The organism is Dawidia soli (assembly GCF_018598185.1).
In the GTDB taxonomy this organism is placed as follows: Bacteria; Bacteroidota; Bacteroidia; order Cytophagales; family Cyclobacteriaceae; genus Ohtaekwangia; species Ohtaekwangia soli.
On record NZ_JAHESC010000044.1, the window covers coordinates 1 to 57671 of the forward strand.

Here is a 57671-nt window from a genome sequence, read left to right on the forward strand (position 1 = left end):
TTACGAGAATAATCAGTTGGACTTATTTAACGGCGGGTATTAAAATGCCCCGCGGCTTGCCGCGGGGATTTTTTACTCATTCGGGCGCGACACCGGCTTTCGCGCATAAACATGCGCAAACTGAACCAACAGCACATACCCCAGCACCAGGAATGCAGCAAAGATGATCGTAACCCCGTAAGTATGCGGGTGCTCAAAGGGATGGAGTATTCGTTGTGCAATATCATGCAGCAGCGATTTAGGGGAAGATATGATGTCCCAGCTGTTCCAACGCAGGTACCGCCCCAAATAGATACCAAAGCCCGATAACAATAGCGTACCCACCGCCACACACCAACCCACCCAGGGACGAAAGCGTGTTGAGAAAACAGACTGTATGTCCATAATAGAGGCGTACCCCAGCATTAGCCCGTTCCAGGCAAAGAACAGGATTAGCGCCAGGTCATACCAATATGGCACACCGGGGCGGGGTTTAAGGTGAAATAGATCCGTTAAGATATAAGGGGCGTTGGGCAAAAAGGCCAGCCAGGCCGCGAATAACACGAGCAGGCTGAACGTACGTAAACGTTGATGGTATAATACCAGCAAAGTGCTGATGATATACGGTATAAGCGCCAGGAAAATATTCCAGACCAGGAACACGAACGTAATGCGCGTCGTGTATTGCACACGAAGAGCCACCAATGTTACGCACAAAATGGTGGTAAGCGAAAAGATAAAGAGAATGGAAAGCCGGTTATGTTCTCTCAGGCGATGAAACAGCGTCATGGTGTAGTGATTTAACACCTTTCACGGGCCAGCCGGAAGAAAGTTATTCCGGCTGGCGATAATTTTCCCTGTTTCATCCCCAGGCCCGTGTAATGGAAGGGGAAGCGTTAATCTTGAATTTCGCCGCGGGAGGCGATATACAGCTCGTACCAATCCTGGTGATCGAGACTGATGTTGAACGCATCGGCTATATTGCGGATACGCTGCTCCTCTTTTGTGCCGATCAGCGGCAACGCGCCTAACTTGATCAGCCAGGCAGCCGCAATAGACTCGATATCGACATTGTACTTCTGGGCGTACTCTTGCAGTTTCTTCCGCACCCGCACCGCGCGCGCGTCCGTACCACTGGCGATCTGTCCGCTGGCCACCGGCGCGGATGCCAGTGGACGCATATACCGTTGCTTGATATAATCGATCTGGCCATTGTCCAGGGCAGAGGTGTTTAACAGATTTAGCTCCAGGTGATGGGTTACGATCGGTGTATGCATATACGACGCCAGCAATTGATGTTGGAACACCGAGAAATTTGCCACCCCGATGCTACGCGCTTTTCCCGACTTTAGCAGGTGTTCCAGCGCGATAGCGGTTTCCTCCAGGTTGGAGATGGGGTCTAAGTGGTCGAGCAGGAAAATATCGATGTAGTCGGTGTTGAGCTTGCGCAATGAGTTCTCGACGCTTCGCTGGATATGCTGAGCCGATGTGTTATAATGCTTAACCCGCACCTCCGGCTGGTCCGGTCCCGGCACGCGCAGGCCGCATTTGGTGAACAGCACCAGATCTTCGCGCTTGAAAGACTTCTTGCGGATCAGCTGGCCAAACATCTCTTCGCATCGCGAAGAAGCATATGTATCGGCATGGTCGAATGTATTGATACCTAGTTCCAGACAAAGGCTGACAATCTTTTCCATCGACACCGATTCGGTAGCAGCATCGTCATGCCATCGGTAAAAGCCATAGACAGCAGGAGAAACTTTGGGACCGGCATCACCGAGATAGATTTTTTCCATAGGGATTATGATTACTTCAGTAGTACTAAAAGTATCGGATTTAATACGAAACAAAAAAATGGATTGGGGTTTTCTGCCCGCAATTTGGCTCCTTCAGCAGGCTGCTGAACGTTAGGGAGCGCTGGAGCAGGTACGCCGGTGGTGGATGGCTGACAGGTAACAGGGCAGTTGAAAAGAAACCTGAAGTCTAAGGCTTCATACCTTAAACTTCAGGTTCTCGGGCCTTAGACCTTTACGTGACCCCAGTTTTCTCCGATTTTGATACGGTGGATCTGCATGTCAGAAACGCGGAACTTCTTGGCCAGTGCTTTCAGGGTGGGTTGTTTTTTCGACTTGAACAACGCAACCTTGATCTGCTTCACCTTGTCGGCGGTAAGCTTCGGACCTTCCTCGGGATTCATACGTAGCAATACGTTGGGATCCTTCTTGGCATGTTCGATCTGGTCTTCATGCTTCACCCATTTGAGGTTAGAAGCCTTGTTGTTTTCCTTGCGGTGATCGACGTGGATGACAAATGTCTGCTTCGGACCGCCTTGCTTGCAGAAGTATTCCGCTACAAGCCGGTGGATGTAATAATTCTGGCGAGTATCCTCCCGGCCTATGGTAATGCTCGGGTAGCCTTGCGTCAAACGCGGCTTCAGGATATAGCCGTCTTCCAGCTCGCTCTTAAAACTCACAATCCGTCCTTTGTCCGATACGGCGTATCGCTTGGTGGTTGTGCCTTTCTTCAGTTTCAATTCCTTCCAGCTCTCGCCGGCGAGGAATTTTAGTTTAGATTGTTTAGTTGTTGCCATATGTAGATATTAATAGGGTAAGGGTTCAGGAAAAGGTTGCGTCGGCCGCTGCAATAAGTGTACCGACCCCAGGGCTATCGTAAGCATATAGAATTGCCACGGTGGGCTTGCCCGACAAGGGAAAACAAGGAAGTAAAGTAAGTTTCGTAGACGGATACCATGGAGCCAGCCGCCTCCTTTCATGAACGAAAGGAAGTACATACAACTGGTAAGGGTAGGCCTTCGAACCATGTTTATGCCTAAGTCTAAATGCTTTTTACCATCCGACAACCTGCGGGACAGAGGACATCAGGAAATCAGACTGGGTAGACTTTGAGCCTTATTAAAGTAAAGACTATTTTTGGTAAGGGACAAGCGTTTAGCGAAAAAGGTAACAGTTTTTCGTAGAATAGACTGATTCAGCATATGGGTTGATGACTAGACTGACCAGTTGCGGTTCAGTTGTATACTATACTTGCGCTGGGCATAGGCAGACCGATAGCTGGCGCTTGCTGCAGAATAACCAGCCACTCCGGTATTACCCCAAAAATTCCTTCTTTACCACCAGTAAATAATAACCGTTTTCAATCGACAGGTAGCCCTGCTCGTAACAATACATGTACTGCGATCCATCTTTTGTAGTATACAAGCTGGTAAAATGCTTGAAGTCAAATCCCCGACTGAGCAGTTTCTCCCGCCCAACCTTATTCATACCTTCAGGATTCAGGTCCAACAGGATACGCCGGTTCTTTCGCAGAATATTGTTCACGTTGCGCATATAGTTTGTATCGTCACTATTCAACCGGTTATTGTGCGCACTGCGGCAATGATCAGAGCAAAACTTCTTATCAACGCGGCCCTTTATGGCCGTCCCACACTCTATGCAGGACTTAGTTAAACTTTCAGACATCATATAAGATCACAAACAATCCGTCTACAAACGGCTACAAACGAATATAAACGAATATAAGCGTTTATCATACGATTATGCCCCTTTTCTTCCACCAATTTTGACCCATCGCTTCATCAACCAGTAATCAATACAATAAATACATATAGCCATGAGAAACTTAAGAAACAGCGTACAACTAATCGGAAATGTAGGATCAGCCCCCGAAGTAAAAGCCTTCGATAGCGGAAGGGTTAAGGCAACTTGCTCCATCGCTACCAATAGCTCCTATAAAAATCAAAAAGGGGAAAAGATTGAAGAGACCCAGTGGCACAACCTTGTGTTTTGGGGAAAGTTGGCAGAAGTGGTCAGTGAGTATGTGAAAAAAGGAAATGAGATCGCCATCGAAGGCAAGCTCATCCATAGAGCTTACGACGGGCCCAAAGGCGAAAAACGCTACATCACCGAGATTACCGTTAACGACATGATGATGCTGGGCGGCAAGAAGAGGTGAGAAAAGAGAGGGAAGCAAGCAAGATGTTACTTCGTTAGCCGTTAACCCGAAGCCTGGCTCCAAACGCCAGGCTTTTTTATGCCCAACCGCCTAAACCTCGATTTACTCTTTGAGACCAATCGTCCTACAACGGGTCCATCGAAAATTGTACATTGCGGGGATGAATCTGCTGTATCCTTCGTTTTTGTGGGCATTGGGCGTACTGGTTGTACCCATCATCATCCATCTCTTTAACTTCCGCAGGGCTACCCGAATATATTTTTCCAATACACGGTTCCTGCGGCAAGTAAAGGAAGCCTCCACCGCGCGCCGTCGCTTGAAGCACTACCTCATCCTGGCAGCACGGCTGCTATTCCTGTTTTTCCTGGTCATCACCTTCTGCCAGCCCATCATCCCGGCCAAAGACCAGCTGGCCAATAGCCGGGCCATTGCACTCTACCTGGATAACTCACAAAGCATGTCCGCACGCCTGGAGGACAAAACCCGGGGCCTGGACGCCGCCGCGCAAATGGCCCGGAGCATCGTCTCCACATTTCCGCCAGAAACCCGCTACAAGCTCATAACCAACGATTTTGCTCCATTTTCGAACACCTTTAAGACCGGAGCCGAGATACAAGATCTGCTCACACAGCTCCGGCTGTCGCCCGTAACGCGCTCCATGCAGGAGGTATCAGACAGGATCACGCAAGACATCGTATCCGGGCAACGCCAGGAAGTATTCTGGATCGCCGACTTCCAGAGATCCACAACGGGCAAGCTCGACCATACCCTCGACACAACCGCACGCTGGCACCTGGTGCCCATTCGCTTTCAGCCCATGTCGAACATCTTCGTCGACTCTGCATACCTCGAGAATCCCTTTGCTGTCAGCGGCGAGAAAAATGTGCTCAGGGTAAACATGCGCAACGACGGCGTCCGGGAAGCGGATCAGGTAAATGTCAAGCTCCTGGTGAACAATGTGCAAACCGGCGCCGCAACGGTAAGCATCCCCGCGGGCGGCATGACGGAGATCAATTTCGACTTGGCAACAGGACTCACAGGGCTTCATAAGGCCACCATTAGCTTCAACGACTTCCCCGTAACCTTTGACAACACCTTTAACCTTGCCCTGAACTTCGCCGACAAGATCCGGGTGGTAGAGGTCAAAAGTATGACCGCCACCGAGGCAGTTCAGAAAGTATACGGCAACCAGCAAGTATTCGCATACAAAGGATTTGCCGTGGGCAACTTCAACTACAACGAGCTGGAACAGGCAGACCTTGTGGTAATGAACGGCCTCAACAACATCGAGCCTTCGCTGGCCGGGGCCGTGCGCAATTACCTCCTTAACGGTGGGACAGTGCTGATCGCCCCGGGAGCACAGCCCCAGGCAGACGGATGGAAAAACGCGCTGACATTACCCGCGTTGAAAACCATTCCGCAAGAGGCTATGGTCGAGCTGGATCGCCCCGACTTTTCGAATCCCTTTTTCGAAAACGTGTTTGAAGAAAAGTCCGTGTCGCTGGCCATGCCGAAAGCCACCCGGGTTTGGGACTGGGGGAGCGATCGGTCTGCCATCCTCCGGTTCAAAAACGACCAGCCCTTCTTATCCGTGTTTGATCAGGGCGGCAAACTGTACATCCTGGCAAGCACCCTCGACACGGATCATACCGACTTTCACCAACATGCGCTGTTTGTCCCCGTCATGTATCGTCTGGCCGCCAGTAGCAAAAAACAGGAGGGCAAGCTGTACTATTCGCTCAACGAGACCTTTGTTCCCCTGAGGCTTGATAGCCTCCCCCGCGACGTGCCCGTGCGTCTGGTGGGAAAAGAAGAGGTGATCCCCGGGCAGCGGGTCGTCGGCGACAACGTCTTTCTTGACATTCCCGGCTTTTCCGTCGAGCAGGGGTTTTATAAGATTGTGGCACAGGGCGATACCGTGGGCCTGATAGCGTTCAATGTCAACAAGGCAGAATCCCTGATGGAACAGTATACGGGCGAAGAGGTCAAAGCCCAGGCCGGAGGTGGTGAAAACGTCAGTATTTTTGAGGCTTCCACCATCGACGCTTTTAGCAACGAAATAAAGGAACGATATTTGGGCACGCCTTTATGGAAGTACGCGTTGATGGCAGCGCTGCTCTTTCTGCTGGCGGAGATCCTCTTGATTCGCTTTCTAAAATAGAGATTAATGAAAATCTTAATCCAGTCTCCTGAAATTATAGATCCTCAGTCATCCTTCCATAAAAAAGAAAAAAACGTACTGTTAAACAATGGCCGGATCGTTGAAATAGGCGACAAGAATTACTCGGCCGACCGCGTTATCAAGGCCGAAGGAATGAAACTCTCCATCGGATGGTTTGATCTCGGCACCTACGTGGGAGATCCCGGACTGGAACACAAAGAAGACCTCGATTCGGTTTCAAAGGCCGCCGCCGCCGGAGGCTTTACCGAAATAGCCGTGCTGCCCAACACCGTGCCGTCCGTGCAATCGAAGAACGAGATCGGGTACATCACCCGCGGCAACGACAATCGACTTGTACAGATCCACGCCCTGGCGTCTGTGACCCGCAATAACAAAGGCGAAGAGTTGACAGAAATGATCGATCTCCACGAGGCCGGAGCAGTAGCCTTCACGGACGGTCTCAAGCCGATCTGGCATACCGACATCCTGTTGAAATCACTGCAATACCTGCAAAAGTTTGATGGCCTCCTCATCGACCACCCGGAAGATATTTGGTTGAACATGTTCGGCCAGATGCACGAAGGGCTTCAAAGCACCATGCTCGGGTTAAAAGGTATGCCGCGCATTGCCGAAGACATCATGGTCGGCAAAAGCCTCGAACTGTTGGGCTATGCGGGCGGCCGCCTGCACCTGGCGCGCCTGTCGACCGGAAAAGCGGTAGATCTCGTCCGAAATGCCAAAAAGAAACTGCAGGTAAGCTGCGACATTGCAGCCTATCAGCCACTGTTCGACGACACAGCCCTGGTAGACTTTGATACCAACTACAAAGTCAACCCACCGCTGCGCGAGAAAGCAGACAACGATGCCCTCATCAAAGGCCTGCGCGATGGCACCATCGACGTGCTCTGCTCGGGCCATACACCCCACGAAGAAGAAAGCAAAAGCCTGGAATTTGACATGGCCGACTTTGGCTTGATCAACCTCCAGACCTTTGGTGCCAACCTCGTGGCCCTCTCCAAAACGATCGACTGGGACGTGTTACTCGAGAAAGTGACTGTTAACCCCCGGCGGCTGCTCAACCTGGAGATACCTCGCATCGAGGTAGACGAGAAAGCCAACCTCACGCTGTTTGACCCGGAAAGAACCTGGACACTCGACGACCGCACCAACCTGTCCAAGTCGAAGAACTCGCCGTGGTTTGGAAAAGAGATCACTGGCAAAGTGGTCGCGGTTTTTAACAATAACCGCCAACGCGCGGAGGACTGAGTGGCAAAACCTATGAAACAGCCTCTGGTAAAGCTATCGATCCGGTATGGCCTTGTCGCGGGTGTGCTGGCCACCGCGGTGTTAATAGCCATGTTTTACATGGGACGGCACCCTGCCATGGTATCACCCTTTCTGGATTTCCGGATCATGGTGTTTGGTATCTTTATTTTCTTTAGCTTGAAAGAGCTGCGCGATTATTACCAGGGCGGAATATTATATTTCTGGCAGGGTATGATCGGCGGAGGATTGATAGTGCTCATCGCCACCGTGATATCATCCGTGGGATTGCAAATATTCGGTAGCTGGGAAGAGCGATTTGTCAGCCAGTACATCAAACAGATGACCGACTACTTGAAAACCTTCCCCAAAGAAGATATCGAGCGGATCGGAAAAGATGTCTACGATCGTAATTTGCATGCCCTCCCCGAGACTAATATCCGGAAGCTGGTGGAAACGTATTTTGCACAGGGTATCGCCATTGGCTTTTTTGTAAACATTATCCTTTCGGTAATTCTGAGACGGCAACCCAAAACCTAAAAATCGATATGGAAAACACAGTAGCCAGGCCCACCACGATCTCCATCGGAATAAAATGGGGTCTTATCTCGACATTGATCCATGTTATTATTTTTCTAATCACTTCGGTGATAGGAACCGATCCGTTTGACCAAAAAATGGCGTTCGTAAACGTCCCGGTCAGTATAGCAGTCCTGGTGCTGGCGCACAAAGCATTTAAAGACGGCGGAGACGGATTTATGAGCTATGGCCAGGGAGTGGCAATCGCTTTTTGGATTTCCCTGTTTGGCGTGATCTTAGGAGGCTTGTTCACCTTCGTGTATATAAATTTTGTGGATACCGCGCTGATGGACGCGTACTATCAGAAACAGATGGACGCGATGAGCGAAAAGAAAATGTCCGACCAGCAGATCGAAATGGCGATTACCTGGACAAAGAAGCTATTTTGGCCTATTTATGTGTTTTTTGGAATTTTCTTTGGCGTATTAATCGGCCTAATTGTTACTATCTTTACGCATAAAAAGAACCCAGAACCGACATTTTAGTTCATGAACCAACCGGATATTTCGGTCATTGTGCCCGCCAAAGACGAAGAGGAATCAATTCCAGAACTTAGCCAGTGGATAAGCCGTGTCATGCAGGCGCACGGATTTCGGTACGAGGTCTTTTTTATTGACGACGGCAGTTCCGACGGAACCTGGCAACAGATCCTGAAAGTGAACGCCGCTGACGAGTGTTTTAAGGGAATTCGTTTTAATCGCAACTTCGGCAAATCGGCAGCCCTGCAAACCGGCTTCCGCGTGGCACGCGGCAAGGTGGTCATCACCATGGATGCCGACCTCCAGGATAGCCCCGACGAAATACCCGAGCTATACCGCATGGTCACAGAGGGTGGGTACCACCTCGTTTCCGGCTGGAAAAAGAAGCGGCATGACCCCATCTCCAAGACAGTGCCCTCAAAATTCTTCAACTACGTGACCGGACTGCTCTCGGGCATCCGCCTGCACGACTTCAACTGCGGCCTGAAAGCGTACCAATCGACTGTTGTGAAGAACATCAACGTCTATGGAGAAATGCACCGCTACATACCGGTCATTGCCAAATGGGCCGGGTTCACGAAGATCACCGAGAAAGTAGTAGAGCACCGCGAACGTAAATTCGGCTATACCAAATTCGGACTGGAGCGTTTCATCAACGGCTTCCTCGACCTGTTGTCCATCACGTTCGTAAGCCGGTTCAGACAGAAACCCATGCACTTTTTTGGTACCTGGGGAACCGTGTCATTCCTGATCGGATTTGTATTTACCGCCAAACTCTTCTGGGATAAAATGAACTCGCTCTTTTTCTCGCGCGTCCCCATGAAGCGTGAGATCACCGAGCAACCGCTGTTTTACCTGGCGCTCGTAGCCGTCGTCATCGGCGTACAGCTTTTCGTGACAGGATTTTTGGCGGAAATGTTCGCCATGCAATCCCTCTCCAAACGCGATTACCTGGTGATCGAAAAAGTAGGCCTGGAAGAAGACACAGCACGCAAGCTTCAGGGAGTCAACTAAGCCGTGAAATATTCCATCATCGTTCCCGTCTATAACCGCCCCGACGAGGTGCGCGAGCTATTAGACAGCTTGACGCGTCAAACTGTAAAGGACTTTGAGGTGTTGATCATAGAAGACGGATCAACCGAGCGATGCGACAACATAGTCGATCTATACCGCTCCCAGCTATCGCTTCAATATTTTTTTAAACCCAATGCAGGGCCCGGCCCCGCCCGGAACTTTGGTTACTCCCAGGCAGCCGGCGAATACCTGATCGTGTTCGATTCAGACTGTATCATCCCCCCCGGATACCTGGAAGCTGTCGACAAAGCACTGGCAACCTACGGATGGGACGCCTGGGGTGGCCCCGACCAGGCCCATGCCACCTTCACCCCAGTACAACGGGCCATGGGATATACCATGGCATCCGTATGGACAACGGGCGGTATCCGTGGCGGGAAAAAACGCGTCGGATGGTTCCAACCACGCAGTTTCAACATGGGCATCTCCCGAAAGGTATATGCGCAAACACAAGGGTTCCATTTTGATCGGTATGCGGAGGATATAGAATTTAGTATCCGGATGAAAAATGCCGGCTATAAGGTAGGACTGATACCGGAAGCCTACGTCTACCACAAACGCCGTACATCCTTCTCTCAATTTTATAATCAGGTTTCCAACTTCGGTAAAGGCCGCGCACTGGTAGGACGGGCACATCCGGGCGAAGTAAAGATCACGCACTGGCTGCCAACAATATTTGTCCTGGGTACACTCAGCATTCCCCTATGGGCGTTGATCAGTTCTGTGCTTTTTTACGGCGCACTGGGCGGCTGGCTGCTCTACCTGTCGGTGATCTTCCTGCACGCACTATGGCAGAATAAGGATCTCAAAGTGGCCTTCCTGGCGGTTCCCGCCGCATTGATCCAGCTCAGTGGCTATGGGCTTGGATTTTTGCGCGAATGGATGAAACCATACATTCGCAAGTGACCGATTTGGTGACATTTAATCGCGCCAGGCACAGTTTTATTCATTAATTTTAGATAATATTGTTAAGAAACTGCATTGATTCTTACATGAGAAAATTATTCGTGCTTGCGCTCATAGTTGGCTCCGCAAGCATCTCTTCCCCCGTCTTTTCCCAGGCATCCGAACTCGCTCCCGGTTATTACCTGGTGGTAGGAGCGTACGCGAAAACGCGCGAAAGCACAGCACAGGCATACACACAACGATTGAAACAGCAGGGAAGAGAAGCCTCTTATGGGTACAATACAGGCCGGGGACTATACTTTGTATACCTCCAGTACTTTTCAACCCTGCGTGCGTCCCTGCTTGAAATGGCGGAGGTACGCAAGCAGGAAACATTAAAAGACGCCTGGATCCGCGTAGTGCCCGGAGACATCGCCGCACTGCAACCGCCCGGCAAAAAGATAGAAAAAAGCCCGGAGGCAACGGCCCCCGTAACGCCGCCAGCGCCCACGGAAGAAAAACAGGAACCGACAACGACCCCGGACGACGGTATTGTGGTAACAGACAACCCCGAGATCGTGCAATACAAAGTCATGACCCTCGAAAATACCGAAGTATTTTTGAGCCTCTATGACGCCCGCAACAACCGCATCGTAGATGGCACAGTACAGGTGATCGACACCGATCGCGCGCACCCCATCAGCCGTGTAAAAGGAAATGAATACCTGAATCTCCCGAACCCGAAAAGCAAATCCGGCCAGCTCACACTTGTCTGCGATGTATTTGGATACCGCAAACTGCAGCAGGAAATAAACTATCCATTGCCGCTGGCCGATACGGTTAAACCATACGTAGACCTGATGGGAACCACGATCGTAGTGAGCTTCGACATGATCCGCTACCACCGCGGAGATATAGCAACACTGTACAACGTATACTTCTACAACGACGCGGCCATCATGCAGCCAGATTCGAAATACGAAGTAAACAGCCTGCTGCAGCTTATGCAGGAAAACCCGCGTTACCGGATTCGCCTGCATGGCCACACCAATGGGAACTACCATGGCAAGCTCCTTACGCTGGGCCCTGATAAAAATTTCTTCTCCCTCGACGGAGCCAGCCAAAACAAAGGATCGTCCAAAGACCTTTCGCAACACCGCGCCGAAGTGATCAAAGAATACCTGGTAGCCAATGGCATCGATGCGAGCCGCATGGAGACCAAAGCCTGGGGTGGAAAACGCCCGCTATACGACAAACGCAGCGCAAACGCCAAAAAGAACGTGCGCGTGGAGGTAGAGATATTGGAAGAATAAATACGTTGATTCGATTGGAGCCCCGCTAAAAGCCCCGCCTGGGGCTTTTAGCTTTTTATCCAGGATGTTACCTTCGCGTGTTTTCATAAAAACAGACTTACGTGAAAAAGGTACTGAAAAGCTTCTTCCTCATCATCAACTATAAGACCCTCATCATCACGGCGCTGTCGGTCATATCAACCTATGTGTGTTACCACTTCGGCCTGACGGCCAAATTCCCCGACATGCTCGTCGGCGTGGCAATCGTATTTCCGGTGGTGTTTTCCATTGGCTCTGCCTACAACCGACGGGAGACGGCCCTGCAACGATTTTCAGACTTCAAAGGACATGCACTGGCGGTCTATTTCGCTACGCGCGATTGGACAACAGACAAGCAGAACGACATCCCCCAGCGTACACGCGCCATCGTGGAATACATGATCGTACTGATGCGTTCGATGTTCACATCGCAACACGAGAAAGATATAATTGAAAACGAGAAAAAGATCTTCCGACATTTCTCAGACCTGTCGTTATTGATGATGGAACTGAAAAATCACGGCGTACAAGCCGGGGAGCTCTCTCGCGTGAACCAGTATGTCAGCAAAATGGTCATAGCCTTTGACAACCTGCGGATCATTCATGCCTACCGAACACCCATTACACTGCGAGCTTATAGCAAAGTGTTTATCTATATCTTTCCCATTGTATATGGCCCTTATTTCGCCAGTACATTTAACGACTTTTCCGCGCACCTCGAATACGTCATGCCCGTACTCTATAGCTTTATACTGGTGAGCCTTGATAATATTCAGGATCACCTGGAACACCCGTTCGACGAAGTGGGGGAGGACGACGTCCGGTTTGACGAGAAGGAAGTGATCATGCATATGGAGTAAGCCTATCGATCCAGCACGTCACCGTATTCCGGCACCTTGTCAAAAACACTTTTGGCAAAAGGGCAGAGGGGAAGGATTTTTAAGCCATGATCCCGAGCATGTTGGACTGCGGCAGCGACAAGCTGCTTGCCGGCACTCTTGCCGCGCAAGGCGTCCGACACTTCAGTATGATCGATAATGATGAGGCTCTGCCCAGCCTTGCTAAAGGTCATTTCCGCCGCCCGGATACCGTCTTGCAGAATGAAGAATGCGCCCTTGTTTGTTGTTTCTTCTAGTTTAATTTCCATAGTCACGAGAATTGTTTGTCAGGCAATAAAAGAAATAAAAAAAGCCCTGCGCACAGCGGGGCTTTTTCTTTATAAACGTGTAATCGTCTGTCTATTTCGCGTAAGAAACGCTGCGCATCTCGCGGATCACGGTCACCTTTACCTGACCCGGATACTGCATGTCCCGCTCGATCTTCTGCGAGATGTCAAAGCTGAGCTGGCTGGCGCGTTCATCGCTCGCCTTCTCGGCATCGACGATCACACGCAGCTCGCGGCCTGCCTGGATCGCATAACACTTCTCGACACCGTCGAAGCTCAGACCCAACTCCTCCAGCTCCTTGAGGCGTTTGATATACTGCTCCATCACCTCGCGGCGTGCACCCGGACGTGCGCCACTGATGGCATCACAAGCCTGCACGATCGGCGACAGGATATTGGTCATTTCAATTTCGTCGTGGTGAGCACCGATCGCGTTGCAAACCACAGGATGTTCCTTGTATTTCTGCGCCAGCTCCATGCCGACGATAGCGTGCGGCTTTTCAAGCTCTTCCGGCCATACCTTGCCAATGTCGTGCAGCAGACCGGCGCGTTTGGCTTGTTTAACGTTCAGGCCAAGCTCGCTCGCCATGATGGCGCACAGGTTGGCCACTTCGCGTGAGTGCTGCAGCAGGTTTTGCCCATACGAAGAACGGAAACGCATCCGGCCCACCATCTTCACCAACTCGGGGTGAAGCCCGTGGATTCCCAGGTCGATGACCGTACGCTCGCCGATCTCAACGATCTCGTCTTCAATATTCTTAGTCGTCTTGGCAACGATCTCCTCGATACGAGCCGGGTGGATACGGCCATCTTGCACCAGGCGGTGCAACGACAACCGGGCGATCTCTCTTCGCACCGGATCAAAGCCCGAAATGATAATGGCTTCCGGTGTATCGTCAACGATGATCTCGACCCCCGTAGCCGCTTCCAGCGCACGGATATTTCGGCCCTCACGACCGATGACCTTACCTTTGATGTCGTCGCTCTCGATGTTGAAGATCGAAACGCAATTCTCGATGGCGTGCTCGGTAGCAGTACGTTGGATCGTCTCAACAACGATCTTCCGCGCCTCTTTCGTAGCCGAAAGCTTCGCCTGTTCCATGATGTCCTTGATGAAGCTGGACGCACGCGTCTGAGCCTCGTCTTTCAGGGCAGCGACAAGCTGCTCGCGCGCTTCTTCAGCGGTAAGCTTCGAAATGTTCTCCAGCACCTGGATCTTCTGCTGGTTGAATTTATCCAGCTCTTCCTTGCGCTTCTTTACGTGGTCGAGCTGAGCCGCCAGGTCCGTCCGGATATCGTCAAGCTCGCCTTCCTTGCGCTTCAGGTTCTCCATCTCCTTGCTCAAGGTCTGCTCACGCTGTTTGATCTTTTGCTCATTGCTGATGATGAGGTTCTTCTTTTTGGTGGCCTCCTCTTCAAACTCCGAGCGCATTTTGAGGATTTTCTCCTTGGCTTCCAGGATACGGTCCTTCTTCAGATTTTCAGCGGCAATTTCGGCCTCCTTCAGGATCAGATTGGACTTGTCCGTGGCTTCCTCCTGCTTTTTCTTCATTTTCCGGTTGTACAACGCGGAACTGATAAGCAGGCTCAGCACAATCGAAGCGACTATGCTGACAATAATAGCTATAGCAATGGATGACATAAAAAATAGGGTTTATACTGCCCGGAGTGCCGCCTTGGCTCAGAAAGTGGTCATCAGGAGTGAAGGATTACAGAATGGATTGGGAAACCAGATGGTTGAGATGACTAACTTTCTCAAACACGGTTTTATCGATGACATGATGCGTCTCTTCGGCTGCCATTTTATCGACAAGACAGTCAAATGCTGCCATAGCCAACAGATCCTGCTTGTCGTCGATCCCAAATTGTTCCCGGTAAGATTTTAGCTTTTCATTGATGAGTTTGCCGGCCAGTCGTACCCGCTCTTCATCAGATCGCTTCACCTTCATGGGATATTCGCGGTCGGCTATTTTGATTTTTATAGAAAGTTCCTCCATCAAGAAATCTTACAGGTTTTTACCTTATCTGCTTAAGTGGGCGATGCACTTGTCGATCTCGCGAATGTATTCGTCCACTTTTTTCTTCAACTCCAGAACACTTCCGTCTTCCGGGTTCAAATTATCCACAATTTTAGTGATTTTCAGTTGATTATGAAAGCTGCTGATCTGCTCGTCACGAGCTTTAAGAGCCGACTTTAGTCCCTGGTTTTCGATTTTCAGGTTTTTAAGTTCCTCCTTCAGGTTCTTATGCTCGTTCAGGAGCACTACAAGTTTACGTTCCAGCCCCGAAAGGTTAGACTTTAAGAGTTCTTGATCCATGCGAATATCTTTTGCCCCTGGCAGCGCCATTGGCTCTTGTAACTGTTCGTTCTGGTAGCGCCCGGCTCCTTTCCGGATATATACCTTTTTCTACTTCCTGATAACCGCCCCAAGCTTCGTTTCAAAAGCCTCCATCAGGCGAGTCATGGTCTTTTCAATCTCATCATCCGTCAGCGTCTTCGTCTCATCCAAAAGAGTAAAACCTAAGGCATACGCCTTCTTCCCCGACGGGATATTCTCACCCTCATAAACATCGAACGCTATTATGTCCTTGATCAACCGCTTCTCGGTAGCCATCACAAGACTGCTGATCTCGCCAAAGTGTACTTGCCTGTCTAACACAAGCGAAAGATCACGTCGCACTTCAGGGAATTTAGCAACTTCTTGAATTACTAACTTAGGGGTTGCCGATTGGAAAAGCAAGGATGTGTTTAGGTCAGCAAAAAATATTTCCTGTTTGATGCCGAAATCCTTCAGCAAGGCCGTTTTTACTTTTCCAAGCGTCCCGATTTCGGTGTTCCCACGGAGAAGTTTCGAGCCATATTCCAGCAGTTGATGTTCTATAGTCTCCTGCTTCACCGACGAAATACCACTTTTCAAAAGTATATGCTGCACATGCTGACCTAAGTCATAGTATGTTACCGGCTGAGTCTTATGCCGCCAGTTCTCGGTCTCCACGTTGCCCGTCATGAACAGCGACAAACGATCCTCCTCGTGGTACTTGCTCCCATCCTTATAGTAGATCTTGCCAAACTCATAAAGCTTCAGATCACGCTGACGACGATTGATGTTATAAGCGCACACTTCCAGGCCGGAGAATAACAACGACTGTCGCAAAACACCTTGCTCTTCGCTCAGCTTGTTTAAGATTTCCACCGGTGAGCCTGTGAAAGTAAGCTGGTGCTTCTCCTGGTAAGCCTTGTTCGTAAGCGAGTTGGTCCAGATTTCGTAAAACCCGTTACCAACCAGCAACTCGCCGATACTCCGTTTATACTTATCTATACTCTTGACGGGAAACTCCGCCAGGAAGTCCGTACGGGCCGTATCCGAAAGCGGTATATTGTTGAAACCATAGATCCGCAGGATCTCCTCCACAACGTCGGCCTCCTGCGCAACATCAACGCGATACGGAGGTACAGACACGGTATACTGATCTGTTTGCTTGTCGATGATTTGTATATCCAGTGCCTCGAGAATGGCAAAAACCTCTTCCCGCGGAATATTCTTACCGATCAGCCGGTCGACATGCTTGTCCTTTACCACGATTGTGCGACGCCCGATCGCAGCAGGGTAAACATCGGTAATGTCAGACGAGATCTTACCACCGGCGATCTCCTGGATCAATAAGGCCGCCCGCTTGAGCGCATAAACCGTGATCTCCGGATCGGTGCCACGCTCAAAACGGAACGAAGCATCCGTCTTCAACTGGTGGTGCTGTGAAGACTTGCGGACAGAATCCGGAGAGAAATAAGCGCTCTCCAGGAAAATGTTTTTAGTGAGTTCGGTAATGCCCGATGTAGCACCGCCAAAGATTCCCGCAATACACATACCTTCCTCCGCGTTGCAGATCATCAGGTCGGTAGCCAGCAACGTACGCTCCTTGTTGTCGAGCGTGGTAAACTTGGTGCCAGCCGGCAGAGTCTTTACAAGGACCTTTTTGCCGGTGATCTTGTCGGCATCGAAAGCGTGCATCGGCTGCCCCAGCTCGTGGCAGATGAAGTTGGTGATGTCGACAATGTTATTGATCGGCGAAATACCGATAGCCAGCAGGCGGTTCTTTAACCAGGTAGGTGACTCAGACACCGTCACGCCGGTAAGCGTAACCCCCGAGTAGCGAGGGCAGGCTTGCGCTGCCTCCACCGACACCGTGATCGTAAGATCCCGGTTATCGACCTGAAAGCGATCCACCGAAGGCCACCGGATGGCACGTTTGCGCGAAGCACGGATGTCCCGCGCCACACCGATATGAGAGGCCGCATCCGCCCGGTTAGGCGTTAGCCCGATCTCAAAAATATAGTCCGATTCGATGTTATAGAATTGCGCTGCGGGCGTGCCGTTGGGTAGCGCCAACGCCTCCGGACTCGTCAGTACGATGATCCCCGCATGGCTTTCTCCCAGACCGATTTCGTCCTCGGCGCAGATCATACCCTCCGATTGCTCACCCCTGATTTTTGCCAGCTTAATGGTAAAAGGTTCGCCGTGAGTAGGATGGATCGTAGCGCCCGGAACGGCCACAACAACCTTCTGGCCAGCCGCCACGTTCGGCGCCCCACAAACGATCGACAACGGTCGCTCGCCACCTACGTCCACTGTGGTCAACGAAAGCTTGTCCGCGTTCGGATGCCGGGAACAGGTAAGGACAGTACCCAGCACAAGCCCCTTCAGCCCGCCCTTAACCGTCTCATGCTCCTCCACCTTTTCGACCTCCAGACCGGTAGAAGTCAAAACCTTGCCGATGTCCTCCGCATTCTCTGGGATATCGATATATTCTTTTAGCCAATTATAAGAAATGGTCATAGTTCCAGCGTAAAAAAGCCCTGAACACCGCTCAGAGGTGTGTAAACCTCAAAAATAAGGGTTTGGTGTTAATTTTTATGCTAACGTAATACTTTAAGATAACGCGCTTAATGATATTGTCGCTCACCTGCCCGGATGGCGACTTTCAGTAGGTTTTCCGTCGGCGGAAGCGGGCACGAGAATTTGTCAGAATAGGCACAATACGGGTTGTACGCCAGGTTAAAATCCAATGTGATCGTATTGGCACCCTGCACTTTGTTCAGGTCCAGGTACCGCCCGGCACCATAGGTCTCCACCGCACTGGTTTCGTCGCCAAATGCCAGGAACAACTTTCCCCGGAACGGCCCCATGTCGATCATTTCCAGGATCAACAACCGGTTATGATAACCACCCAGGTCAAAATCGGCATAAGCGTATTGAACGTAACGTTGCTCCTTCTCGTCATTTGTAGCCAGCAGCACCACCTGCTTGTTCGTAATAGGGGTAAGCGAAGCCGTAACCTTATAACGTGCGTCCACGGGGTAATACTGCAGCCCCTTAAACGTCGCCGTCGAATCACCCGCGAAAGGAGACTCCTTCGACGTACGCATAAACACATCCTTGGAATCTCGCTCCTGTTGGATTTTGTCTGTATACGCACCCTGATCCTGACTACCAGTAAAAGAATACAGCAACGCGATGACCGCGGCAACAACAATGACCAGGATAATAATGCTTTGCTTCTTCACGGAACTTGAGAGTTGGAGGATAATGCCCGCCGTCGCCGATCATCATATACCAGGATAGAATCCCGGTGCGCGCGGAATAAAGTAAAGAAAGTAGGAATGCCCTTGTCGGCCACAGCGCCCGGCGCATTGGCCAGGATACAGATAGCAATATGATCTTTCGTATTAACCGCTACTTCGCTGCGATAACCGTTCACAAAGCCGCCGTGATAGATTACAGTATCATTAGGATAGTACAATACACGCCAGCCAAGACCGTAATAAGAGCTGCTAAGCCGTTGAGTACGGCCGTAGTTCCGGTTCTTGGAAGGAGCTTGTATCTGCGGGGAGAATAACTGGTGGAGCGTCGACCGATCGATCACGTCTTCCCGGTAGCCCAGCAAGGCGATCATCCAGTTAGCCATGTCCGATATACTGGCATTTACGCCACCAGCAGGCGCTACGTTGTAATACGTATTGGTGATCGAAGCAGGTACCCACCGCCCACCCCGCAACTTGTGCGGACGGGCGATATTGGGATTGGTCATCAGGGTAGTATAGTCCATCGACGCCTGCTCCATATGCAACGGTTTGAACACCCGCTCGGACATATTTATCTCGTATGGTTTGCCCGTAGCCTTTCGAATAACCTCCCCGATTAAACTGTAGGCTACATTTTGATAACTGTACTCCTTACCAACTTCGCGAAACAGATCGACATCCTTCAATTTTCCAAGCAACACCGGAAGCTCCATCCCCGCCTCTACCAGGTTGGTATACGTATGATAAGGAAGCCCCGTCGTATGCGACAAAACATGACGGAGCCGCAGCGCACGGGTTTGCTCAGGTGACTTTAACTGGAAGTCCGGCAAATATTGAACAACTGGATCGTTCCACCCCAGAAGACTATCCGAAACGAGAATACCCGTCAGGAAAGAAGCAAAGCATTTTGAAACAGAGGCGATCCGGAATACGGTATGAGGATCCACGAGGGTACTACTGCCTGCCGCCCGCACACCAAACCCTTTCAGGTAAACAATGGATGAATCTTTTACAACCGCGATAGCAAAGCCAGGAGTTTGAGAAGCTTGCATCAAGAGATCGACCTCGTGCTCATACGCGTGCATGAGTAGATCAAACGCGGGGTTTACATACGGAGGAGAAGGTTCCTTGGGAGCCGGCGGTACGACAGCAACAGGCGTCGTGCTACTTTTCCAAACCTGCGCCAGGAGGATGGGTAAAAGGATGATAAGCGTTCCGACAAGTAAGAGTTTCTGCTTCTTTTTCATTCACCACACAGATATCTCCAGGCACCGGCTCCGGGGATGTTCCCCACCGTTCTACAAAATGCCCTCGTCTGCAAAACTAAAATATTTCTGGCCCGCGATGATAAGATGATCCAGAACTTGTATTTCGAGTAACTTGCCGGCCTCTTTTATTTTCTGCGTCAGGTGGATGTCTTTCTGGCTGGCAGTAGCCTCCCCCGAAGGATGATTGTGCGCCAGGATAACGCTCGAGGCTAGCTCATCAACACCCAGTTTGAAAATGATCTTAGGATCAGCTACCGTGCTGGAAGTACCACCTTGGCTGACTTGACGGGTTCGGATCACCCGGTTAGCCCGGTTTAACAAAATGACCCAAAACTCCTCATGTTTAATATCCTGTAAATAAGGCGCTATCACCTCAAAAGCATCTCGTGAGCTGGAAATCCTCGGTTTTTCCTCGGCGTCTGTAGTTTTACGCCGCCGCCCCAGCTCAAGCGCCGAAACAATGGCCAGCGCTTTCGCCTCGCCAATCCCTTTGATCTTCACAAGATCTTTCACGGTAAACAGCGCCAGATCGTGCAGGTTATTACCCGCCACCTGCAAAATTTTTTGGGCTAGCTCCACGGCATTCAAAGTGGCAGTTCCCGATCCCAATAGAATAGCAAGCAGCTCAGCATTAGAAAGCGAAGATTTTCCGTGAAGGATTAACTTTTCGCGAGGTTGGTCTTCCGGCAGCCAGTCTTTGATGGCGGGTCTTTTCTCTACTATCTCCATATCTCACAACTTAAAAAACAAAGAAAAGAACCCCTCACCGGAAAGGCAAGGGGTTCCCTAAATTATTCCTCTGATCCTAAAAAGGATTCTTAATTAAGCAAGTTTATTCACCAGGCGGCTCAGTCTGGACTTTTGATTGGCAGCTTTCTTCCAATGAATGACATTCTTCTTGGCCAACTTGTCGATCATAGAAGAAACTTCCTTCAAAAGAGTCTGAGCTTCTGACTTCACCGTAGCGCTCTGCAATCTCTTGATAAACGTACGGGTAGTCTTGTGCTGGTAGCGGTTTCTTACACGCTTAGCCTCATTAGCACGGATTCTCTTTTCTGCTGATTTATGGTTTGCCATAGCTCGGTTTCAAATAAGGACTGCAAAGGTAAAGGGATTCTCCGAATTTCCAACGTCTCTCTAAAATCTATTTTTCAAAAGCCTGAAAATGAATATTTTGAAAGCCGACAGAAACAAAAACGCACCCCCACACGTGGCAGCCGCGAAAATCCAGCCCCACTCGGATGCGGAGGTCTAGGCCCGGGTTCTGGCGGCCTCCAATCGGGGTTTACCCGTATCAAAAGCATACCAAAGCTATACATTACCCGTATCATACCCATACCAAAGCTATCCTTGACATATCCCTGTCATATCACATCCCTTGCCCCAACCCGGCAAAATTCCATATCTTCCTCCAAAAAACGTTGTGAAGCTTATACGCCATTGTTTTCCGGCCCTCATCCTTCTAACCCTCACCAGTCTAACCATTCCCAACACCACCTGGGGTTTTTTCGCTCACCGCCGCATCAACCGGCTGGCTGTATTCATCCTCCCCCCTGAAATGATCGGCTTCTATAAAAAGAACATCGCCTACCTCACCGAAGCCGCCGTAAATCCTGACCGCCGCAGATTCATCCTGCCAGACGAAGCCCCGCGCCACTACATCGACCTCGACCACTTCGGCGACAGCGCGCGACACAAGGTCCCCCAATATTGGGACAGCGCGGTTTCCAAATACTCGGAAGACACCCTCAAAGCGCACGGCATTCTCCCATGGCATATTGTCAAGACCTACTACCGACTGAAAGACGCCATGATGATTCGCGACGCTGCGGCCATCTTGCGCCTGTCGGCGGACCTTGGTCATTATATCGGCGACGCCCACGTGCCCCTGCACACCACCGTAAATTATAATGGCCAACGCACCGGCCAGGAAGGCATTCACGCCTTCTGGGAATCCAGGCTGCCGGAATTGTTCTCGGACAACTACGACTTTTTTGTAGGAAAGGCGAAGTACATCGAGCATCCACAAACGGCCGCTTGGAATGCCGTCCTCGGTGCACACAGCGTGGTGGATTCCGTGCTGCAGGAAGAAAAGAAACTGGCTCTGCGACGTGGGAATAAAAAATACTCGTTTGAAACACGCGGGACACAAACCCAGAAAGTATACGCCCGGGAGTACGCAGCCGCTTACCATCAAATAGTGGGAGTCATGGTAGAACGGCAAATGCGCGCGGCAATACACCTCACGGGTAGTATCTGGTACACCGCGTGGGTAAATGCCGGCCAGCCAGACCTGCAGGCATTGACAATAGAAATAGCCTCGGAAGAGGAGTTGGAAGAAAGACGATCAGCGTTGCGTGACTGGAAAGAACAACAAAGGAAGATTCGCGACCACGAATGATTCGCCGGGAGCGAAACATCAGGCCAACAAGGCCTGCACAATATTTCCCCACTCTTCCTGCAAGCTCACCTTGGGCACCGGCTTGCCCGCATGATGATACCAGTAAGAGGCATTTCCAAGATCACCTTCTACACGGTGCAGATAAGCGTGTACCCACGAGCCTTCTGCCGTGGCCACATCTTGCGCTAGCGTATGGGCAGCATCCCAATCGTCGTTCCCCGCAAACCACAGGGCTTGTAACAAGGGCGAAAGGGTAGACGATGGCGCCGAGTCTTCCAGGGAGGCCGTAAATTCTTCGTAAGTCATGCCGCCAAAGTATTAAAGCTCGCCCGAAAACCAAAGCGCCGTCAGTCAATAGTTATTGAACAGGGTAATATACTTCTGTGATCCACTGCGCCGTATCCCGAACGACCATCGGATCGGTAACGTAAATTTCCCACGGACTGCCGCTGATCGTCAGGTGTTTGTTGGAAATATAACGATTGACCTGCTGATGAGTATCCGTCAGTTTGTCATACGCACCGGCGTGCACCGCCTTAACAGCTTTCCCCGCCGGGACCTGTTCTACCATATAGGGCTTGGGAAGTTTTGCGTCCGAAGCGATCGGCAGCGCCGCGATGATATCGATCTGACCGTCGGCTTCCCCCGGGTAAATACCCATAGCAGGACCCGTAACCTTTACCTTCGCCTTCTTTAACATAGAAAGAAGTGTGCCGTACATTGTTTCTAATTGTTTGCCGATGGCATCACTGTCGTCCGAAGATGCCTTCCCCGCCATACCGACATAATGCAACGGAGCAGTATTCTCTTCGGTAATTTTAACGGTGAACACAGGCTTTGCTTCGGCCAGCGCTTTCAGGTGCGTGAGATTGTAATCAAAAGCCTTGTTCATTTCCGGTTTCATGATAATGCCGAACCACCGCGAAATGGGGTTAGCGCCCAGATCGCTCGAAAAGCCGATCGTTAGCTGCGTGCTGTCATCCTTGGGTATAAAAGTATACCATCCCTTGGCAACGCCATGCTCCATAAAGTCAAGATCTGTTTTGATAGAAGAGCCAGGAATACTTTCCGTGATCGTGACTTTACCATCACCCGACTTCTCGCCCGTCCAGGAATACCACGCGCCCAGGCCCGCGCGTTTGTCACCATAGGTCAGTTGCATGTCGTCTTTGTACAGGTCGTTCCAGTAAGACCACTTACCCCAACGCTCAAGGTCGTTGATATCCTCAAAGATGTTTTCAGCAGGTGCCCCGACTGTAATATGGCGCGCGATCTCAAGCTTTCCGGGTAACATAAGGCCGACAATGGCCAATAGAACAAGAAGGGCTAAAAGCCCTAAAAAAAACTTTTTCATAGTGATGGAGGGTTTAAGTGACTGGAAGATAAGCAATAATCTTTTACGAAAACGTTTGCATTTATACACGAATGTCTGGATATTCAACTGAATATACGTTGGTAGGTAACAGATTGGCAGGAGTATAAACAGGACCTAAACCGGTTCGCAAAAACGTAGAGGGTACTGGCCCTGTGGCACAGTATTTTAAGTTTTCTAAACAGAAGAACACGAAACCTTAAGAATATGAATATCTGGAACAGAAGCACCCGCATCCCCGAGATCTACGGTACAGCGATCGCCCTGGGATTGATCGTCTACTTCTTTTTAATGTACGCCCTGGGGTTGATCCACGTTGTCGAACTTCGACTGCTGAACTTGGTCATTATGCTGGCCGGAGTTTATTACGCGCTGAAACAATTCACCCGAACCCACCATGGACAGCTGAATTACTTCCGCGCCATGGCCGTCGGTGTAGGCGCTGCCGCGATCGGCTCCGCTACCTTCGCGGCGTTTTTATTCTTCTACCTGAAGATCGATACAAACCTGATGCAATCCCTCATTGACAATGAACCCATGGGGCCTTACCTCAATGCCTATATAGCCGCATTTATGGTCATGCTGGAAGGCCTTTTCTCTGGCTTGTTTGTGACGTTCGTACTATTGAACTGGATACGCACCGATCAGGTAAACCAGCCCATAGGCTGATAAACAAAGAAGCCCACGTTTAGTGGGCTTCTTTGTTTACTAACTACTTCAACTGGAGCTCGACGATCGTATCGAACTCCTGCCGACCCCCAGGGGGGATCTGTAATGTGATCCCATATTCGTTCTCCGCAAACTTGACCGGCGTCGATGTTCCATAAACCTTGGCCGTCTTGATCTTTTTGCCCCACGAAGGGATCGTCAAAACGTTATCCGACCAGCGAAGAATATGAACAAAAACTGTATTCCCTTTTTGCGTGGTCACACCCCAGTCCCGTGCTGTCAAGGGGCCGCCATGCGTGCCGTAAATAGTCTCTCCATTTTTAGCAAGCCAGTCGCCCACCTGTTGTAAGCGCTCAACATGCTCGGGTTGTATTTGCCCATTCGGCATCGGTCCGATGTTCAATAAGAAGTTGGCGTCGTAGCCGGCCGCCTTCACCAGGTACTGAACGAGCTCCTGCGTACTCTTATGGTGGTTGTCCTTCAGATTAAAACCCCATGAATGATTGATGGTCTCGCAAGTCTCCTTCGGCAGATCGCCGATCTTTTGCTCAGGCGCAAACCCAGTAGTGTTGTGGCCCGGCAGGTCCTTCTCGAACATCTGGAAATCCTCACCTGCAAAAGGCGTCACGTGGTGGTTACTGCCCACAAGAGCACCGGGCTGAAGTTTGTGGATCAAAGAGTACGTGCGCGCTAGGCGCCAGTCGGCATCCTTTTTATCCCACATGCCGTCAAACCAGATGCCACCGATCTCGCCATAGCCTGTCAGGAGCTCCGTAAGCTGGGCATCCATATAGTCGAGGTAAGCATTCCAGTTGCCGTGTTCCGGCCGACCCGTCCAGCTGCCACCCGTACCCCCTCGGGGGAAATAATCGGGGTGATGCCAATCTAACTGTGAATGGTAAAAGAAAAGCTTGACACCCTCACGACGGCATTCGTCGGCCAGCATCTTCAACACGTCTTTGCCATAAGGCGACCGTTTTACGATAGTATAATCCGACACGCGGCTGTCCCACATGGCAAACCCGTCGTGATGTTTGCTGGTAATGACGATATATTTCATGCCCGCGCGCTTCGCCAGCTGCACCCAGCTCTTGGCATCGAACGCGGTAGGATTGAAGAACGCAGGCAGCTTCTCATAGTCCCGTATCGGAATCTGTTGCTGATTCATAACCCATTCGCCGTCGCCCAGCACACTATACACACCCCAGTGAATGAACAAACCGAACCTCGCCGACTGAAACCATTCCCGGTTTTGTTTGTTGACATCGGAAGGAATATAGGTTGATTGTGCCACCGCGTTTCCCGAAATCCATAACAGGACCAGGAACGACTTTAAAAGAATAGAAATTGGCTTCATAGAGTTTTGGTTTAAATTGCAGCCTGACAACCGTTCAGAACGGTGTTTTGAAAATTAACCATTGAAAATGAGATACAAAAACATACCGAAGGAACTCTTCGAATCAAACCGGGAAAAGCTTCGCAAGGAACTAAAGCCTCACGCCCTGCTCGTCGTCAATGCCAACGACGTTATGCCGACAAACTCCGACGGCAGCATGCGCTTCCGGCAGAACAGTGACCTCTTCTATCTCACAGGCGTAGACCAGGAAGAAACCATCTTAGTCATGTGCCCCGACTTTCCAGACGAACGCTATAGAGAAGTCCTCTTTGTGCGCGAGACCAGCGAAATGATCGCGATCTGGGAAGGACACAAACTGACCAAACAGGAAGCCCGCGAAAAAACCGGCATCCAAACCGTGTTGTGGGTATCCGAATTTCAAAAAGTCTTTAACCTCATGATGCTCATGGGGGACACAGAATATGTATACCTCAACACCAACGACCATTACCGTGCCGACAACCCCGTGGAGACACGCGAGGGGCGTTTTGTAAAATGGTGCCTGGAGAAATTTCCGCTGCACAAGTATGAGCGCCTGGCACCCATCATGCACCGTCTGCGGTCGGTAAAATCGCAACACGAGCTCGACCTGATGCAACGCGCGTGCGACATTACCGATGCCGGCTTCCGGCGTGTATTGAAGTTCGTGAAGCCCGGTGTGAAGGAGTACGAAATTGAAGCCGAATATGTACACGAATTTCTGCGCCGCGGCTCCCGCGGTTTTGCCTACGAACCCATTATTGCCTCCGGCACAAACTCGTGCGTGCTGCACTACCTCGAGAACAACCAGGTCTGCCAGGATGGCGACCTCCTGTTGCTGGATGTAGGCGCGGAGTATGCCAACTACAATGCCGACCTGACACGTACAATACCCGTCAACGGTCGCTTCTCCAAACGCCAGAAGGAAGTCTACAATGCCGTGTTGCGCGTAAAACGCCACGCCTATTCGCTGCTGCGTCCCGGGGTGAAATACTACGAATACCACAAACAGATCCAACAGTTTACCGAACAGGAGCTTATCGGGTTAAAGCTCATAGACAAGACCGACATCAAAAATCAGGATAGGGACAAACCCCTCTTCATGAAATACTTCATGCACGGCACCAGCCACCAGCTCGGTCTCGATGTGCACGATGTCGGCAGCATGTATCATGAAATGCGCGAAGGTCAGGTTTGGACAGTAGAACCGGGCATATACATCCGGGAAGAAGGCCTCGGCGTTCGCATTGAAAATAACGTAGTCATTGGCAAGGAGGGAGTACACGACCTGATGAAGAACATACCCGAAGAAGTAGAGGAGATAGAACATATCATGAATAGCTAAACAAACGACGATGCGAAAGCGGTTTCTCATGCTGACGGTATTACTCGCAGCCACATGCGCCGTGGAGGCAGCCACCTGGTGGATATTGCCCAGCAACTATTTCTTCGAAGTAGGAGAGACCGCAAAGATCGGGTTTGTACAGGGAGAAGAGTTTAAAGCCGAGCCCTGGCCGTTGACGCAAAGCCAGGTAGTACGCCTCGAACATTACCGTGCCGGCCTTGGCGTTAAAGATCTCCGGGCTTCGATACAAAATGACGATCGCGAAAGACTTGCCATAAAATTCGACAGGGCGGGAACACAGTTGCTCGCCCTGCAAAGCGCACCACAGTTTAAAGCGTGGGACGCTGCGGAATTCAACGCATTCCTCGAGGAAAATGGACTGGAAACCATCCTGGCGAAACGCAAAGAGAGCCGCACCAGTGATAAGCCCGCAGGCGAGCGGCAGGTCGTGTATACCAAATTGTTGATACAGGTAGGAGATACGCCAGACGATGTATATAAAAAAGCAGTGGGCTTCCCATTGGAAATAATACCCGAACGAAACCCCTACAGCCTCCGGACAGGAGATGTCATGCGTTTTAAGATTCTGAAGGATGGCAAGCCATTGTTCGGCGCACGGGTAAAAGTGTGGAACCGGAAAGATAATCGTACCACCTTGCAGAACATCTATACCGAGAAAGACGGAACCATGGAGACCCGCCTGAGCAGCGCCGGGCCGTGGATGGTCAGTGTCGTACAGACAGAACCGTCAAAGATCGCCGGAACAGAATGGAACACAGCTTCGGCCAGCCTCGTCTTTGGCATCCGATAATGCAAAAACCAACAAGAACTATGCTTTTTTCAGATAAGGCACCCAAACCAGTCGGCGCATACCCGCACGCAAGACAAGTAGGCAACCTGCTTTTTTTATCCGGCGTGGGACCAAGGAAACGCGATGCAAAAGACATCCCCGGCGTCACACTGGATGAAGACGGAAAAATTCTTCAGTATGACATAGAAACACAGTGCCACGCCGTCTTTGAGAATGTACGCCTCATCCTGGAGGCATCCGGCGCGCGTTGGGATAACCTGGTTGATGTGACCGTCTTTCTCACGAACATGAAAGACGACTTCCTAACCTTTAACCGGATCTACGCGGAATACTTCAAAGAAAATCAACCGTGCCGTACCACGGTAGAGGTAAATGCATTGCCGACACCGATCGCGATCGAGCTTAAATGTATTGCCGTGATAGGATCAGGACACTAAATATTTTTTCGTGAGCTCTTTCAGGGAAGCAGTCTCCTCGGCCGACATAGGTGTAGCCCTGACATGCAGCAGCAAATCGAACATAACCTGTTGATCGTATCCTAACGAAGCTGCGATCTTGGAGCAGAACATCATCTCCTCCTTATACATACGTTCGTCAATTTTCATGAGCTGCACCAGGCTGAAGATGTAATTGAACTTCTCGTCGGCCGTCAGGTCTTGCGGAACGATCAACTCATGGTAGGCATCAAAAAGAGGTTCGATCTCATCGGGATAAAAACCGTTGGCCCGGCCGATGTTGAGGATGTAAAACTGTTCGCGTTCCGCCACGCGGCCATCGATCTGAGCAAGGCTGATCAACAACTTCATTTGTGCAAGTGGTGCCATAGAGAGAAATCCGGATTGTTGAGGCAAAGGCAAAATTAACCACAATTAAGCAATTATGTCCAAAAGTCATCGTTGGGAAAGCCGGGGAGCATAAAAACGTCGTATTTAAGCGGGGAATCGTAATTTAAGGACATGAATTTTTTGGCCCACCTCTACTTGTCAGGCAACGATCCGAAGATCATGGCAGGCAACTTTATGGGAGACTTTGTCAAAGGCCGCGCCTCGCTCGAAAAGCTCGACCCGGAAATCGCACGAGGCGTAGAGCTGCACCGCGCCATAGACCATTTTACAGATCACCACCCGGTCGTCTCACAAAGCAAAGACCGCTTGCGGCCGGTGTACCGGCACTACGCCGGGGTGATCGTAGACGTGTTCTATGATCATTACCTGGCAAAACGGTGGTCCGGGTATCACACCGCGCCGCTGGAAGATTTTGCAGTACACGTCTATGCTACCATGCAAGAGCTCCAGTACCTGCTGCCCGCCAGCCTGCAGCAAATGCTGCCCTATATGATCCGAGGCAATTGGCTGGTGGGGTATTCTCACATCGAAGGCATACAACGTACCCTCACCGGCATGTCCCGGCGAACGACGCACGTCTCTCGTATGGACGAAGCGGTTAACGAACTGCGTAGGTACTATAAGGAATTTGGAGAGGAGTTCGAGGTATTTTTCCCCGAACTGCGGAAACACGCTCAGTCATTTTTAACACGTTAGACCGGGCGTCATTGTTTTTCAACGAACGAAGTGGTTTTTTTACCGAGACTTTCACTATAACTATGCAGAACGATCCCGAATTGAATGGAAAGTACCTGGGCACCATCTCACAGGATTTTGTCAAAGTGGCCGATGCCCTGAAAGAAGCATCCTACCAGATCCGCAAGGCGGGCTTTGATTATCCTGTTTTTGTGCTCTGCAAAGACGTGCAGCCCATCGGACAGCTGCTTTTCGACCAACGCCAGCAGGGCACAGCTTGGAATTACTTCGCATCCTTTCTGGACGAATTTTTGCAACGCGGGCTGGTGACAGGTCGCGAAGACTTTGAGAAGGCCTACAAAGACCCCGATGAATTTTGCTGCCTGTTTGTAGTAGACGAACAGTTTACAAATTTTTTATTTATTCCCTATCCTGAAGACTGATACATGCAGTATACCGGAAACGTAGTTAAACGCAAAACGCTCCACAGTCTTCCGGTATGGCTGTTGTTTCTGCTTCCCCTCGTAGGCGTGGCTCAGGTCATGCCCGACGACGTTCCCTTCGAGCACGTATCCGTCCCCGGGAGTATCCGCTCCTCGTATGCAGTGGACATATTGCAAGACCCCGGCGGATTGTTGTGGTTCGGAACCGCCAGCGGCTTGTTCCGGTTTGATGGTTACAACTTCACCGCATTTGATTACGTAGAGCCCGACTCCGTACACATGGCAAGTCGGCAGATAACGTCCCTCCTGTGGGACGAGCAGGGCAGGCGCCTGCTGGTCGGAACCCGTCAACACGGCCTGTTGATGTATTCAAACGTGCGCGACAGACTGGTGACGCTGGTCCGTTCAAAGAAAACCGAGATAAACGATCTGGCACAGACACGCGACGGCAGGATTTGGGCCGCCGCCGCCACTGGCCTCTACAACGTAGCAAAAGACACCCTGATATACTGTGATACCCATGATCCCGATCCCGGAGTATCGGCCTTGCTAACGCATGAGAACAAAGTTTTCGCAGGAGGTGTGCGGCGCATCAACGTCATGGAAAACGGAGTGTTCCAATATGCCATTCCGTTGCAGGCAGAAGGGTACACATTTGCCCCCAAGACACGGGTCACAGCCCTCATGATCGACCACCGCAACCGGCTGTGGGCCGGTACAGACCTCGAAGGAGTCCTGGTGATCGACTTGGCAACACATAAAATTGTAGAGCATTTGTCCGGCAACCAGGAACCCTTTGCCGGTCGCATCAATGGGTTCATGCAGGATGATCAAAAGTTTATCTGGATCTTGACCAAAACATCCGGTACCGTACTATATGACCCCGACACTCAAAAGATGTTGCAATTGATGCGGGACCCCACCAACGAGTACTCTATCAGTGGGAACAACTGTGCATCTGTTTTTCAAGACCGGTCCGGTATCATCTGGATCGGCACGAATGGAGACCTGAATAAATACGATCGCGACAAACGTAAATTCATGCACTATGAGTTTAATCCGCATAACCCCAATTCGCTTAGCGACAACGTTATTCGCGGGCTGCACGTGGATCCCGCCGATCGTATCTGGGCGGCGACGGAAGGCGGCTACATAAATATTATCGACCAGGCAACGCACAAAGCCCAACGCATAAAGATTGCAATACCCGGGGTTGATGATATTGTGGTGCCCTACGCGTTTGCTCCTAAAAGCAAAACCGAAATGTTTGTGGGGTCGTCCGAGGGAATGCTCCTGCTGAACACACAAACACAGCAAATAACATCGTACAAACCCCTGGCACAATACACCGGCGGGAAACGCGTGCGACAACTGCTGCGCAGCGGGCAAAAGTTATACGCGCTCGTGGCGGGCAACGTGTTGGTATACGATCTGCAGCGCGGCGACGTAGAAGAATGGAACGACTTCAGCCACCGCGCAACATTTCTGTATGAAGACAACGAAGGGCGCATCTGGATCAGCACACCGGACTATCTGTGGCACCGCGATAAGGAAACCGGCCCGCTGATACGGCAACAGTTCTCCGCCGACACGACAAAGCAAATGCCTCTGCTAATCCAGCAAGCGGGACATGCGTTGATCGTAACAGTATACGAAGAGGGCATGTATATACTGGATGTAGGAGCGGATGCCCGTTTTACCGTCAGGAAACATTTCACTACCAGAAATGGACTGCCAGACAATACCATATATGCCGCCCTGGAAGATAAAAGCGGTAACATCTGGCTCAGCTCCAACCAGGGCATCATTCGGTTTGCGCACAGCGACAGCACCTTCACGAGTTTCGATACGTCCGAAGGAGTACAGGATGAGGAGTTTAATCGCCTGGCATTTGCCCGGACCAATAAAGGAAAACTTGCCTTTGGAGGAATAAACGGCCTGAACATATTCGACCCCGAACGGTTTTCGATCAAAAGACATACTGTCACACCGGTTCTTTTTGGCCTGACGACCTATACGGCCGAATCAGCATCGAACACCCGTGATTACTACACGCTCTTCGACCGGAAAGAGCTGAAATTAAAGCACACTCAAAACTTTTTCTCCATCACCTTTGGCACAGCCGATTTTCATACCCCCGTTCGGCACACGTATCAGTATAAACTGGAACACATAGACAAGAACTGGATAGATGCCGGGCAACACAATTTTGCCAACTACACGGAGTTGGAACCGGGCGAATATACATTCCGCGTCAAGGTTACCGGCACCGGAGGCACCGACACCGAAGCATCGGTTAAGATCTATATCATACCGCCTTTCTATAAAACATGGTGGTTTAACGTACTCGCCTTCGTGGCCGCCGGCGTGATCGTGCTGGGCGTGATCCAGGGCCGCGTACAGCAAGACAAATTGGACAGACACCGCCTCGAAAGCCTGTTGACCATGCGCACAGCCGAGATCGAGCGCTCGCGCGAAGAACTGAAAGCCCTCAATCAGAAGAAGGACCTCATCTTCTCCATCCTCTCACACGACCTCCGCTCCCCCCTGACGACCTTAAAAGGATTCTTGGGAATTCTCATCGAAGACGCCGGCGTGTTGTCACGGGACGATGTGAAGAAGTATGCATTGACCATACGCAACTCCGTCACCAACTCACTTGATCTCATTGATAATACGCTCTTCTGGTCGTTATCCCAGATGGGCAACATCACCCACAACCCCACGCGTGTGTCGGTGAATGCAATCATAGAAAAGGTCATGGGCCTGTATCAGCTGACAGTTCAAAAGAAGAAGATCGAGCTTACGTATAAAGCCGACGAAGCCCTGGCCGTATATGCTGACGAAAATATGTTTTATGTAACCCTGCGAAACCTGGTCTCGAATGCCATCAAATATACACCCGAGGGCAAAGTCGTTCGTGTAACGTGCGTGCGCAAAGGAAAAATGGCCGAGATCGTGGTCCACGACGAAGGCGTTGGCATGAGTGCCGAATACCTCAGCAAGGTACTGTCGATGAAACAACCGATCCTGAAAAAAGGAACACTCAACGAAAAGGGTACCGGCCTCGGGCTGTTGTTATGCAAGGAGTTCATCGCTGTAAACAACGGCACGTTCGATGTCTTCAGCGAAGAAGGCGCAGGCACCACCATCCGGGTAGCATTTCCCCTTGCAGAAGAAAACCCAGCGAATAATACTTAAGACGCGAAGTGATTCCAGCCCTGCGCTTGCAGCGGCACAATGCTACCTTGCTTGCTGATCATCAAATGCTGGTTGGCTTTGTCGTGTACATAACCGATCATGTGAATATCGGGATGGTTTTTGATCTTCTCCAGATCCGCTTGAGAGATTGTAAACAGCAGTTCGTAATCTTCGCCGCCATTCAACGCGCATGTAATAGGATCGAGGTTGAACTCCACCGCCGTATTAAACGTGATCTGGTCAATGGGGATTTTATCCTCAAAGATTCGAACACCAACGTTCGAGTTTTTGCCGATATGGAAAAGCTCAGAGGCCAGTCCATCGGAAATGTCGATCATCGACGTCGGCTGCACGCCCGCCTCTGCCAGATCGGAAACAACGTCGGTGCGCGCTTCCGGTTTAAGCTGACGGCCAACGATATATTCAAACGAATCCAATGCCGGCTGCATATTGGGGTCCGCTAAGTAGACTTGCTTCTCGCGTTCGAGGATTTGAAGCCCCATAAAAGCGCCTCCCAGGTCCCCCGTTACACAAATGATGTCGTTGGGTTTTGCCCCGCTGCGGTATACAACCTTGTCTTTCTGCACACGCCCCGTCACCGAAATGGAAATGACCAACCCCGACGGAGAAGCAGTCGTATCGCCGCCGATCAGATCGACACCATAGCTTTCACAAGCCGCATGGATACCTTTATACAAAGCGTCGACAGCCTCGACAGAAAAACGATTGGTCAGGGCAAGACTTACCGTGATCTGCTCGGCCTTGCCATTCATCGCCGCGATGTCTGACACATTCACCGCTACAGCCTTGTATCCCAGGTGGTGCAGCGGCATGTACGCAAGGTCAAAGTGAATGCCTTCCACCAACATATCGGTCGAGAGCAACAGGAAATCATCCTGTCCTGCTGACAGCACCGCGGCATCGTCGCCAATGCCCTTGATGGAAGAAGTGTTTTTCAGGGAAAAATCCCGACTGATGTGGTCGATCAGCCCGAACTCTCCAAGCTGGCTGATTTCTGATCTGGTCTCGCTCATAAATGAAATGGGCAGGCGCTGCTTCACCGGGAGAACAGCCCTTTCGTCCTGCAAAAGTAAGATTATGCGCGAATATGAGCGATTTACTTCCTAATATCGTAGTAACTATGCCCCTGAAAAGGAGACCATGATGAAGAAGATGATTGCGATGCTGGTGATAATAGCAATGGTGATCGGCGCCTGCGCCTCATCCAAGCCCTATTACAAAACAAAAAAAGGGAAGAAGAAGCAGAAGTATTATAACGACATCCAGTTTGGCGGAAAGAGCGCTAGCGAGATGAAGCGTCCTTAATTTCCTGGCAAAGCTCTACCAACACGCCTTGCGTCGTTTTGGGGTGCAGGAAACAAATACGCTTGTTGTCGGCGCCATTTTTGGGTTGCGGGTTGATCGGCTCAAATCCCTTGGCCTGATAATCCTCTATGCTTTTTTCCAGGTCCGCAACCTCGAATGCCAGGTGGTGAATGCCCTCCCCGCGCTTTTCAATAAATTTGGCGATCGGCGAATCGGGCCGTGTGGCCTCCAGGAGCTCGATTTTTACCCCGCTCACGTCAAAAAAAGCCGTGCGGACGCCCTCAGAAGCCACTTCTTCCATCTTGTATTGCGCTTTTCCCAAAAGAGCAGCAAAAAGTGCATTGGCCTGCTGCATGTCCTTTACCGCAATACCGATGTGCTCAAGTTTTTCCATATTGTGTTAACTTTGTATTCAAAGATGAATCTTTTGCCAGAATTAACAGAGCGAAGCTTGAAATTGGGGCAATAATGGGAACATTGACGGCCCGTGGGCGGTTATAATACAACGAAAGACAAAGTTCATTTCCTATCAATGATACAGGTAACGGATAAAGCAAAAGAAAGAATCGCCGCCTTGCGCGTGGAAGAAGGTCGAACAGATGAGCACAACATCCGTGTTTCGGTAAAAGGTGGAGGATGCTCCGGACTGATGTACGACCTCGGATTTGACGACCAGATCAATCCAGCCGATCAGGTTTTCGAAGACAAAGGCGTCAAGATACTGGTTGACAAAAAGAGCTTGTTGTATCTGCTCGGCACCGTCCTGGATTTCACAGACGGCTTGAACGGAAAAGGCTTCCAATTTATCAATCCCAACGCCACGCGCACCTGCGGTTGCGGCGAGAGTTTCTCGGTTTAACAACCGTTTTACCAGACACACATGCGAAGAATATTGCTCGCATTTCTGTTGATAGTAAGCACGATGTTATTGACAGGACAGTCGGGCAACGCCAAGCCGCAAAAGGCTGTAAGGCCGATTCCTGCCGACAGTTTGATTATTTGGGTGTTTCTAGCACTGGACTGCCCGATCAGTCAAAAGTACATCAGCGAGCTAACGCAGATCGACAGCGTCTATCGCATGCAGGGCGTGCAGGTAAAAGCCGTTATTCCGGGTAGCGTCAGTCAGGCAGAGATCGATAATTTCTGGAAGGAATACGGCATCCGTTTTTCCGCGGTCGCCGACCCTGACTTCCAATGGGTTCGCAGATTTTCAGCCCGAATTACGCCAGAAGTCTTTCTGACGGATATCAACCAACAGGTCATTTACCGGGGTGCGATCGATGACTGGTTTTTTGACCTCGGCAAATACCGGCAACGTGTTACCCAACGCTACCTTAGGGATGCAATAGAGGCTGTTCAGCGCCACAAGGTCCCGGGCATCCGCGAAACCGAGGCGGTAGGATGTCCCATCCAGGTCTTGCCCTCCGCGAAAGCAAAAAAATAACATCTTCGCGGGGCCTGCAATCTGCCTTGCCCCGCCGCGTAATCCAGTAATAATTCCTACTTTTGCATTCCTAAATTTTTGAGGAACAGACGGGTATGGAAAACATCCGCAATTTTTGCATTATAGCCCACATCGACCACGGCAAAAGCACGCTGGCCGACAGGCTCCTGGAGTTCACAGGAACCCTCAATGAACGGCAAATGGAAGCACAGGTCCTCGACAACATGGACCTGGAAAAAGAAAAAGGCATTACCATCAAAGCACACGCCATCCAGATGAAGTACAAACTGGATGGACAGGAATACATTCTCAACCTGATCGACACCCCCGGCCACGTTGACTTCTCCTATGAGGTGTCGCGTTCGATCGCCGCCTGCGAAGGAGCTCTTCTCATTGTAGACGCCAGCCAGGGCATCGAAGCGCAAACCATTTCCAACCTCTACCTGGCCCTGGAACACGACCTGGAGATCATCCCGGTCATGAACAAGATCGACCTCCCGCACGCCATGCCCGAAGAAGTAACTGACGAGATCGTCGACCTCATCGGCTGCAAACGCGAAGATGTCATCCGCGCCAGCGCCAAAGAAGGTAAGGGCATCGAAGAGATCCTCCACGCCGTTGTGCATCGCATCAAACCTCCGAAGGGTGACGCACAGGCTCCGCTGCAGGCTATGATCTTCGACTCCGTATTCAATTCCTTCCGGGGTATTGAAATCTATTTCCGGGTCTTTAACGGCACGGTCCGCAAAGGCGATAGAATTACGTTCGTGAACACCGGCCAGCAATATTTTGCGGAGGAGATCGGCGTATTGAAGCTTGATAAACAACCCCGCAACGAGATCAGTGCAGGCAACGTAGGCTATATGATCTCCGGTATCAAGGTGGCCAGCGAAGTGCATGTGGGTGATACCATTACACATCCCGACAGACCGGGAGAATCGCTCAAAGGTTTTGAAGAAGTGAAACCCATGGTATTTGCGGGTATCTATCCCGTGGATACCACCGAGTTTGAAGAGCTCCGCGCATCGATGGAGAAACTTAAGCTCAACGATGCGTCGCTGGTGTGGGAATTGGAAACCTCCGCGGCCCTGGGCTTCGGCTTCCGGTGCGGTTTCCTCGGCATGCTGCACATGGAGATCATCCAGGAACGACTGGAACGTGAATTCAACATGACAGTCATCACGACCGTGCCTTCAGTACAGTTTAAAGCTTTTCTGACGGACGGCGAGGAAATAAGCATCAACGCACCGTCGGAGATGCCTGACCCTACCCGCATGAAATACATCGAAGAGCCGTATATCAAAGCTCAGATCATTTCAAAAGCAGAATACATCGGCCCCATTATCAGCTTGTGTATGGACAAACGCGGCCTGATCAAAAATCAGAATTATCTCACGACCGATCGCGTCGAGATGTCGTTCGAGATGCCGCTGTCGGAAATTGTATTCGACTTCTTCGATAAACTCAAGTCTATCTCCCGCGGCTATGCATCGCTGGACTATCACCTCATTGGCTTCCGCGAGTCGGACATGGTGAAGCTCGATGTGATGTTGAATGGCGAGAAAGTAGACGCCCTGAGCGCGATCGTACACCGCGGCAAGTCCCAGGATTGGGGCCGCAAGCTTTGTGAAAAGCTGCGCGAGCTGATCCCCCGCCAGATGTTCGACATTGCCATTCAGGCAGCGATAGGTCAGAAGATCGTCGCCCGCGAAAACCTGAGCGCCATCCGCAAGAACGTACTCGCGAAGTGTTACGGCGGTGATATCTCCCGTAAGCGTAAACTGTTGGAGAAACAGAAGAAAGGTAAAAAACGCATGCGCCAGATCGGCTCCGTAGAGGTGCCGCAGGAAGCATTCATGGCGATCCTGAAAATAGAATAATATTTTAAGCAGGGAATGACAGAAGCAATGACGTATACATTGATCGACGGCAAAAAAGTATCGGCCGATATCAAGAATGAGATCTCACAAAAAGTAGCAGAGCGTAAAGCCCAGGGACGGAAGATCCCCCACCTGGCTATTATACTCGTCGGAGACGACGGCGCCAGCCAGACCTATGTCGACAATAAGGTGAAGTCTTGCAAATCGGTGGGATTTCATTACACCATGATGCGATTTGCCGACACCATCTCGGAAGAGAAATTGCTGAAACACATCGATCACGTCAACAACGACGACGACGTAGATGGTTTCATTGTACAGCTGCCCCTGCCGCCACACATTTCTGTCGATAGAGTAACTGAAAAGATCCGCTCCGACAAAGACGTGGATGGCTTCACCAACCACAACTTTGGCAGCATTATATCGAAAAATCCGCTGTTGATGCCGGCTACACCCTTTGGGGTAATGGAGCTGCTGCGCCGATACAACATCGAGACCGAGGGCAAGCATGCCGTGGTCGTGGGCGCCAGTCGTATAGCCGGAGCACCACTCAGCATGATGCTCACCGAGCAAGGCAGAGCCACCGTAACCATCTGCCATAAGTTTACAAAAGACTTAGGCAGCTATACCCGTTCGGCCGACATCCTGCTCGTTGCAGTAGGCAAGCCCGGACTGATCACAGCCGACATGGTAAAAGAAGGTGCCGTCGTGATCGACATCGGCACCACCCGCGTAGAAGGTCCCCAATACCCGAAAGGCTGGGCCATTCAGGGCGATGTAGACTTCAAAGCCGTAGCACCTAAGACGTCATACATCACACCGACACCGGGAGGAGTAGGGCCGATGACCATTGCATCGTTGCTGCTCAATACCCTGCGGGCTACTGAACTCCAACATCCCTAAAGTTGTTAAGACACGAGGGCCGGAACAGCCCGGAACACAACGTGAAAACCGCACAAGCTATAGCGCCGCTTTCGCTTCCCCTGATGGAAGACTTTTATACCATCCAGGGGGAAGGGCACTACCAGGGCCATGCAGCCTACTTCATCCGCCTCGGCGGGTGCGACGTAGGGTGTGTGTGGTGTGACGTAAAAGAATCGTGGGATGCCAGCCAGCATCCATCGGTGGCAGTAACCGAAATGGTCGACCGGGCCGCCGCAGCAGGAGGGAAGATCGTCGTGATAACCGGCGGCGAACCCGTTATGCACGACCTTGCGCCGTTGACCGCCGCACTGCAGGAAGCCGGGCTGCGTACGCACATCGAAACCTCCGGAGTATATCCGCTTACCGGTATATGGAATTGGGTGTGTTTCTCACCCAAAAAGTTTAAGAATCCCCACGAATCGATCTTTGAAAAGGCAGATGAGCTGAAGATCGTGGTATATAATAAAAGTGACTTTGCCTGGGCGGAAGAGCTTGCCGGCAAAGTACGTCCGTCGTGTCAACTTTTTCTGCAGCCCGAATGGTCGAAAGAAAAAGAAATACTTCCGTTGATCATCGACTATGTCAAGGCCAATCCACACTGGCAGGTATCGCTCCAGGTACACAAATACATGAATATACCGTAAGACACGCATGACCATTACCGACTTTGTCGATACAATGAATGCATGGGGGCAACAGAAGGTCCCCTTTTTATTTGTGATCGATTTCGAAATGGAAAAGCCTTTCATTGCCCGGTTGTCAGATCTGCAGGGATCAGCAATATGGTTCGATATAAATGGTTATACCAACACTTCCAACATAGAAGTTGGAGACGAGCCTGTCGAGCCGTTACACGTAATACCGCACGACCGTGACGAGTACGCCCGGAAATTTGCGCATGTATTTGAAAGGCTTGGCTATGGTGATTCATTTTTGACGAACCTTACCGTTAAGACCCGGGTAACTTCCGCGAACAGCCTTCAAACGCTATTTCACGCCAGCCGCGCCCGCTATAAACTACTGTTCCAAAACGAGTTCCTGGTTTTCTCACCCGAGATCTTCGTACAAATACGAGACGGAAAAATATACTCATACCCTATGAAGGGCACCATCGACGCCGCGGTGCCCAATGCCGCTCAGCGTATCCTGGGCGACGAAAAGGAACGAGCAGAGCACACCACGATCGTCGATCTGATCCGCAATGACCTGAGCCAGGTTGCAACACGTGTAACCGTGAGCCGGTTTCGCTACCTCGAGGAGATCCGCACAAACCATAAGAACCTGCTACAAGTCAGCTCCGAGATTGTCGGCGAATTACCCGATGACTACGGGACGCGGCTCGGCAGCATTCTCGTCGCGTTGCTACCGGCAGGGTCGGTCAGCGGCGCGCCCAAGGTGAAGACAGTGGAGATCATTCGTCAGGCAGAAGGAGAGACACGTGGTTATTATACAGGAATATTTGGTTATTTTAATGGACAACAACTGGACAGCGGTGTCATGATCCGTTTCTTGGAAAATCAAAACGGCGCATACTACTACCGCAGCGGCGGTGGCATTACCACGCAAAGCCAGGTCGACGCAGAATACCAGGAAACAATCGACAAAGTCTATGTCCCTCTTACTTGAAACGATTAAGCTCCTCGACGGAAACTTCCTGAACCTCTCCCGGCACGAACAACGCATGAACCGTGCGCTGAAAACATTATGTGGAGCCGAAGATCACGTTGAGCTCGAACCCATGCTGAACGCATTGACACGTCCCGACACCGGACTGTACAAGTGCAGGATCGTATACGACGACGTCAGTCGCGAGATAGAATTTACACCCTATACACCTCGCCCCGTGCAAAGCCTGCGCGTGGTGGAGCACGACCGGATAAACTACGAGTTTAAATACGCCAACCGCAAGCTGCTGGACCAGCTGTTTACGTTGCGCAAAGACTGCGACGACATCCTGATCGTGAAGCGCGGGTTCGTAACCGATACTTCCTATGCCAACATAGCATTCCGCCGCAAGAACCAATGGATAACGCCCTGGTCCGCGTTGCTCAAAGGAACGCAACGGCAAAAACTCCTTGAGCAAAACATTCTACAAGAGGAAGATATACGCGTAGAGGACATTCGGTCGTTTGATGCCTGCCGGCTCATCAATGCGATGCTCGAATTTGATGCGCCTGAAATTGACGTATCCAACATAGTTTTTTAGCTTTAAGCATGCATAGACTCCTGCTCCTGCTCGCATTTGTACTGTTGTCCACCGGTTATACATCCGCACAGGTTCAGCTGAGCACCAAATCCAGGAAGGCTATCGACCTGTATACACAAGCCGATAACTTCCGCGTTCGCCGCCAGTTCAACATCGCCATCGACATGTTGCAGCAGGCCATCGAAAAAGACGAAGGATTTGTAGAAGCCTATTACCGCCTGGGCCTGGTCTATTCCGACATGAAAAATCCCACGGAGGCGATCCGATACTACGAACAAGGATTGGCGCGCACGACCGATGTGAATAAACAAAAAGTATTTTGGTTTGATTTAGGCGAAGCATACTTTACCGCGGGCAACTATGAAAAAGCCGCCGCGATGCTGGATCAGTATCTGAAGAAAGAGTCGCAGAACAGATCTCGTCTGGGTAAAGCAGCTCATCTGCTCAAGAGCGCGGAGTTTGCGTTGAAGAATCAAAAGGAAACAGCTCCCTATAAACAGAAAGCCTTAAGCGACACAGTAAACTGTTTTGCGATGCAGTACTTTCCGGTGCTCACCGCCGACCAGCAAAAATTGATTTTTACCCGTCGCGTAACAAACGACCCCAATGCCGACGAAGACCTGGTGGTGTCACAAAAAGACGTGGAGGGCCGTTGGACCGCACCCCAGTCCATATCGAAGAATATCAACACGCAGCTGAACGAAGGCACCAGTACCATTTCCGCAGACGGCCGTAAACTGATCTTTACCGCCTGCGTGGGCCGTCCCGACATTATCGGCAGCTGCGACCTGTACGAAAGCCACAGGATTGGTAGCGACTGGACTAAGCCCGTAAACCTGGGGCCGAACGTAAACAGCACCGCCTGGGAATCACAACCCTCCCTCTCTGCCGACGGCCGCACATTATACTTTGTCTCCGATCGCCGCGCCGGCATGGGGCGACGCGATATCTGGATGGCCACCCTCGACGACTACGACCGGTGGACCAAAGCCGTAAATGTTGGCAAGCCCGTGAACTCACCCTTCGATGAGATCTCACCCTTTATCCACGCCAATAACCACACCTTATATTTTGCATCTAATGGCCTGCCGGGCTTTGGTGGTTACGACATATTCTTTGTAGAGAAGGACACCGCAGGGTGGACCAACCCCCAGAATATTGGCGCGCCGATCAACAGCCATGAAGACCAGTTCTCTTTGTTTGTCACGGCCGACGGTAAAAAGGGGTACTACTCCCACGAGGAGACCACCGGCCCAGGCACCTCCCGCAGCCGGATCTTTGAGCTCGAATTCCCCGAAGGCACGCGCCTGAACAAAAAGAGCAACTATGTGCGTGGCATCGTACGCGACAAACAAAGCCGGCAGCCCCTGGCCGCCCGGGTGGAGCTGGTAAACCTGTCCAGCAACCAAGTGGTGGCCCTGGTCACGTCAGACTCGATTTCCGGCGAATATCTGATGGTACTGCCGGAAGGCGCCGATTATGCACTTTATGTGAGCAAAACGACGTATCTCTTCAAAAGCTTACACTTTAATTACGCCGGCCCCGTAGAGCTGCGTCCGGTGGAAATAGATGTGGACCTGGAAAAGGCAGCCGTTGGCTCAGGGGTAGTGCTGAACAACATTTTCTTTGACGTAGACCGGTTTGAGCTTAAACAACAGTCCATTCCGGAACTTGAAAAGATCTATCGCTTCCTGACCGACAATCCGACCCTGAAAATTGAGATCAGCGGCCATACCGATAATTCCGGCGCCGCGGCCCATAATCGCCAGCTTTCCGAGAAAAGGGCGTTGTCTGTATACAACTACCTCATATCCAAAGGGATTGTTAAAAATCGGCTCATCCCAAAGGGATATGGCCCCGACAAACCGATTGCTTCTAACGACGCCGAAAACGGCCGCCAGCTCAACCGCCGCATCGAATTTACTATTGTTCGGTAGTCGGGAATTCTCCCCCCGGATTCAACAAACGATTTAAAGATGTTTAAACGCCCATTTTTGGGCTAACATGTATAAGCACAATCGTTTCCTATAACCTTTTTTGGGGGATTTTTTTGAACTTTACCTACTAAATTTTGAGGGAGTACTCTTTTATGGGTTATTATTTTGTTATAAGTTTGAAGTGCATATTTAATTTTCATTAACCTAAACTTAGCAGTATGAAGAGAATTCTACTCGTATGCCTCACTGCCGTACTGGCTCTGGCCAGCAGCGTTGCGTGGGCACAGGAGCGAACGGTCACAGGCCGTGTCACTTCCGCCGAAGATGGTTCCGGTCTTCCGGGGGTAAACGTTGTCTTAAAGGGTACAACGAATGGTACCGTTACAGACGTAAACGGTTCGTACACACTGAAGGTACCCGCTGAAGGCGGTATCTTAATGGTTACCTTTATCGGTTTAACAACACAGGAAATTGAGATCGGAAGCCGTAACACGGTAGACGTAGCGATGGCCGCAGATACCAAGCAACTCACAGAAGTTGTTGTAACAGCCTTCGGTATCGAAAAAGACAAAAAATCCCTGGGCTATGCTGTACAGGATGTAAACGGAAGCCAGCTCACCACGGCCCGTGAATCAAACATCGTCAACTCCCTTTCAGGCCGTGTAGCCGGTGTTCAGATCACGAACGGTTCTGGCAGCGTAGGCTCATCTTCCCGTATTGTGCTGCGCGGTGCATCTTCCCTGACCGGTAACAACCAGCCTCTCTTCGTTGTTGACGGTATCCCGATCAACAACAACAACTATGCAACCGGCATCGGTAATACCGTCGTTAACGGTAACGGTGGCGCTGACCGTCAGAACGGTGCGGCCGACATCAACCCCGACGACGTAGAGTCGGTGACCGTACTCCCTGGTCCGAACGCAGCCGCTCTTTACGGTTCACGCGCTTCAAACGGTGTAATCCTCATCACAACGAAAAGCGGCCGTGGCACAAAAGGCATCGGTATCTCCGTAAACTCTTCTGCTACCTTCGAGCGTCCGCTCCGCCTGCCTTCGTACCAAAACTCGTACGGTGGCGGTTACAATAACAAATACTACAGATGGATTGACGGTACTACCGGAAGTGGTGGTGAAGATGAAAGCTGGGGTCCCGCATTGGACAAAGGTCTCGAATTCGTACAATGGGATTCGTTCGACGGTCAGCCTCGTCCCTGGGTATCACACCCCGACAACATCAAGGACTTCTTCGAAACCGGTAAGACATTCCAGAACAACATCGCTCTCTCCGGCGGTAATGACAAGGCTGACTTCCGTCTTTCGTTGAGCAACTTTGATCAGAAGGGTATCATCCCTAACAATGACCTTAAACGCTATACAATCGCGGTTAACACTGGTTTGAATATCACCGACAAGTTCCGGGCAGAAGTAAGCGCGAATTATATCAAGTCGAGCAGCGACAACATCACGGGTGGCGGTTACGACAACAACAACCCGATGCAGCAATTCACCTGGTTCCAGCGTAACGTAGACGTTCAGAAACTGAAAGACTATGCTAACTTGCCGCTGGCTCCCGAAGGTACCAGCGCGGCCGGAACACCGATCAACTGGAACACCAACTTTAATAACAACCCGTACTGGGTTTTGTACAACAACACACAAGGGTTTGATAAGGACCGCCTCATCGGTAACGTACGCCTGACATATGAATTCACGGATTGGTTGTCACTGGCCGTAAGAACAGGTACGGACTTCTTTACCGATCTGGCGGTGAGCAAGCGTGCACACGGTTCGAACGATTACCCGAACGGTAACTACCAGGAAATCGATCGTACCTGGTATGAAGTTAACTCTGACTTCTTGCTGACACTCAACAAAGAAGTTATGACAGACCTCAAAGTCGTAGCCAGCATAGGTGGTAATAACATGCGTCAGGTACACGACCGTACAACGGCCGAAGCACCTGAGTTGGAAATCCCCGGCGTATATAACCTCGACAACTCGCGCGTAGCGGTAGACGTAGAGACATTTGCTGAGCAAAAAGAGATTCACAGCTTGTATGGTAACGTCGAATTGAACTTCCGTGATTACCTCTTCCTGACGGTGACAGGCCGGAACGACTGGTCGAGCACGCTGCCTAAAAACAACAATTCATACTTCTATCCTTCATTCGCGTTGAGCGCCGACGTAACGTCGATCCTCGGCCTGCAGTCTGAAACACTGAGCTATGCGAAAGTACGGGGCGGTTGGGCACAGGTAGGTGCCGACACCGATCCATACAAACTTGTAAACGTATACTCGTTCTTCGATCCTTGGGGTGGTTCACTGATCACACCGACAGTAGGCAACACCCTGTTGAACCCGAACCTGAAACCTGAGATCAGCTCTTCCTATGAATTTGGTACAGAGTTAGGCTTGTTCAGCAACAAGATCAACTTCACCGCGACGTACTATAACAAGAAGTCAACCGATCAAATCGTACCGGTAAGCATCTCGGGCGCATCTGGCTATACTTCGTTCCAGGTTAACGCGGGTGAGATGACCAACAAAGGTATCGAGTTGTCGTTGTCAGGTACAGCATTGAAAGCTTCGAACGGTTTTAGCTGGGATATCAGTGCAAATTTTACCCGCAACAGAAACGAAGTGGTGAAGCTGGCTCCCGGCCTGGAGGCTTTGCAACTCAGCTCTTATTGGAACGCGCAGATCATCGCACAACGTGGTCAGCCGTACGGTGTGATCTATGGTACCGACTATCTGCGTGATCCTCAAGGCAACATCGTTCACGTAAACGGTCTGCCGCAGCGCGATCCTAGCGGAAATAAGACCCTGGGCGATGCAAACCCCGATTGGCTGGCAGGTTTGAACAATACGTTCTCTTTCAAAGGTCTCTCGCTGAACGTCCTGGTTGACGCGAAGATCGGTGGCGAAGTATACTCCATGACCAACGCTTGGGGCCGCTATTCCGGCATCCTGGAGGAAACCCTGATCGGTCGTGAAACCGGTATTATCGGTAAGGGCGTGAAACAAGCGGGCACCGACGAAAACGGTGATCCTGTCTACGTTCCGAACGATGTCAGTGTATCGGCTATGAGCTACAACCACGCTGCCTTTGGCAATACCGTAGTAGCAGGTTCCGTATTTGACGCATCATACATTAAACTGCGCCAGGTATCAATCGGCTATACACTGCCTACTTCGCTGCTGGCCAAAACTCCGTTCAAGAAAGTTACTTTCTCTGTTATCGGGCGTAACCTGGCCCTGCTGTACAGCAAAGCACCGCACATCGATCCTGAAACCGGCTTCACCAACAGCAACGGTAACCTGGGTCTCGAGCACGCTCAGACTCCCAGCACCAGAAGCATGGGCTTTAACTTAAACTTTACGCTGTAAAATTTAAACTGGATTTAGAGATGAAATTTTCTAATATAAATAAATACGTAGCGGGTGCAGCGCTCACAGCCATCTTGGCGACAGCCTGTACCGGTGATTTTGAAGAAGTCAACGAGAATCCCAACGGTCCTGTTGTTATTCCGTCTCACCTGCACTTGCCTGCCATGATAGAGCAGACTGCGGATATTGTGTATGACATGTTCAACAGCGGTGATATGGGCGAAACATGGATCCAGCACTGGGCAAAAGTTCAATACAATGAAGAAGAACGTTACAACCCCCGCGTTACATCAATCAATAACTGGTGGGACCAATTGTATGCTCGTCCGTTGATGGACTCCAAAAAGATGTACCTGGCGGCCATTGACGAGCAAAATAACGTGACCAAAGGTGTGGCGCTGATCTGGCAGACCTATGTGTTCTCATTGTTGACGGACACGTTCGGCGACGTTCCGTACTCGGGAGCACTGCAGGCCGAAGAAGGTAAGACACTGCCCATGTATGACAAGCAGGAGGATATCTATCCTGCCATGGTTGACTCGCTGGAAGCGGCTGTAGGATACCTGGCAGGCCCCGGTACGTTGCCCGCGGCACAGGACATTCTGTACGGTGGCGATGTGGCGAAATGGGAAAAGTTTGCAAACTCGCTCCGCGTACGTCTGTTAATGAGAATGTCAGGTAAGGTGGATGTGGGTGCTGAGTTGCAAGCAATTGTAAACGGTGGTGCTATTTTTTCCTCCAATGCTGACAACAGCCAGCTGAATTATCGCGAGACCAATCCGAACGCAAACCCTGTTTGGAACAACGTTGTCTTTACTAATCGCCTGGAGTGGAGAATCAACGAAACGCTGGTTACACTCATGGACGGTCTGAGCGATCCCCGCCTGCCCGTATATGCGCAACCTAATGACGGGGGCGAAATTCGCGGTGCTGCGCCGGGCATCAACAACCCGACTGTAAACGGTTATGACTATGCCAATACTTCGATGCTCGGCGAGTATTTCCTCCGTCCGAACACACCGGGCGTATTCATGGACTATGCTGAGTTGAACTTCCTGCTGGCGGAAGCTGCAAAACGCAGCTTGATCGGCGGTGGCGACGCAACAGCGGCTTCATACTACAACGCGGGCGTTACGGCATCATTCGATACCTTCAAAGGATTCAAGAACGAAGACGGTTCTGTGGTAAACCTTGTTCCAGCAGATTACCTCGCAATTCCTGCAGTAGCATACGACGCGGCTAACGGCCTGAACAAGATCTACACACAGAAATACATTGCGCTGTACTTCCAGGGCATCGAAGCCTTCTCGGAATGGAGAAGAACAAAAGTTCCTGCGTTGAGCCCGGCCATTGATCCGATTGGCATCAACCAGATTCCGTCCCGCTATATCTACCCGTCTAATGAGCAAACGCTTAACGCTACCAACTACCAGACAGCGGTCGACAACATGAAGGGAGATCTGCTGACGTCAAAAGTTTGGTGGATGGAATAACAGGTGACAATACCTTTAAACGGAAAGAAATTATGACAATCAATTTTAATAAGATATTTTGTTTAATCGCTTTTTCCCTGACGGTGTTCTCGGCTTGTAACGAGTCGGAGGACCTGATCACGGAAGACGCTCGAGAAGGTGGCTTGCTAAATGCAACCAGCGCTTCCATAAACTATGTAGTAGGTAACCCGACTGGTCCGTACACGATCGAGCTTTGGGTAAACCAGGGCCGTCAGAAGACCCGCACGGTAAATCTGTACAAGTCGTTCACCAAAACTGTTACCTGGGAGATAACAGTTGGCGGTGAAACGAAAGATACTACCCGTACGTTTGTTTCAAACGAAGTACTGGCAGAAAGTATCGAGATCACCAACGACGAAGGCCACTTCGTTACTTCTTCGTATGATTTCAACGAGCTGATCAGTGGCTTGACCATCGGCAACCCCGACGGTACAACGGGCGCTTTGCCCGATAGCGATACGGAGTATCAGATTGGTGATCGCTGGATATTTCGCATCGAAAGCGTATTGGACGACGACCGCGCTGTGCAACAATCCTATACGGTGGGAATTAGTGTTTCAACACGCTATGCTGGTAAATATAGAGCCATTGTAGGTGAATATTACCGCATTGGAGTGCCGACGTATGGAACATCCGATTGGCCAGAGGAGACTGTTATCGAATCCGTGGATGCTACCACATACCGTGTTGTTGAGTATTTAGGGGCAGCTCCTTTTACAGGGAACACCTGGTACTTCCAAATCGTCGATGGCAAGATCACCTATCCGGATAAAACTCCCACAGGTGAAGATCAAGTTGGCAACGACCAGCCGTTCATAGACTGCGAGTCAAATCCGACCGATATGGCCGATGTACATTGCGCAACGAGCAATTTTGTAACAAACTCGCCTGACGGCAGAGATCGTCTGACGATGTCATTCGGTTACAATACACCCGGCTCAGGCCCCCGTACGTTCTACCAGGTGCTTGAGAAGATTGTTGAATAAAGCATTAACCTACAAGAATTATGAAGAAATTATATAGTCGATATATATCCATCCTGGGCCTGGCGGCTGCGTTCGCGGCTTGTAGCGACGATGATCAGACAGGTGACAGCATACTCACGCCGACAGCGCCGACGGTAAACATCACCATCGACCACCCGGAAGTAACGATGTTGGAAAAGGACAGCACTTTCACCTTTACAGTGACCCTCAGCACCCCGCAGATCGTTGACGTAGCCGTGTACGTTAACGTGACCGGCGGTGATGCTACCGAAGGAGAAGATTTTACCTATACCAGCCTGTTGAAGATCCCGGCAAACCGGACTTCTGCCAGCGGTCAGGTGAAGATCCTGGCGGATGATCTGCCGGAAGATAGCGAGACGCTGACCATCACCATCGGTGATGCTCAAACAGAGAACGCTACCATCACACCGCGAACAATGTCGTTCACGATCCAGAACGTATCGTCGGGCGACCTGCCGCTGACACTGTCGTGGAACGGTACGCTGTTCGATGCTACCGGCGCACCCATCGATCCGGACGATATCGCCGATATGATCCTGTACATCACAGACCTCGACGGTAACGTGCTTGAAACGATCGACGGTGCAAGCTATGAGGAGTTCCTGATGAGCAGTGATTTTGAAGATGGCGAATACCTGGTGAAAGCCGGTGTCTTTGCGGTGATCAACACCGGTGGACTTGGTGCTGTGCCGCTGCTGGATCTCTCTCTGGAGTATTCACAGGCTGGCGTTATGGAACCGGCGGTGCTGGAATTCCCCGCGTCCTTTGATCCCAACATCCTTTGTGGGACGAATATGTATACCCTGGCAAAGATTGTGAAAACAGGTACTTCGTATGAAGTAACCCGCCTCGGTGAAGCTCCTGTCAGAGACATCTCGGAGTACGTAGGATCGTACGACGCAGAAGAGCCTGGTTATGACGGCAGCCCTTACCCCGTGAACTTCACACAAGGCGCTACGAAAGGCATCCTGATCAATGACAATTTCTGGGATGCAGCTGTTTCGGTTGAATACCATGCTGATCTTTGCGACGCAGGTGTTATCACAATCCCCGAGCAGACGTTCGAAGTTGGTGGTACCGCGTACACGGTAACCGGATCAGGGGAATATTCAGGCGGAAACACAATCGTAGTGGAGTACACCGTGACAAATGCAGCTGGTCAAACACTTGACCACAACACCCACACGTTTACGAAAAATTAACAAAAGACGATAGTATTCGTCATTTACAAGAACAAATACTAAAAGGCTGGCCATCCACTGGCCAGCCTTTTACAGTTATAATAACAAGGAGCTTTAACGATAGTTATGAAAAAGAAAGATAGCTTGTTGATCGTCTTCGTAGGATTGATGCTGTTGCACACCGATCTGCTGGGACAGAATGTACTTGGCGGCGCCCAGGCCAGCGGCATGGATATGAATACCGGTCCGTACGGCACGATTAAGTCCTTTGGCTTTCCGGAGAAAGTCACCACCGGTAGCAAATATTTGTATAAGAACTGGAAGATTGGAACGCTTGAAGTCGATGCAGGCTCCGTAAAAGAGTATGGTATGAACATTGACCTTCAGAACGGCTATGTGGAGATCAGCACCGATATCGGTATTCGTACCGTACCGATGAAGGCCATAAAGACACTGACTGTAGGGCACGCGAACACCCGCGATCTGCAGACATTCGTTAGTACACAGAAATACGGCGGAACGCAAGTAGGAGCGGCTGGGCTTTTCGAAGTCCTGGTGCAGAACGATACCGAAACAACCTTACTGAAATATAATTTCGTAGAAGTAAAGCAAGCCAGCTATAACGCCGCGCTTGACATGGGTAACAACGAGATCAAATATGTGATCAAGGAAAAGTACTTCTTATCAAAGAACGGCAAGTTGGTGGAGGTTTCGCCGAACAAGAAAAAATTCCTGGAATCCTTCACCGGCGAAAATCGTACCCAAATTGAAAACTTTCTGAAAGAGCATAACGTGAAGCTCAAAGACCAGGAAGGCATCGTGTTGGTATGTAATTTCCTGAACGATCGGGATATTGCCCTGAATTAATAGGCTGCTGCCGGCCGGTTGTTCAGGATTATTTCCAAAATTTGCAGGGAATTTCTGGAAATAATGATCTACATCTCCCGTAAAGAACATTTTAACGCCGCCCACAAGCTCTACAATCCGCAGTGGACACCCGAGAAGAACGCGGAGGTATTTGGCCCCTGTGCCAACGAAAACTGGCATGGCCACAATTTCGAGCTTATAACCACCGTAAAGGGTCATCCAGACCCTGAGACAGGCTTCGTGGTGGACCTCAAGCGCCTCAGCACCCTCATTCGCCGGGAAGTGATAGACAAGCTCGATCACAAAAATCTCAACGTAGACGTCGATTTTATGCAAGGTAAGCTGGCCAGCTGTGAGAACCTGGTCGTGGAGATCTGGAAGATCCTGAACGCCCAGATCCCGACCATTACACGCTATGGAACGCTGCATTCGCTCCGCCTGTACGAGACTCCCCGGAATTATGTAGAGTACTTTGGCGAATAAATCGCAAAAGTCGTAACTCGCAAGCCATGCGATATTACATCATAGCCGGGGAGCGCTCAGGCGATCTGCATGCCGGTAATTTGGTTCGGGCCATTAAGCAATACGATCCGAACGCGGACTTCAAAGGATTCGGTGGTGACTACATGGCATCGGGTGGAGTAAAGCTCACCGTGCACTACCGGGACCTCGCCTTTATGGGCCTCGTCGAGATCCTCACCAGTCTGAACAAGATATCCCGTTACATCAAGCAGTGCAAGGCAGACATCGAGGCCTACAACCCCGATGTCATCATCCTGGTGGACTATGGGGGCTTCAATCGCCGTATCGCCAAATTCGGCAGGAAGAAGGGCATCAAGGTTTTCTATTACATACCGCCGAAAGTATGGGCCTGGTATCAAAGCCGTGCAAAAGAGCTAAAGGCAAACGTCGATCAGCTCTTCGTCATTCTTCCTTTTGAGAAAGATTTCTTCAAACGCTTTGATTGGGATGTGGATTACGTCGGCAACCCCGTGCTCGACGCGGTAAAGGCACACGCACCTGACAGGCAGTTCCCGGAGCGAAACAATCTTATGAACAAGGAGCCTTTGGTAGCCCTGCTACCCGGCAGCCGTAAACAGGAATTGCGCACCATCATTCCGTTGATGGCATCCGTGGTAGAAAAATTTCCGACGCGTCACTTTGCGGTGGCCGCTGTATCGAATCTCGATAAATCATTATATGATCCGTTGCGGCAGTACGCCAATGTCACGTTCATCTTTGAAGATACTTACAATTTGCTGCAGCATGCTCAGGCAGCCATTGTGACGTCTGGTACGGCCACGCTGGAAACGGCCCTGTTCCGGGTACCCCAGGTAGTAGTCTACAAAACGACCAGCACGATCAGCTACTGGCTGCTAAAACAGATCATCAAGGTTGAATACATATCGCTGGTAAACCTGATTGCCGGAAAGGAAGTTGTGAAGGAGATGATCCAGGGTGCCGCCAATCCCGAAGATGTATCGGCGGAGCTCACCCGCATGTTAGACAATGCGCCCTACCGGGAGACCATGCTCCAGGAATACGACCGTATCATAAGGATCCTGGACACTGGGTCGGCATCGGACAATGCCGCGCGGCTGATGACCCAATACCTGAAGAAAGCCGGAAAGTAGCCCGGTTAGGCTACTTTCAGCTTACTGTAATGTGATTTGCTAAATTTCTCTTCCGCGTATGCGCGGTTGATGACGAGCCTGTCGGTATTCTTCTCAGACGGAAGCTCGAACATGGCGTCGTTGATGATCGCTTCGCAAATGCTGCGCAGGCCACGGGCACCCAGCTTAAACTCCATGGCTTTCTCGACGATGAAGTCGATGGCGCCGTCTTTGAATTCAAGCTCGATGCTTTCCATATCAAACAGCTTGCGATATTGTTTGATGAGCGCGTTTTTGGGCTCTGTCAGGATCTTACGCAGGGCATCGTTGTCCAGCGGGTTCAGGTACGACACCACCGGCAAGCGGCCGATAAGCTCAGGGATGAGGCCGAAGCTCTTGAGGTCCTGCGCCGTGACGAACTGCAGCAGGTTGTCTTTGTTGATATCGGCAGGATGCAGGCCATCGAGACCCGCCACAAAGCCCAGGGGCCGTGTATTCAGGCGGTTACCAATGAATCGGGAAATTCCTTCGAATGCACCGCCGCAGATGAACAGGATGTTCTCCGTGTTGACGGTGATCATTTTCTGATCCGGGTGCTTACGGCCGCCCTGGGGTGGCACGTTCACCGCGGTGCCCTCCAGGAGCTTCAGCAGGGCCTGCTGAACGCCCTCGCCGCTGACATCGCGGGTGATGGAAGGGTTGTCGGATTTCCGCGCGATCTTGTCGATCTCGTCGATATAAACAATGCCGCGTTCGGCTGCCTCGACGTTGTAATCGGCGGCCTGGAGCAAGCGCGTCAAAATGCTTTCTACGTCTTCGCCGACATAACCGGCTTCTGTCAGCACGGTGGCGTCGGCGATACAGAACGGAACTTGCAGCATCTTCGCCAGTGTACGGGCCAGGTAAGTCTTACCTGTACCGGTTTCACCGACCATGATGATGTTCGATTTCTCGATCGTCACGTCGCTGTCGAGCTTGCGTTGCATCAACCGTTTGTAGTGGTTGTACACCGCTACCGACATGATCTTTTTCGCTTCGTCCTGACCGATGACGTACTCGTCCAGGAACTTCTTGATCTCTATCGGTTTGATCAGCTTGAAGTTGGGCGAAAAACCCGCCTCCGTCTTGCTTTTCTTCTCCTCGCTGAGGATCTGGTTTGCCTGCGTCACACACTTGTCGCAAATGTGTGCGTGGATACCCGAGATCATCAGATCAACATCTTTTTTACTTCTTCCGCAAAATGAGCAGGTAACTTCAGCCATGTTTTGTAGAGATTAGCAATGTGCAAATGTGCGCATTGAGAGTTTCAAAAATACCCAATAGTTAGCACATCTGCACAGTGACAAATCTGCCTTTAAATTAGTTTTTCTTACGTTCCAGAACTTCGTCGATCAGGCCATATTCCTTGGCTTCAGAGGCGCGCATCCAGTAGTCACGGTCAGAATCTTTCTCGATTTTCTCGTATTTGGCACCGCTGTGCTTGGCCAGGATATTGTATAGGTCCTTTTTCACCTCCAGGGTCTGCTTCAATGAAATTTCCATATCCGAAGCCTGACCTTGCATGCCACTCATGGGCTGGTGGATCATGACCCGGGCGTGCGGCAGAGCCGAGCGTTTTTTGGCCGCGCCGGCCGTCAGCAGCACGGCGCCCATCGATGCCGCCAGGCCGGTACAGATCGTGGCAACGTCGGGGTTTACATATTGCATGGTGTCATAAATGCCGAGGCCGGCATACACCGAGCCACCGGGGCTGTTGATGTACATAATGATGTCCTTTTTCGGGTCTGAAGACTCGAGGAAAAGCAGCTGCGCGGTGATCAGGTTGGCGATCTGGTCGTCAATACCCATTCCCAGGAAGATGATCCGGTCAGAAATAAGACGTGTAAAGACGTCGATCGCGCGGAAGTTGCCCGGCCGTTCTTCGATCACGTACTGCGTCATGTTCTGGATCTGCTGAGCATAGCTGTCGACGGTATTACCGCTCATGCCCAGGTGGTGCACAGCGTACTTTCTGAATTCGTTGTTATACTGCATAGTTAAAGATGAAATAATTACGTTTTAGGGGTCGAAATTATAGTAATCTTAGGCATCCAAGGTCACAAATCCAACCCTTTCGATCCTTAAACCCATTTAAAGCGAAAATGGTTTTAATTCCCTCCCGCAGGCGGAATTAAAACCATAGTCGTTTGGCCGGTGCGCTTTATTGCAGTCGTTGGCAACGGACCGCTACCAGCCTGAGTCCGTATCGATTAGTGCTTGTGCTCTTCGACGATCTTCTTAAACTCTTCTACCGACACTTTTTTCTCCTGTACGGTAATGTTCTCCTTGATCAGCTTCATGATCTTCTCGCCGCGAAGCTGGTTGTAGAGGCGCATAAAGTTCTGGCCGTTCTCGCTCTGCAGATAATTGTCGGCAATGGCATCCATCCGGTCACCCAGCTGGGCAGCAAACTGCTGGCCGCCAAACTGCGCCAGGATCATTTCTTTCGCTTTCTCGCGTACTTCCTCCGACTCTACGGTGACCTGCTTGTCTTCGGCGATCTTGTTTTTTACGAGGTCCCATTTCAGGCCGCGTGCGTAGGCATCAAACTCTTTTGCCAGTACATCGTCTGTTACCTGACCGTTGCTGGTGGACTTTAACCAGGTCTTCAGGAACTCCGCAGGCATCTCGATCTTGGTATTGTCGAGGTAATAATCTTCGATATGGTGGTCGAGGAAGTGTTCCGACTCGCGCTTGTAGTTCTCGCCAATCGTTTCCTTCACCTTCTCGATGAAATCCGCTTCGGTCGTTACCACGCCCGGGCCGAACACACGGTCAAAAAGCTCGGTGTTAACGGCAGCCGGCTCGTTATGGCTGATGTTGGTTACTTTGAAAATATAAGTTCCTTTGGCGTTTTTGGCTTCTTCTGCCGGGATGCCCAGCAACTGACCGGTAAGGCCTTCTTCAGCAAACAGCTTGCTTACTTCAAATTCTACCTCTTCGTCCTTCTTCACGCCAACAAACCTGGCTTGCTCTTTCTTGTTGACCTTTGCTACCTGCAGGAACGCGTATTCTTTTTTGAAGTCGCCTTCTTTTGCACGAAGCTCACCGGTCAGGTTATCGTCCGAGCCAGCAGCTTCCGGATAGGTCATGGTGCCAAAGCGGTTTTTGAGGTCGGCAATCGTTTCGTCGATCACTTTCTCGTCTACGGTGATGGAGTATCCCTGAACCTTCACTTTAGACGAAAGATCGTATGAGAAGTCTTCCACCATCCCAATTTGGTACTCGAACTCAAAATCGCGTTGCGTATCCCAGTCGATGCCAGCAGCTTTTTCCTGATTGGGCAGGGGTTCGCCGAGGATGCGTAGCTTATTGTCCTTGATGTAATCCGAAAGCTTGTGGGAGAGGAGGTGGTTGATCTCGTCCACCAGGATGGATTTACCGAACATCTTCTTGATCACCCCCGTCGGTACTTTGCCCTGACGGAAGCCTTTGATATTCGCCTTGCGCGAATAATCTTTCAGCTTTTCTTCCACATGGGGTTGATAATCACCTTCGGTTAATCTAATTTTAATTAGACCTTCAGTGCTGTTCTTTTTGTCCAGAATTATTTCCAAAGCTTAAAACGTTTGATTGTTTACCAGAGAAACCAAGAACCCTCTCTGCCCGTGTTTTTGTTATACGAACAGTGAGGGTTCAGCTGGTCCGGATGGAGGGACTCGAACCCCCACGCCTTTCGGCACCAGATCCTAAGTCTGGCACGGCTACCAATTACGCCACATCCGGAAAATGAGGCCGCAAATTTATGGAATATTCAGAAATAAAGAATAGTTTACGTTTTTAATTCACAAAGAGCTTACAAAAGAGGAAAAAACCTCGTTTATTGGTTCAAATCAGCGATTTCAGAAGATGGTAATCGATCAGGAGCAGGAGAAAAAAGAGATCATCAGCCGATACAGAAGATTACTACGCAAGGCTAAACCCATTTTGAAGGATGAGGATGCCAAATTGATCAAAAAGGCTTTTACGCTATCGCTGGATGCTCACAAAGACATGCGCCGCAAGTCTGGTGAGCCGTTTATTTTCCATCCCCTGGCCGTGGCCGAGATTTGCGTGGAAGAGATCGGCCTGGGCACGACCTCGATCATCGCCGCGCTCATGCACGATGTCGTGGAAGACACTGACATCGAGCTGGTGGACATCGAGCGGATGTTCGGCAAAAAGATCGCCAAGATCATCGATGGTCTGACGAAGATCCGCGGCGTTTTTGAATACGGCACTTCGCAGCAGGCGGAAAACTTTCGCAAGATGCTGTTCACGCTGTCGGAAGACGTTCGGGTGATCCTTATCAAGCTGGCTGACCGTCTGCACAACATGCGCACGCTCGACAGCATGCCCCGGCAGAAGCAGCTCAAAGTCGCCAACGAGACCATTTATCTCTATGCCCCGCTGGCCCACCGCCTGGGGCTGAACGCCATCAAAACCGAGCTGGAAGACCTGTACCTGCGGTTTACGGATAAACCGATCTATCAGTCTATCGCGCAGCAGATCGACGCTACCCGGTCGGCCCGGAACAAGTTCATCAAACAGTTCGTGGTTCCGATCAAGGAGGAGCTTGACAAGCTCGACATTCATTACGACATCAAGGGGCGCCCGAAGTCCATCCACTCCATCTGGAATAAAATGCGTAAGCAGAACATTCCCTTTGAGGAGGTATATGACCTGTTTGCCATCCGCATCATACTCGACACCAGCATGGAGCACGAAAAGGCGCTCTGCTGGCAGGTGTATTCCATCGTAACAGATTATTATACGCCCAACCCGGACCGCCTGCGCGACTGGATCAGCACTCCCAAGGCCAATGGCTACGAGTCGTTGCACACCACGGTCATGGCCAAGAACGGTCAGTGGGTAGAAGTGCAGATCCGTACCAAACGCATGGACGAAATTGCCGAGAAAGGCTACGCCGCCCACTGGAAATACAAAGACTCCAACACTACCGCCGAGTCCAACCTGGAGAAGTGGCTGGCCCGCGTCCGTGACCTGCTGGAACAAAACAATCACAATGCCCTCGACTTTGTCGACGACTTTCGCGGCAACCTGTTCAGCGACGAGGTATTTGTGTTCACGCCGAAGGGCGAGCTCAAAACATTGCCTTATGGCGCCACGGCGCTTGATTTTGCCTTCGAGATCCACACCCAGGTTGGATCGAAATGTATCGGCGCCAAAGTCAACAACAAGCTGGTACCGATCAACTACGTGCTGAAGAACGGTGACCAGATCGAGATCCTGACCTCGGCCAAACAGCGCCCGCATGAAGACTGGCTGCGCTTTGTGGTCAGCTCCAAGGCCAAGTCGCGCATTAAGGATGAGCTCAAGGAGGACAAAAAGAAATCGGCCGAGGAAGGCAAGGAGATCCTGCTCCGCAAACTGCGTCAGCTCAAGGAAGAGCCCACCCAGCAGTTTATGGAACAACTACGCGAGCATTTCAAAGTGCCCGCCAATTTTGAGTTGTATTACCGGGTCGGCCGGG

The 57671-nt window shown here is 50.8% G+C and carries 56 protein-coding genes and 1 tRNA gene (1 of these 57 running past the window's edge); 34 read left to right on the forward strand and 23 right to left on the reverse strand.

All coding sequences use genetic code 11. The features are described from left to right. Positions 1-72 precede the first annotated feature (72 nt). From KK078_RS23635 to KK078_RS23650, 4 genes are all read right to left on the reverse strand, one after another. The gene (locus KK078_RS23635; protein WP_254092799.1) at positions 73-768 is read right to left on the reverse strand and encodes a DUF1361 domain-containing protein; all 696 of its coding nucleotides are present in this window, start codon (positions 766-768) and stop codon (positions 73-75) included. Positions 769-875: 107 nt separating this feature from the next. Continuing rightward, positions 876-1775 carry an aldo/keto reductase gene (locus tag KK078_RS23640; RefSeq protein ID WP_254092800.1) on the reverse strand — a complete coding sequence of 300 codons (900 nt, stop codon included), beginning with the start codon at positions 1773-1775 and terminating at the stop codon, positions 876-878. Positions 1776-1999: 224 nt separating this feature from the next. Further along, positions 2000-2569 carry an NUMOD4 domain-containing protein gene (locus tag KK078_RS23645; protein WP_254092801.1) on the reverse strand — a complete coding sequence of 190 codons (570 nt, stop codon included), beginning with the start codon at positions 2567-2569 and terminating at the stop codon, positions 2000-2002. Positions 2570-3086: 517 nt separating this feature from the next. After that, positions 3087-3326 carry a hypothetical protein gene (locus KK078_RS23650; protein WP_254092802.1) on the reverse strand — a complete coding sequence of 80 codons (240 nt, stop codon included), beginning with the start codon at positions 3324-3326 and terminating at the stop codon, positions 3087-3089. A 283-nt stretch (positions 3327-3609) separates the two neighbouring features. On the opposite strand from KK078_RS23650, the gene KK078_RS23655 reads away from it, so the two are divergent. The 9 genes from KK078_RS23655 (at position 3610) to KK078_RS23695 (ending at position 12583) form a co-directional block, all read left to right on the forward strand. Beyond that, positions 3610-3951 carry a single-stranded DNA-binding protein gene (locus KK078_RS23655; RefSeq protein ID WP_254092803.1) on the forward strand — a complete coding sequence of 114 codons (342 nt, stop codon included), beginning with the start codon at positions 3610-3612 and terminating at the stop codon, positions 3949-3951. 160 nt (positions 3952-4111) lie between these two features. Further along, a complete protein-coding gene (locus tag KK078_RS23660; RefSeq protein ID WP_254092804.1) occupies positions 4112-6112 on the forward strand; it encodes a vWA domain-containing protein in 2001 nt (666 codons plus the stop codon). 6 nt (positions 6113-6118) lie between these two features. Beyond that, positions 6119-7378, forward strand: coding sequence for a dihydroorotase (locus KK078_RS23665; RefSeq protein WP_254092805.1), 1260 nt, complete (start codon positions 6119-6121; stop codon positions 7376-7378). Between the two features lie 12 nt (positions 7379-7390). Continuing rightward, positions 7391-7915, forward strand: coding sequence for a DUF4199 domain-containing protein (locus tag KK078_RS23670; protein ID WP_254092806.1), 525 nt, complete (start codon positions 7391-7393; stop codon positions 7913-7915). Positions 7916-7923: 8 nt separating this feature from the next. Beyond that, the gene (locus tag KK078_RS23675; RefSeq protein WP_254092807.1) at positions 7924-8439 is read left to right on the forward strand and encodes a DUF4199 domain-containing protein; all 516 of its coding nucleotides are present in this window, start codon (positions 7924-7926) and stop codon (positions 8437-8439) included. Positions 8440-8442: 3 nt separating this feature from the next. After that, a complete protein-coding gene (locus KK078_RS23680) occupies positions 8443-9447 on the forward strand; it encodes a glycosyltransferase family 2 protein (protein WP_254092808.1) in 1005 nt (334 codons plus the stop codon). A gap of 3 nt (positions 9448-9450) precedes the next feature. Then, positions 9451-10413 carry a glycosyltransferase gene (locus KK078_RS23685; RefSeq protein ID WP_254092809.1) on the forward strand — a complete coding sequence of 321 codons (963 nt, stop codon included), beginning with the start codon at positions 9451-9453 and terminating at the stop codon, positions 10411-10413. Positions 10414-10499: 86 nt separating this feature from the next. Further along, positions 10500-11705, forward strand: a complete 1206-nt coding sequence (locus KK078_RS23690) for an OmpA family protein (protein WP_254092810.1) — start codon at positions 10500-10502, stop codon at positions 11703-11705. Between the two features lie 101 nt (positions 11706-11806). Beyond that, entirely contained in the window at positions 11807-12583 is a 777-nt protein-coding gene (locus KK078_RS23695; RefSeq protein ID WP_254092811.1) for a hypothetical protein, read from the forward strand. A gap of 2 nt (positions 12584-12585) precedes the next feature. Here the strand turns inward: KK078_RS23695 and KK078_RS23700 are convergent, their stop codons facing one another. The 9 genes from KK078_RS23700 to rpsT form a co-directional block, all read right to left on the reverse strand. Next, positions 12586-12870: a GNAT family N-acetyltransferase gene (locus tag KK078_RS23700; protein ID WP_254092812.1), complete on the reverse strand. Its 285-nt coding sequence runs from the start codon at positions 12868-12870 to the stop codon at positions 12586-12588. Positions 12871-12961: 91 nt separating this feature from the next. Continuing rightward, entirely contained in the window at positions 12962-14530 is a 1569-nt protein-coding gene (gene rny / locus KK078_RS23705) for a ribonuclease Y (RefSeq protein WP_254092813.1), read from the reverse strand. Positions 14531-14597: 67 nt separating this feature from the next. Further along, positions 14598-14885 (reverse strand): cell division protein ZapA, encoded by a 288-nt coding sequence (locus tag KK078_RS23710; RefSeq protein WP_254086483.1) that lies wholly within the window; start codon positions 14883-14885, stop codon positions 14598-14600. Between the two features lie 24 nt (positions 14886-14909). Beyond that, entirely contained in the window at positions 14910-15206 is a 297-nt protein-coding gene (locus KK078_RS23715) for a hypothetical protein (RefSeq protein ID WP_254086484.1), read from the reverse strand. Positions 15207-15296: 90 nt separating this feature from the next. After that, positions 15297-17723 carry a phenylalanine--tRNA ligase subunit beta gene (pheT, locus tag KK078_RS23720; RefSeq protein WP_254092814.1) on the reverse strand — a complete coding sequence of 809 codons (2427 nt, stop codon included), beginning with the start codon at positions 17721-17723 and terminating at the stop codon, positions 15297-15299. Between the two features lie 107 nt (positions 17724-17830). Further along, complete coding sequence (locus KK078_RS23725; RefSeq protein WP_254092815.1) at positions 17831-18451, reverse strand: DUF1684 domain-containing protein; 621 nt, start codon at positions 18449-18451, stop codon at positions 17831-17833. Then, positions 18448-19716 carry a serine hydrolase domain-containing protein gene (locus tag KK078_RS23730; protein ID WP_254092816.1) on the reverse strand — a complete coding sequence of 423 codons (1269 nt, stop codon included), beginning with the start codon at positions 19714-19716 and terminating at the stop codon, positions 18448-18450. The genes KK078_RS23725 and KK078_RS23730 overlap by 4 nt, the downstream gene beginning before the upstream one ends. A 51-nt stretch (positions 19717-19767) precedes the next feature. Then, complete coding sequence (gene radC, locus KK078_RS23735) at positions 19768-20466, reverse strand: RadC family protein (protein WP_254092817.1); 699 nt, start codon at positions 20464-20466, stop codon at positions 19768-19770. Between the two features lie 93 nt (positions 20467-20559). Further along, positions 20560-20814, reverse strand: a complete 255-nt coding sequence (rpsT, locus tag KK078_RS23740; protein WP_254092818.1) for a 30S ribosomal protein S20 — start codon at positions 20812-20814, stop codon at positions 20560-20562. A gap of 346 nt (positions 20815-21160) precedes the next feature. Between rpsT and KK078_RS23745 the strand changes: the two genes are divergently transcribed. Next, complete coding sequence (locus KK078_RS23745) at positions 21161-22138, forward strand: zinc dependent phospholipase C family protein (RefSeq protein ID WP_254092819.1); 978 nt, start codon at positions 21161-21163, stop codon at positions 22136-22138. 18 nt (positions 22139-22156) lie between these two features. Here the strand turns inward: KK078_RS23745 and KK078_RS23750 are convergent, their stop codons facing one another. Both KK078_RS23750 and KK078_RS23755 read right to left on the reverse strand, forming a co-directional pair. Then, a complete protein-coding gene (locus KK078_RS23750) occupies positions 22157-22444 on the reverse strand; it encodes a hypothetical protein (protein WP_254092820.1) in 288 nt (95 codons plus the stop codon). A 52-nt stretch (positions 22445-22496) separates the two neighbouring features. Continuing rightward, complete coding sequence (locus KK078_RS23755) at positions 22497-23492, reverse strand: SRPBCC family protein (RefSeq protein ID WP_254092821.1); 996 nt, start codon at positions 23490-23492, stop codon at positions 22497-22499. Between the two features lie 225 nt (positions 23493-23717). On the opposite strand from KK078_RS23755, the gene KK078_RS23760 reads away from it, so the two are divergent. Further along, the gene (locus tag KK078_RS23760; RefSeq protein WP_254092822.1) at positions 23718-24179 is read left to right on the forward strand and encodes a DUF4199 family protein; all 462 of its coding nucleotides are present in this window, start codon (positions 23718-23720) and stop codon (positions 24177-24179) included. Positions 24180-24222: 43 nt separating this feature from the next. Here the strand turns inward: KK078_RS23760 and KK078_RS23765 are convergent, their stop codons facing one another. Next, the gene (locus KK078_RS23765) at positions 24223-25536 is read right to left on the reverse strand and encodes an alpha-L-fucosidase (protein ID WP_254092823.1); all 1314 of its coding nucleotides are present in this window, start codon (positions 25534-25536) and stop codon (positions 24223-24225) included. A gap of 67 nt (positions 25537-25603) precedes the next feature. Here KK078_RS23765 and KK078_RS23770 point away from each other — a divergent pair, with 67 nt between their 5' ends. The 3 genes from KK078_RS23770 to KK078_RS23780 are packed head-to-tail and all read left to right on the forward strand — an operon-like array spanning position 25604 to position 28147. Then, positions 25604-26899: an aminopeptidase P family protein gene (locus KK078_RS23770; protein ID WP_254092824.1), complete on the forward strand. Its 1296-nt coding sequence runs from the start codon at positions 25604-25606 to the stop codon at positions 26897-26899. 10 nt (positions 26900-26909) lie between these two features. Beyond that, positions 26910-27710: a DUF4198 domain-containing protein gene (locus KK078_RS23775; protein WP_254092825.1), complete on the forward strand. Its 801-nt coding sequence runs from the start codon at positions 26910-26912 to the stop codon at positions 27708-27710. Between the two features lie 20 nt (positions 27711-27730). Then, on the forward strand, positions 27731-28147 hold the full coding sequence (locus tag KK078_RS23780; RefSeq protein WP_254092826.1) for a RidA family protein: 417 nt from the start codon (positions 27731-27733) through the stop codon (positions 28145-28147). On the opposite strand, the gene KK078_RS23785 is transcribed toward KK078_RS23780, so the two are convergent. Then, a complete protein-coding gene (locus KK078_RS23785; protein WP_254092827.1) occupies positions 28136-28534 on the reverse strand; it encodes a hypothetical protein in 399 nt (132 codons plus the stop codon). The genes KK078_RS23780 and KK078_RS23785 overlap by 12 nt on opposite strands. Positions 28535-28666: 132 nt before the next feature. On the opposite strand from KK078_RS23785, the gene KK078_RS23790 reads away from it, so the two are divergent. The 3 genes from KK078_RS23790 (at position 28667) to KK078_RS23800 (ending at position 32874) form a co-directional block, all read left to right on the forward strand. Then, a complete protein-coding gene (locus KK078_RS23790; RefSeq protein ID WP_254092828.1) occupies positions 28667-29251 on the forward strand; it encodes an acyl carrier protein phosphodiesterase in 585 nt (194 codons plus the stop codon). A 62-nt stretch (positions 29252-29313) separates the two neighbouring features. Further along, positions 29314-29673, forward strand: a complete 360-nt coding sequence (locus tag KK078_RS23795) for a hypothetical protein (protein ID WP_254092829.1) — start codon at positions 29314-29316, stop codon at positions 29671-29673. Positions 29674-29676: 3 nt separating this feature from the next. Continuing rightward, on the forward strand, positions 29677-32874 hold the full coding sequence (locus KK078_RS23800; RefSeq protein WP_254092830.1) for a sensor histidine kinase: 3198 nt from the start codon (positions 29677-29679) through the stop codon (positions 32872-32874). Here the strand turns inward: KK078_RS23800 and thiL are convergent. Further along, a complete protein-coding gene (gene thiL / locus KK078_RS23805) occupies positions 32871-33908 on the reverse strand; it encodes a thiamine-phosphate kinase (RefSeq protein WP_254092831.1) in 1038 nt (345 codons plus the stop codon). The two genes, KK078_RS23800 and thiL, sit on opposite strands and share 4 nt — an antisense overlap. A gap of 127 nt (positions 33909-34035) precedes the next feature. Here thiL and KK078_RS23810 point away from each other — a divergent pair, with 127 nt between their 5' ends. Further along, positions 34036-34200, forward strand: a complete 165-nt coding sequence (locus KK078_RS23810; protein ID WP_254092832.1) for a hypothetical protein — start codon at positions 34036-34038, stop codon at positions 34198-34200. On the opposite strand, the gene mce is transcribed toward KK078_RS23810, so the two are convergent. Continuing rightward, positions 34178-34594: a methylmalonyl-CoA epimerase gene (mce, locus tag KK078_RS23815; protein WP_254092833.1), complete on the reverse strand. Its 417-nt coding sequence runs from the start codon at positions 34592-34594 to the stop codon at positions 34178-34180. The two genes, KK078_RS23810 and mce, sit on opposite strands and share 23 nt — an antisense overlap. Positions 34595-34732: 138 nt before the next feature. Between mce and KK078_RS23820 the strand changes: the two genes are divergently transcribed. The 15 genes from KK078_RS23820 (at position 34733) to lpxB (ending at position 52180) form a co-directional block, all read left to right on the forward strand. Then, positions 34733-35059, forward strand: a complete 327-nt coding sequence (locus KK078_RS23820; protein ID WP_254092834.1) for a HesB/IscA family protein — start codon at positions 34733-34735, stop codon at positions 35057-35059. Positions 35060-35080: 21 nt separating this feature from the next. Continuing rightward, positions 35081-35644, forward strand: coding sequence for a redoxin domain-containing protein (locus tag KK078_RS23825; protein ID WP_254092835.1), 564 nt, complete (start codon positions 35081-35083; stop codon positions 35642-35644). A 95-nt stretch (positions 35645-35739) separates the two neighbouring features. Next, a complete protein-coding gene (lepA, locus tag KK078_RS23830) occupies positions 35740-37524 on the forward strand; it encodes a translation elongation factor 4 (protein ID WP_254092836.1) in 1785 nt (594 codons plus the stop codon). 15 nt (positions 37525-37539) lie between these two features. Further along, a complete protein-coding gene (locus KK078_RS23835; protein ID WP_254092837.1) occupies positions 37540-38427 on the forward strand; it encodes a bifunctional 5,10-methylenetetrahydrofolate dehydrogenase/5,10-methenyltetrahydrofolate cyclohydrolase in 888 nt (295 codons plus the stop codon). A gap of 83 nt (positions 38428-38510) precedes the next feature. After that, positions 38511-39092 (forward strand): 7-carboxy-7-deazaguanine synthase QueE, encoded by a 582-nt coding sequence (locus KK078_RS23840; RefSeq protein WP_254092854.1) that lies wholly within the window; start codon positions 38511-38513, stop codon positions 39090-39092. Positions 39093-39099: 7 nt separating this feature from the next. Beyond that, positions 39100-40074: an aminodeoxychorismate synthase component I gene (locus KK078_RS23845; protein WP_254092838.1), complete on the forward strand. Its 975-nt coding sequence runs from the start codon at positions 39100-39102 to the stop codon at positions 40072-40074. Further along, positions 40058-40654: an aminotransferase class IV gene (locus KK078_RS23850; RefSeq protein ID WP_254092839.1), complete on the forward strand. Its 597-nt coding sequence runs from the start codon at positions 40058-40060 to the stop codon at positions 40652-40654. The genes KK078_RS23845 and KK078_RS23850 overlap by 17 nt, the downstream gene beginning before the upstream one ends. A gap of 8 nt (positions 40655-40662) precedes the next feature. Then, a complete protein-coding gene (locus KK078_RS23855) occupies positions 40663-42591 on the forward strand; it encodes an OmpA family protein (RefSeq protein ID WP_254092840.1) in 1929 nt (642 codons plus the stop codon). Positions 42592-42809: 218 nt separating this feature from the next. Beyond that, the gene (locus tag KK078_RS23860; protein WP_254092841.1) at positions 42810-45977 is read left to right on the forward strand and encodes a SusC/RagA family TonB-linked outer membrane protein; all 3168 of its coding nucleotides are present in this window, start codon (positions 42810-42812) and stop codon (positions 45975-45977) included. A 20-nt stretch (positions 45978-45997) separates the two neighbouring features. After that, on the forward strand, positions 45998-47470 hold the full coding sequence (locus tag KK078_RS23865; protein ID WP_254092842.1) for a SusD/RagB family nutrient-binding outer membrane lipoprotein: 1473 nt from the start codon (positions 45998-46000) through the stop codon (positions 47468-47470). Positions 47471-47502: 32 nt separating this feature from the next. Beyond that, positions 47503-48477 (forward strand): hypothetical protein, encoded by a 975-nt coding sequence (locus KK078_RS23870; RefSeq protein ID WP_254092843.1) that lies wholly within the window; start codon positions 47503-47505, stop codon positions 48475-48477. A gap of 20 nt (positions 48478-48497) precedes the next feature. Next, positions 48498-49700: a Calx-beta domain-containing protein gene (locus KK078_RS23875; protein WP_254092844.1), complete on the forward strand. Its 1203-nt coding sequence runs from the start codon at positions 48498-48500 to the stop codon at positions 49698-49700. Between the two features lie 105 nt (positions 49701-49805). After that, positions 49806-50546: a hypothetical protein gene (locus KK078_RS23880; protein ID WP_254092845.1), complete on the forward strand. Its 741-nt coding sequence runs from the start codon at positions 49806-49808 to the stop codon at positions 50544-50546. Positions 50547-50609: 63 nt separating this feature from the next. Then, positions 50610-51029 (forward strand): 6-pyruvoyl trahydropterin synthase family protein, encoded by a 420-nt coding sequence (locus KK078_RS23885; RefSeq protein ID WP_254092846.1) that lies wholly within the window; start codon positions 50610-50612, stop codon positions 51027-51029. Positions 51030-51055: 26 nt separating this feature from the next. Beyond that, positions 51056-52180, forward strand: coding sequence for a lipid-A-disaccharide synthase (gene lpxB, locus KK078_RS23890; RefSeq protein ID WP_254092847.1), 1125 nt, complete (start codon positions 51056-51058; stop codon positions 52178-52180). 5 nt (positions 52181-52185) lie between these two features. Here lpxB and clpX read toward each other — a convergent pair whose 3' ends face one another. The 4 genes from clpX to KK078_RS23910 form a co-directional block, all read right to left on the reverse strand. Then, positions 52186-53421: an ATP-dependent Clp protease ATP-binding subunit ClpX gene (clpX, locus tag KK078_RS23895; protein WP_254092848.1), complete on the reverse strand. Its 1236-nt coding sequence runs from the start codon at positions 53419-53421 to the stop codon at positions 52186-52188. 97 nt (positions 53422-53518) lie between these two features. Further along, positions 53519-54193 carry a ClpP family protease gene (locus KK078_RS23900; RefSeq protein WP_317195986.1) on the reverse strand — a complete coding sequence of 225 codons (675 nt, stop codon included), beginning with the start codon at positions 54191-54193 and terminating at the stop codon, positions 53519-53521. Positions 54194-54408: 215 nt separating this feature from the next. Continuing rightward, on the reverse strand, positions 54409-55755 hold the full coding sequence (tig, locus tag KK078_RS23905) for a trigger factor (RefSeq protein ID WP_254092849.1): 1347 nt from the start codon (positions 55753-55755) through the stop codon (positions 54409-54411). Positions 55756-55839: 84 nt separating this feature from the next. Continuing rightward, positions 55840-55924: transfer RNA gene (locus KK078_RS23910), tRNA-Leu, on the reverse strand. A 123-nt stretch (positions 55925-56047) separates the two neighbouring features. Between KK078_RS23910 and KK078_RS23915 the strand changes: the two genes are divergently transcribed. Then, a protein-coding gene (locus tag KK078_RS23915; protein WP_254092850.1) for a RelA/SpoT family protein crosses the window boundary here: on the forward strand, positions 56048-57671 show its 5' portion. Its footprint extends 593 nt past the window's final position; the window shows 1624 of its 2217 coding nt (coding positions 1-1624); the start codon lies at positions 56048-56050; the stop codon falls past the right edge of the window.

Coding starts and splice junctions, on each gene's coding strand:
- KK078_RS23635 (WP_254092799.1), bottom strand. CDS start 768: ATGACGCTGTTTCATCGCCTGAGAGAACATAACCGGCTTTCCATTCTC.
- KK078_RS23640 (WP_254092800.1), bottom strand. CDS start 1,775: ATGGAAAAAATCTATCTCGGTGATGCCGGTCCCAAAGTTTCTCCTGCT.
- KK078_RS23645 (WP_254092801.1), bottom strand. CDS start 2,569: ATGGCAACAACTAAACAATCTAAACTAAAATTCCTCGCCGGCGAGAGC.
- KK078_RS23650 (WP_254092802.1), bottom strand. CDS start 3,326: ATGCGCAACGTGAACAATATTCTGCGAAAGAACCGGCGTATCCTGTTG.
- KK078_RS23655 (WP_254092803.1), top strand. CDS start 3,610: ATGAGAAACTTAAGAAACAGCGTACAACTAATCGGAAATGTAGGATCA.
- KK078_RS23660 (WP_254092804.1), top strand. CDS start 4,112: ATGAATCTGCTGTATCCTTCGTTTTTGTGGGCATTGGGCGTACTGGTT.
- KK078_RS23665 (WP_254092805.1), top strand. CDS start 6,119: ATGAAAATCTTAATCCAGTCTCCTGAAATTATAGATCCTCAGTCATCC.
- KK078_RS23670 (WP_254092806.1), top strand. CDS start 7,391: ATGAAACAGCCTCTGGTAAAGCTATCGATCCGGTATGGCCTTGTCGCG.
- KK078_RS23675 (WP_254092807.1), top strand. CDS start 7,924: ATGGAAAACACAGTAGCCAGGCCCACCACGATCTCCATCGGAATAAAA.
- KK078_RS23680 (WP_254092808.1), top strand. CDS start 8,443: ATGAACCAACCGGATATTTCGGTCATTGTGCCCGCCAAAGACGAAGAG.
- KK078_RS23690 (WP_254092810.1), top strand. CDS start 10,500: ATGAGAAAATTATTCGTGCTTGCGCTCATAGTTGGCTCCGCAAGCATC.
- KK078_RS23700 (WP_254092812.1), bottom strand. CDS start 12,870: ATGGAAATTAAACTAGAAGAAACAACAAACAAGGGCGCATTCTTCATT.
- rny (WP_254092813.1), bottom strand. CDS start 14,530: ATGTCATCCATTGCTATAGCTATTATTGTCAGCATAGTCGCTTCGATT.
- KK078_RS23710 (WP_254086483.1), bottom strand. CDS start 14,885: ATGGAGGAACTTTCTATAAAAATCAAAATAGCCGACCGCGAATATCCC.
- KK078_RS23715 (WP_254086484.1), bottom strand. CDS start 15,206: ATGGATCAAGAACTCTTAAAGTCTAACCTTTCGGGGCTGGAACGTAAA.
- pheT (WP_254092814.1), bottom strand. CDS start 17,723: ATGACCATTTCTTATAATTGGCTAAAAGAATATATCGATATCCCAGAG.
- KK078_RS23730 (WP_254092816.1), bottom strand. CDS start 19,716: ATGAAAAAGAAGCAGAAACTCTTACTTGTCGGAACGCTTATCATCCTT.
- radC (WP_254092817.1), bottom strand. CDS start 20,466: ATGGAGATAGTAGAGAAAAGACCCGCCATCAAAGACTGGCTGCCGGAA.
- rpsT (WP_254092818.1), bottom strand. CDS start 20,814: ATGGCAAACCATAAATCAGCAGAAAAGAGAATCCGTGCTAATGAGGCT.
- KK078_RS23750 (WP_254092820.1), bottom strand. CDS start 22,444: ATGACTTACGAAGAATTTACGGCCTCCCTGGAAGACTCGGCGCCATCG.
- KK078_RS23755 (WP_254092821.1), bottom strand. CDS start 23,492: ATGAAAAAGTTTTTTTTAGGGCTTTTAGCCCTTCTTGTTCTATTGGCC.
- KK078_RS23760 (WP_254092822.1), top strand. CDS start 23,718: ATGAATATCTGGAACAGAAGCACCCGCATCCCCGAGATCTACGGTACA.
- KK078_RS23765 (WP_254092823.1), bottom strand. CDS start 25,536: ATGAAGCCAATTTCTATTCTTTTAAAGTCGTTCCTGGTCCTGTTATGG.
- KK078_RS23770 (WP_254092824.1), top strand. CDS start 25,604: ATGAGATACAAAAACATACCGAAGGAACTCTTCGAATCAAACCGGGAA.
- KK078_RS23775 (WP_254092825.1), top strand. CDS start 26,910: ATGCGAAAGCGGTTTCTCATGCTGACGGTATTACTCGCAGCCACATGC.
- KK078_RS23780 (WP_254092826.1), top strand. CDS start 27,731: ATGCTTTTTTCAGATAAGGCACCCAAACCAGTCGGCGCATACCCGCAC.
- KK078_RS23785 (WP_254092827.1), bottom strand. CDS start 28,534: ATGGCACCACTTGCACAAATGAAGTTGTTGATCAGCCTTGCTCAGATC.
- KK078_RS23790 (WP_254092828.1), top strand. CDS start 28,667: ATGAATTTTTTGGCCCACCTCTACTTGTCAGGCAACGATCCGAAGATC.
- KK078_RS23795 (WP_254092829.1), top strand. CDS start 29,314: ATGCAGAACGATCCCGAATTGAATGGAAAGTACCTGGGCACCATCTCA.
- KK078_RS23800 (WP_254092830.1), top strand. CDS start 29,677: ATGCAGTATACCGGAAACGTAGTTAAACGCAAAACGCTCCACAGTCTT.
- thiL (WP_254092831.1), bottom strand. CDS start 33,908: ATGAGCGAGACCAGATCAGAAATCAGCCAGCTTGGAGAGTTCGGGCTG.
- KK078_RS23810 (WP_254092832.1), top strand. CDS start 34,036: ATGATGAAGAAGATGATTGCGATGCTGGTGATAATAGCAATGGTGATC.
- mce (WP_254092833.1), bottom strand. CDS start 34,594: ATGGAAAAACTTGAGCACATCGGTATTGCGGTAAAGGACATGCAGCAG.
- KK078_RS23820 (WP_254092834.1), top strand. CDS start 34,733: ATGATACAGGTAACGGATAAAGCAAAAGAAAGAATCGCCGCCTTGCGC.
- KK078_RS23825 (WP_254092835.1), top strand. CDS start 35,081: ATGCGAAGAATATTGCTCGCATTTCTGTTGATAGTAAGCACGATGTTA.
- lepA (WP_254092836.1), top strand. CDS start 35,740: ATGGAAAACATCCGCAATTTTTGCATTATAGCCCACATCGACCACGGC.
- KK078_RS23835 (WP_254092837.1), top strand. CDS start 37,540: ATGACAGAAGCAATGACGTATACATTGATCGACGGCAAAAAAGTATCG.
- KK078_RS23840 (WP_254092854.1), top strand. CDS start 38,511: ATGGAAGACTTTTATACCATCCAGGGGGAAGGGCACTACCAGGGCCAT.
- KK078_RS23845 (WP_254092838.1), top strand. CDS start 39,100: ATGACCATTACCGACTTTGTCGATACAATGAATGCATGGGGGCAACAG.
- KK078_RS23850 (WP_254092839.1), top strand. CDS start 40,058: ATGTCCCTCTTACTTGAAACGATTAAGCTCCTCGACGGAAACTTCCTG.
- KK078_RS23855 (WP_254092840.1), top strand. CDS start 40,663: ATGCATAGACTCCTGCTCCTGCTCGCATTTGTACTGTTGTCCACCGGT.
- KK078_RS23860 (WP_254092841.1), top strand. CDS start 42,810: ATGAAGAGAATTCTACTCGTATGCCTCACTGCCGTACTGGCTCTGGCC.
- KK078_RS23865 (WP_254092842.1), top strand. CDS start 45,998: ATGAAATTTTCTAATATAAATAAATACGTAGCGGGTGCAGCGCTCACA.
- KK078_RS23870 (WP_254092843.1), top strand. CDS start 47,503: ATGACAATCAATTTTAATAAGATATTTTGTTTAATCGCTTTTTCCCTG.
- KK078_RS23875 (WP_254092844.1), top strand. CDS start 48,498: ATGAAGAAATTATATAGTCGATATATATCCATCCTGGGCCTGGCGGCT.
- KK078_RS23880 (WP_254092845.1), top strand. CDS start 49,806: ATGAAAAAGAAAGATAGCTTGTTGATCGTCTTCGTAGGATTGATGCTG.
- KK078_RS23885 (WP_254092846.1), top strand. CDS start 50,610: ATGATCTACATCTCCCGTAAAGAACATTTTAACGCCGCCCACAAGCTC.
- lpxB (WP_254092847.1), top strand. CDS start 51,056: ATGCGATATTACATCATAGCCGGGGAGCGCTCAGGCGATCTGCATGCC.
- clpX (WP_254092848.1), bottom strand. CDS start 53,421: ATGGCTGAAGTTACCTGCTCATTTTGCGGAAGAAGTAAAAAAGATGTT.
- KK078_RS23900 (WP_317195986.1), bottom strand. CDS start 54,193: ATGCAGTATAACAACGAATTCAGAAAGTACGCTGTGCACCACCTGGGC.